The organism is Streptomyces sp. NPDC056580, assembly GCF_042793175.1.
Taxonomy (GTDB): Bacteria; Actinomycetota; Actinomycetes; order Streptomycetales; family Streptomycetaceae; genus Streptomyces.
The window spans coordinates 1-55,055 of the sequence record NZ_JBHTVE010000001.1 but is presented as its reverse complement, the minus strand read 5'-3'; the positions used below and the strand labels follow the sequence as shown (position 1 = coordinate 55,055).

Below are 55,055 nucleotides of genomic sequence, written 5' to 3'. Positions count from 1 at the left end.
GGCGCCTCCGGGTCGCCGAGCCGCTGCCGTGCCGCGTCCAGCAGCGGCAGGTCGGACAGCGTCCAGGCCTGGGCGTGCGCGCGCTGCAGTCCGCGGACCTCCTCGCGGCCGAGCCAGGGCGCGCACAACCGCAGGTAGGCGGGGACCGACCACAGGTCTCCGACGAGGTCGGCCGCCTCGATCAGCGGCCACGCGCGGCCGAAGGCCGTGAGCAGGTCCCGGTCCCGGGCCAGTGACGCGCGCAGTGCGTCGGCCGGGGCGCCGCCGCGATGCCTGTCCACCAGGATCGTCAGCAGTTCCTCCCAGATCCGGTCGCGGGCCTCGTTGTGCGGGGTGCCGGGGTCCGCCGACTCGAACGCCACGGCCCAGTCGCCGGCGCTCACTCGCACCTCGCACCAGGGCGTGGTGACCGTCAACTCCTCGGCAGGCGGTTCCTCGTAGAACCTGACGGCCGTCTCGACCGCCCGCACCATGTCGGCCGACGACTTCAGGCGGGCCGCCTCCGGGTCGGCTTCGGCACCCGCCCCCGCTCCCTCGGCGACCAGGTCCCGCAGGGTGCAGGTGCGCACCCCCTCCTCGCCGAGACTGGGCAGGACGTCGGAGACGTAGTCGAGGTAGGGCCGGTGCGGGCCGACGAACAGCACACCTCCCCGGCGGTGCCCGAGGCGCGGGTCGGAGTACAGCAGGTAGGCGGACCGGTGCAGGGCGACCACGGTCTTCCCCGTGCCCGGGCCGCCGTCGACCACCAGCGCGCCCCGTGAGCCCGCCCGGATGACGGCGTCCTGGTCGGCCTGGATGGTGCCGAGCACGTCCCGCATCCGTGCCGAGTGGTTGCCGCCGAGGCTCGCGATGAAGGCGGACTGGTCGTCGAGCGCGGCGTGCCCGGCGAAGCCGTCAGCGGTGAACACCTCGTCCCAGTAGTCGCCGATCCGGCCGCCGGACCAGCGGTACCTGCGGCGGCTCGCCAGGCCCATCGGGCTGGCGTGGGTGGCGCCGAAGAACGGCTCGGCCGCGGGGGAGCGCCAGTCGACCAGCAGCCGGCGTCCCGCGCCGTCCGTCAGGCCGAGCCGTCCGACGTAGACCGGTTCGGGGCTGTCCGCGGCGACCATGCGCCCGAGGCACAGGTCGAGGCCGAACCGGCGCAGCGCGCGCAGCCGAGCGGTCAGCCGGTGGATCTCCGCGTCCCGGTCCATCGCCTGCCGGCCCGCGCCACCGGGCGCCCTGCGCTCGGCGTCGAGGCGGTCGGACACCTCGGCGATCGACTGCTCGAGAGCCTCCGCGACGGCGGCGAAATGCCGTTCGTCGTCGGCGATCAGCCGCGGATCGGCCTTCGCGGAAAGGCGGTCCGGAAGGTCGAACGCACTGGTGGTCTGGGGATTCAGAATAATCAGCTCCGCATTCTCGGACCGAGGGCGCACCGGGCGCGCCGGCCTGGTTCGGCGTCCTCACGCGAACCGGTGCCGACAGCACCGTAGGTACTTCGCGATTCCCGCGTTTTCGCAGGTTCTGGCTTCGGCCGGTCATTGTGCGACACATCGGGGGCCTTGCCGCAAGCCCCCCGGTGCGCTATAAGTTGAGAGTGGAAAGGAGTGGGAAACCGCCTTTCCCTTTCTTTTTGCCCCCGCTCTTTCACCGGCCGTAATGCGACCGGCTTTCCCGCCTGCCGTCCGGTCCGCTGCGCGTGCCGGGCACCGGACGGTGCGGGACTCTGTAAACGTGTGTGCTGCTCCAGCCGGCCGGATCCCCGCGGCCTACGCCGCCTCGGGCCGCCGGGCGGTACGCGTGACGCTGGTCGCCACGACGGGGTTCTTCCTGTTCCGCTACGGACTCGGCCTCCCGGTCGCGGCCACGTACGCCCTGTTCTCCGCCGTGGCGCTGGGCGGGCTCTCCAGGATCCCCGGCACCGGACGGCAGCGGGCCGCGACGGGACTGCGGGCGCTGCCGGTGTGCTGGCTGCTGGTGATCGCCGGCACCTGTCTGTCGGTGCGGACCTGGAGCGCCGTCACGGGCATGCTGGTCGTCGGCTTCGCCCTGGCCTTCTCCGCCGTGGGCGGCCCCCGCCCGGCCGGGGCGGCCCCCGGTCTGCAACTGCTCTACATCCTGCCCTCCTTCCCGCCCTACGACCCCGGCTCGCTCGGCGAACGCCTCCTAGGGACGACGACGGGAGTGGTCCTGCTCATGGCCGCCGAGGCGCTGCTCCTCCCCGAGCCCCCACCGCCGTCGTACCGGGAGCGGGCCGCCCTCGCCGCACGGACCGCGGCGCACTGTGCGACCCTCCTGACCGCGCCCCCGTACGCCCTGACCGGTACGGACAGCGTGGCCGCCCGGGAGGCCGGCGCGGCTCTGCGGCCGCTGACGGTGCCGGAGGCGGAACGTCCGGCCGGACCGGGGCCGCGCGACCGCGCCCTCGCCCACACCGGTCTGGCCACCCGCACCCTGCTCAGCCGGATGGCACGGCTGACCACTCCGGGCGACGTGCAGGGTCCCCGGGTGACCGCCGTCCTGCGCGCGGTGGCGGCCCTGTCCGCCGCGACCGCGGACAGCCTCGGATCCGGGCCGTCGCCGGTGGCCGCCCACGCGGAACTGGCGGCGGCCCGGGCAGAGCTGTCGGCCATGTCGGCCGTCCCCGCGGCCGCCGGCACGGGCGGCCCCCACCTGCCGGAATTCCCACCCGCCGTACTGCGCCGGCACGCCGCCGTGCTGGAGATCGCCGACGCCGCGCTGGCCATGGCCACCACGGCCGACCTGGCGGTACGGGGCCGGCGGGCGTCGGTGCCGGTGCCGCCGGGCCCCTTCTGGTACGCCAGGAGCCGGACCCCGGTGCTGTGGTGGCACCGGGCGCGCGGCCACGCCGGGCGCCGGTCGGTGTTCTTCCAGAACGCGGTGCGCATCGCCCTGGCCCTGACCGCGGCCCGGCTGATCGCGGGCGTGGACATGCTGCCCCACGGCTTCTGGGCGATGCTGGCCACGCTCACCCTCACCCGGACCACCATGGACGAGACCTGGAGCACCATCCGCCTGGCCCTCGCGGGCACGCTGGCCGGGGCGTTGCTGACCGCCGGTCTGCTGACCCTGGTGGGCTCCGGCACCGGGATCTACGCCGCGGTACTCCCGCTGTGGATGCTCCTCGCCTTCACCCTGGGCCCGGTCAAGGGCGTCGGCTGGGCACAGGGCCTGTTCACGGTGCTCGTGGCCCTGGTCTTCGCCCAGCTCGTGCCGCCGACCTGGCGGCTGGCGGAGGCGCGGCTGCTGGACGTGCTGGTCGGCAGCGCGATCGGCGCGGTGTTCGGCCTGCTGGCCTGGCCCCGCGGCGCCCATGACGAGCTGCGTCGCTCGGCGGCGGAACTCCTGCGCCGGGCGGCCGAGATCGTGGTGGCGACCAGCGCCGACGTGGCGGCCGGCGGCACCGTGGCCGCGCCGCCGGTGGTGTCCTGCCACCGCTCGCTGCACCAGGCGGTCATCCTCGCCGAGTCCGCGTACGCCCAGTTCCTGAGCGAGCCCACGCCCTTCGGGGGCCGGGGCAGGAGGAGGGCGCCGGCGCCGGTGGACTGGCAGGCCGTGCTCATCGCCGGGCACCACACCCTGTGGGGGTCCGAGCGGCTGCTGGATCCGCCGCCGGCGGCGCTGGGCCCGGCCGCCGCCGAGTCGGCCGCCGGACTCGGGGACCGGGTGGCCGGCCGGATGCTGCTCGTCTCGGCGGCGCTCGACCCCGGGAGCGACACCCCGGCCGCGCCGGTGCCCCGCCTCGACCCGGCCATCTCGGGCTTCACCGCACAGCCGCCCGGCGCGCCCCGGCGGTACTACGCGACCGTCTCGTGGCTGAGCGCGCTGATGACGGACCTCTCACGCATCCCACGCACCGGCCCGGAACCCGAGCCGGCGACGACCGCGGCACGGGCCCGCGACTGAGGCCGCCTTCGCGACAGCCCTGGAGGGTCACGTCTGTCTGTTCCGTCACGGCGACGGCCGGCGAGGACAGAAGCGGTTGCGGGAGCCGGGCGGGCGCATGGATGATCCATTTGAGGCCGCTCGCTCACATCTGATCGGCACGACCGTCGCACACGAAGGGAAACCCCATGCCCGAGCTGGACGAACGCTTCGACGTCGTGGTCCTCGGAGCGGGACCCGGCGGCTATGTCGCCGCCGTCCGCGCCGCGCAGCTGGGCAAGCGCGTCGCCGTCGTCGAGGAGAAGTACTGGGGCGGTGTCTGCCTGAACGTGGGGTGCATCCCGAGCAAGGCGCTGCTGCGCAACGCGGAACTGGCGCACATCTTCACGCGGGAGGCGAAGACCTTCGGGATCAAGGTCGACGGAACGGTGTCCTTCGACTTCGGCGAGGCGTTCCGCCGCAGCCGCAAGGTCGCCGACGGCCGGGTCAAGGGCGTCCACTACCTGATGAAGAAGAACGGCATCACGGAGTTCGACGGCCGCGGCACCTTCCTCGACTCGCACACGCTCGAGGTGGCGGGCTACGACGGCTCGACCCGCACCATCGGCTTCGACCACTGCATCATCGCCACCGGCGCCACCCCCAAGCTGCTCCCCGGCACCCGCCGCACCTCACGGGTGGTGACCTACGAGGAGCAGATCCTCGCCGAGGAACTGCCGCAGTCGATCGTGATCGCGGGCGCCGGCGCGATCGGCGTGGAGTTCGCGTACGTCCTGCACAACTACGGCGTGAAGGTCACCGTCGTCGAGTTCCTGGACCGTATGACCCCGCTCGAGGACGCCGAGGTGTCCGCCGAACTCGCCCGCCAGTACCGCAGGCTGGGCATCGACGTGCTGACCTCCACCCGGGTCGACGCCATCGACGAGTCGGGCCCGACGGTGCGGGTCACCGTCACCGGCAAGGACGGCGCCCAGCAGGTCCTGGAGGCCGACAAGGTGCTCCAGGCGATCGGCTTCGCCCCGAACGTCGAGGGCTACGGCCTGGACAAGGCGGGCGTGCGGGTCACCGAGCGCGGCGCGATCGACGTCGACGGCCGCTGCCGCACCTCCGTCCCGCACATCTTCGCCATCGGCGACGTCACGGCCAAGCTGATGCTGGCGCACGCCGCCGAGGCGATGGGCATCGTCGCCGCCGAGACCCTCGCCGACGCGGAGACCATGGAACTGGACTACGCCATGATCCCGCGCGCGACCTACTGCCAGCCCCAGATCGCCAGTTTCGGCTACACCGAGGCCCAGGCCCGCGAGCTGGGGCACGACGTCAAGGTCGCGAAGTTCCCCTTCACCGCGAACGGCAAGTCGCACGGCCTCGGCGACGCCACGGGCTTCGTGAAGCTGATCAGCGACGCCAAGTACGGCGAGCTGCTCGGCGGCCACCTGATCGGCCCGGACGTCACCGAGCTGCTGCCCGAGCTGACCCTGGCCCAGCAGTGGGACCTGACGGTCCATGAGGTGGCGCGCAATGTGCACGCCCACCCGACGCTGGGCGAGGCGGTCAAGGAGGCCGTGCACGGCCTGGCCGGCCACATGATCAACATGTGAGAGCGGGCCGCGGCCACGATCCGGCGGTCGTGGCCGCGGCTCGTCCCCGCCCGCACCGGTCAGTTGAGCGCCGGCGGACCGTCATGGGCGCCGGTTCCCCACCCGGACGGTTCGGCGCCGACCGTGAACGCCAGCGACCGCATGCCGCGCAGCTCCCGCGTGGTCACGTAGGTGCGGCCGTACGGGGCGCCGTCGACGCGCGCCGACTGGATGTAGCGGTCGCCGTCGGAGGTGCCGGGCGCCGTCACGGTGAGCGAGCCGCGCGGGTAGTAGCGGCGGTCCAGGGTGAGGTCGACCCGCTCGAAGACGGGTGTGGACAGCCCCCAGGTGTCGTAGCCGGGCTGCACCGGGAAGACGCCGATCGACGACAGCACGTTCCACGCGGACATGGTGCCGAGGTCGTCGTTGCCGGTCATACCGGTCGGGGCGTCCGTGAACAGGGTCAGCGCGGCATGCACCACGTCGGTGGTCTTCCACGGCTGGCCGGTCGAGAGATAGGTGTAGGGGGCGATGAGGTCGGGCTCGTTCTGCGGGTTGTACTTGTCCGCGTTGTAGTAGTCGTACGGCCCGTTCACCCACACCTCGCGGGCCGTTCCCGCGGGGTCCTTCACCAGCTTGTCGTAGGCGAAGAAGGAGTCCAGCCGCTCGTTCGCCGCCTTCTCGCCGCCGATCAGGCCGACCATGCCCGGCAGGTCCTGCGGCACGAGCCACTGGTACTGCCAGGACGTCCCCTCGTGGAACCCCTCGCTCTGCGCCGGGTCGGCCGGCCCGGTGAAGGCGCCGGAGGCGTCGCGCGCGCGGAAGAACCCGGTCGAGGAGTCGAAGATCCGGCGGTAGTTCTGGGCCCGGGCCGCGTAGCGGGCGGCGTCGGCGTCATGGCCGAGGTCGCGCGCCATCTCGGCGAGCATCGCGTCCGACAGGGCGTACTCCAGGGTCGCCGAGGCGCCGTGGTCGTAGTCCGAGTCGCCCGGCTTCGCGTGCGGCCGGCCCTTGACGTAGGGCGCGAAACCGTCCGCGATGTACTCCTTGTTGGCCTCGCGGCCCACCGCCGGCGAGTCGGCGGGCGGTACCCCGTCGGCGTTCTTCCTGAGGGCGCGGTAGGCCCGCTCCTCGTACCCGTTGAGCAGGCCCTGCTGGTAGGCGTTGGTGAGGAACGGCGTGACCGGGTCGCCGGTCATGATGTTCGTCTCGACCGTGCCGTAGCCCCACTTGGGCAGCCAGCCGCTCTCCTCGTCGATCCTGATCACCGATATCGCCATGTCCCTCGCCTCACGCGGCGCGAGCAGGGACAGCAGTTGCGACTGGGTGCGGTAGGTGTCCCACAGGGACCAGTTCTGGTAGTACGTGAAGCCCCGGGCGCGGTGGACCTTCTGGTCCCAGCCCGTGTACCGGCCGTCGGCGTCGCTGCCGACGTTGGGCGCGAGGAAGGACCGGTACAGCGACGAGTAGAACGTGCGCCGCAGGGTCTCGCTCCCGCCCCGCACCCGTACGTCGTCGAGCCGGTCCTCCCAGGCGCGCTGGGCCGCGGCGCGGACCTGCCGGAACGAACGGCCGCCCTCGGCACGCAGGTTGAGCGCGGCGCCGTGGGCGTCCACGTACGACAGGGCGGTCGTGGCCTCGACGGTGCGGTCCTCGCTCGTGTCGAAGCGGACGTACGCGCCGTCCCGGCCGCTGCGGGACCCGTCGCTGACCTTGGAGCCGTCCCAGGTGCCGAACGCGGTGAACGGGCGGTCGAACCGGGTGACGGTGTAGACGGTGTACGGCTTGGTGTCCTGGCAGAAGCCGCTGCCGGTGATCGCGGTGCGCACGGTCCGGTCGTCGAGCACCTCGACCTTGGTGGAGAGCGCGCGGTGCAGCGACTGCCCGGCGTTGAGCAGCACGTTGGCCTTGTCGGTGGCGGGGAAGGTGTAGCGCTGCACACCGGTGCGCGCGGTCGCCGTCAGCTCGGCGTCGATGCCGGTCTTCAGACCGACCTTGTAGTAGCCGGGGCCGGCCTGCTCGGTGTCGTGGCTGAACTCAGCCTGGTACTTGGTGTAATCGGTCGACGTGACGTCGCCGGTGGTCGGCAGTACCGGCAGGTCCCCGCCCAAGCCGCAGCCGACGCCGGACAGGTGGACGAGCGAGAAGCCCCGGATGTGGTTCTGGGCGTAGTCGTAACCGGTGTTGTGGCCGGTGTCCGGGGACAGTTGCACCATCCCGAAGGGCACGGCGGCGCCCGGGTAGGTGTTGCCCTCGTTCTGGGTGCCGATGAACGGATTGACGAGATCGGTCAGTCGGCCGTCCTGGGCCGCGGCCGCCTGGGCCGTGGGCGCGGCGAGGGCGGCGCCGATCAGCGCTGCCGCCGCGACCACCGTGCCCGCGCCGCGTAGGCGTCGGCTCCAACTCGTGCGCGGATGGGTCCCATTCATGGGCGCGTGCGCCTCCCGGGGCTGGACAACGTTGTCAACTCGCACAGCGCGCCCATTCTTTGTGTTGTGCGTGTACGCGTCAAGGGTGCGGACCGAGCGGCCCGGATCCCGGAACCCCGGCAGGGCACGAAGGCGGCCGACGGCAGGCCCCGGTGCTACGCCGTGACCCCGAGCCGGGCGACCCGTCGCCTCACCTCGGGCCGCCCGGCACTTGACGGGACGCGGGCGGCCACCGCTCGAACGGTGGCCGCCCTCTGTGCGGCCTCGGGTCCGTGCCGCCGCTGCCTACTCGCGGGTGCCCGGTGGTGACGGCGGCCTGCTCCGCCCGGCGGTACACCGGAAGCGGGGACCGCGGTGTTCAGGCGCTGGAGGTCGCGCCCCGCGGGTGCGCTCCGGTGGCCTGCGCCTTGTGCAGCTCCGCGGTGAACTGCGCGCCGGCGAGCAGTGCGAGGTTGGACAGCCACAGCCAGATGAGGAAGACGACGATCCCGGCGAGGGACCCGTACAACCGGCTGTAGGTGCCCAGTACATCGGCGTACAGGGCGAAGCCGGCCGAGGCGGTCAGCCACAGCGCGGCGGCCAGCGCGCCGCCGAGCAGGCTGTCCCTGCTCCGGCGGGCCGGGGCCGGCCCGGTGTGGAAGACCACCACGACCAGCACCGCCACCAGGCACAGCAGCAGCGGCCAGCGCGCGACGCCCCAGATGAGCTGCGTGGTGCCGTCCAGGCGCAGCAGCCGTCCGAGGAGTTCGGCGACGGGCCCGGACAGCATCAGCACCAGGGCGCTGACGACGAGCAGGGCCAGCAGGACCAGGGCGGTCGCCACGATGCGGTGCGCCTTGCGCCAGGGCGAGCGGCGGTCGGGGATGCGGTACATGCCGTGCAGGGCACGGCGGAAGACCGCGAGATAACTGCAGGCCGACCACAGGGCGCTGGCGGTGCCCCCCGCCATCAGCGTCCAGGTCGTGGAGTGCCGCCTGAGCACACCGGCGAGCACGCCGTGGAGTTCGGCGCCCGACTGGCCGGGGGCGTAGTGGGTGACGTGGGCGATGAACTCCGCGGCGGTGCTGGGGCTGACCATGCCGAAGGCGAGCACGGTGACCAGCAGCGAGGGGAGGACCGCCAGGATCGAGTAGTAGGTCAGCGCGGCGGCGTAGTCGGTGAGGTCGTCGTTCCACATCGTCACCGGCGTCCGGCGCAGGGCCGGCCACCACTCGTGGGCCGGCCGGGCCAGGCCGCCGCGCAGGCCGCGCGGCCTGCGGGCCGGGCGCAGGTCAGCGGACATGCGGCGGCGAGGGGGAACGGCGGCCGAAGCACAGGGTGGCTGCTGTGCGCAAGGACAACATCTCTTCCAACGGTGCGGGCGTGCTGACCCGTCCTGCTCGGTCACGGTCGCCGAAGGCTATCAGCAGACCCCGGTGAGCTGGCCCGATGCGGTGGTCCCGGGCGCAGGGCGCGTGTTCAGGGCAACGAGCGTACGACCGACCTACTCCCTTAGGGGGCGAATGTCATCCCATTGGCGGCGTAATCGGCCGGTCAGGGCGCATTACCCGGTTTGTCGCCCGGAGGATGGTGACCGACTGACAACGCGAACCGCGAGCATCGGGAGAGATCCGACCAGTGAGCATCCTCAACGAACCTCCCGGAGCAGCGGCAGCCGAGGACTCGTACGAGAACGAGCTGCCGGTCAGGCGCAAGCAGCCCGGCAACGTGGTGGTCAGATGGCTGACGACCACCGACCACAAGACGATCGGCACGCTGTACCTGTCGACGTCGTTCCTGTTCTTCCTCTTCGGCGGGGTGCTGGCGCTGCTCATCCGGGCGGAGCTGGCCCGTCCCGGTCTGCAGATCGTCTCCAAGGAGCAGTACAACCAGCTCTTCACGATGCACGGCACCGTGATGCTGCTGATGTTCGCCACCCCGCTGTTCGCGGGATTCACCAACTGGATCATGCCGCTGCAGATCGGCGCGCCGGACGTGGCGTTCCCGCGGCTGAACATGCTGGCCTACTGGTTCTACCTGTTCGGTTCGCTGATCGCGGTGGGCGGCTTCCTCACCCCGCAGGGCGCCGCGGACTTCGGCTGGTTCGCCTACGCCCCCCTTTCGGACGCCGTCCGGTCGCCGGGCTTCGGCCCGAACCTGTGGATCCTCGGACTGGGCTTCTCCGGCTTCGGCACCATCCTCGGCGCGGTCAACTTCATCACCACGATCACCTGCATGCGCGCCCCGGGCATGACCATGTTCCGGCTGCCCATCTTCACCTGGAACGTGCTGCTGACCTCGGTCCTGGTCCTGTTCGCCTTCCCGGTGCTCGCCGCCGCGCTGTTCGCCCTGGCCGCGGACCGCATCTTCGGCGCCCACGTGTACGACCCGGCCAACGGCGGCGCGATCCTTTGGCAGCACCTCTTCTGGTTCTTCGGCCATCCGGAGGTGTACATCATCGCCCTGCCGTTCTTCGGCATCGTCACCGAGATCATCCCGGTCTTCTCCCGCAAGCCGATCTTCGGTTACATGGGTCTGGTGGCCGCGACCATCGCGATCGCCGGTCTGTCCGTGACGGTGTGGGCGCACCACATGTTCGTCACCGGTGCGGTGCTGCTGCCGTACTTCTCGTTCATGTCATTCCTCATCGCGGTCCCGACCGGTGTGAAGTTCTTCAACTGGATCGGCACCATGTGGAAGGGCTCGCTGTCCTTCGAGACACCGATGCTCTGGGCGGCCGGCTTCCTCGTCACCTTCCTCTTCGGCGGCCTGACCGGCGTCCTGCTGGCATCCCCGCCGATCGACTTCCACGTCTCCGACACGTACTTCGTGGTGGCCCACTTCCACTACGTGGTCTTCGGCACGGTCGTCTTCGCGATGTTCGCGGGCTTCCACTTCTGGTGGCCCAAGTTCACGGGCAAGATGCTGGACGAGCGCCTGGGCAAGATCACCTTCTGGACGCTGTTCGTGGGCTTCCACACCACCTTCCTGGTCCAGCACTGGCTGGGCGCCGAGGGCATGCCGCGCCGCTACGCCGACTACCTGGCGGCCGACGGCTTCACCGCCCTCAACACGGTCTCGTCCATCGGCTCGTTCCTGCTGGGTCTGTCGATGCTGCCGTTCCTCTACAACGTGTGGAAGACCGCCAGGTACGGCAAGCCGGTCGCGGTGGACGACCCGTGGGGCTACGGCCGCTCGCTGGAGTGGGCGACGTCCTGCCCGCCGCCGCGGCACAACTTCTGCACCCTGCCGCGGATCCGCAGCGAGTCCCCGGCGTTCGACCTGCACCACCCCGAGGTGGCCCAGTTGGAGCACGAGGCCAACCTGGGCCGGCGTGACGCGGCCGAGCCAGAGGGCGGCCGGCGGTGACGACACCGAACCGTCCTGGCGCCCCCCGGGGCGACCAGGACGGCTCGCTCGCCAACGAGGTCGAGGGCTACCTGCTCCTGCACGCGGAACTCGAGCAGGCCCAGCGAGAGGCCGAGGCGCTCTGCGCCCGCCTGCCCTGGCTCACCACCGGCCAGGCCGAGGACCTCACCCAGCACTACACCGAGCAACGCCTCGGCCTGACGCGCCAGGCGCTCCAGGTCACGGCCGACCGCGCCAAACGGCTGCGCGGCGAGTACGAGGCCCGCTACCGGGAACTGCGCCGCACCCTGATCCGGCGCCATGCCGTGGCCGCCTGCTTCATCGTCACCTGCACCGGCACCGCGAACACCCTGGCCTGGTACGCGACCCGCTGAACCCCGGGCGCGGAACGCGGCCGGGTCCGGCGTGTGCCCCGGGGAGCGTGGGGAACCCGGGGCCGGGGGACAGGGTGCGCCCGGGGCAGGCAGCCCCGGCCCGGAGAGTGAGGTCCGGCATGCACGACATAGACGACATGGACGACACGGTCGATCTTCAATTCATCGGCAACGCGACGGTGCTGCTCCGGTACCAGGGCCTCACACTGCTGACGGACCCGAACTTCCTGCACCGGGGCGAGCGGGCGCACCTGGGGTACGGCCTGGTCAGCCGCCGGCTCACCGAACCGGCCCTGGACGTGGCGGACCTGCCGCGCCTGGACGGTGTCGTCCTCTCCCACCTGCACGGAGATCACTGGGACCGCCGGGCCAGGAACCACCTGGACCGGTCGGTTCCCGTCGTCACCACGCCGCACGCCGCGCGCCGGCTGCGCGCCTTCCAGGGGTTCGGCAGGGCGGGAGGCCTGCGCACCTGGGAGAGCTGCGTCCTCGAGCAGGGCGGCGCGCAGGTGCGTGTGACGTCCCTGCCCGGCCGGCACGCCCTGCGCCCCGTGCTGCGCGGTCTGCTGCCGCCCGTCATGGGCAGCATGCTGGAGTTCGGACCGGCCGGCGGCCCGGTACGGGTACGGCTCTACATCTCGGGCGACACGCTCCTGTACGACGGCCTGGACGAGATCGCCCGGCGCTTCCCCACCGCCGACCTGGCCGTGCTCCACCTGGGCGGCACCCAGCTCCCCGGAGGCTTCGTGGTCACCATGGACGGCGCCCAGGGAGCCGAACTCGCCCGGCGCCTGGACTACCGTCACGTCCTGCCCGTGCACTACGACGACTACACGGTCTTCCGCTCCCCGCTGCACGACTTCCTGACCGAGGCCCGCGGGCTGGGACTGGAGGAGCGGCTGGTGCACTGCCCCCCCGGCCGGCACGCCCGGCTGGCGCCCCGCGCCGACCGGCCCACCGTCCACTGAGACCGCCGGCGCCGTACGGCGGCGGGCTCCCGGTGCGGGCCGGGGCCGGTCATGAGGTGCGACCGGGCCGCGGTGCGGCCGTCCGGTGCGCGGCGCCGGTGAGCTGGTCGAGTATCCGCTGTTCCGAGGGCTGCAGCGGAGGCTCCAGGGCCTTCGGGAGGGCCGGTCCGGTCAGGGCGGCGAGCAGGGCCCTGGGCCGCAGGGCGCGCGTGGCGGGCGTGGTGAGGCTCGTGACGTCCCACAGCGCCGAGGCCGCCTCGTACGTCCCGGTGGCCGCCCGGGTCAGCCGGTTGGTGTACCAGGCGGCGACCCGGTCGCCGACCCCCGGCCGGGCGCCGACGACGTCCGGATAGAGGACGTCCACTCCGACGGCGGTCGACCAGGCCGTGTCGACGTGGCGGGCCGCGCCGCGCAGGACGCGCCGGGACAGTCCGGGACCGGTGAGGCCGCGCCGCCGCACCTCCCGGGCCAGGACCTGGGCGCCGAGCGCCGCCACCGACATGCCCTGGCCGTAGGCCGGGTTGAACGTCGCCAGCGCGTCACCGAGGACGATCAGCCGCTCGGGCCACCGGCGGGCCTTCTCCAGGTACCGGCGGTTGTTGTCGGTGCTGTGGCCCCGGCTGACCGCCACGTCGGTGAGCGGTTCGGCGCCGGAGATGAGCCGGCCGACGATGGGGTGCGGCAGGGTGAGGGCGTAGTCCAGGAAGCCCTCGGGGTCGCGGGGCGGTTCGCCGCCCCGGGTGCCGGCCGCGCTGACCATCCACCGGTTGCCCTCGATGGGCAGGACCATGGCGCTGCGGCCGGGCCGGCCGTTGTAGGGGTTCGCCTGCACCAGGGTCAGCGGGAACGACTCGGCACCCGCCGGGGTCCGGTAGATCCGGGTGGCGTTGGTCAGCCCGGAGTCGATCTTCTTCTCCTCGATCCCGCTGATGCCGATGGCAGCCAGCCAGGTGAGGCTGCCCGAGCCGCGGCCGCTGGCGTCGACGACGACGTCCGCCGCCAGCTCGGGGCCCAGCCCGGCGTCCGCGTCCCGGCCGAGACGGACGCCGCAGACCTGCCGGGCGTCGCCGAGGAACCCCTCGACGGTCGCCCGGTGGAACGACACGCCGGGCCGGGTCTCGAGCAGGATCTGCCGCAGAACCCAGTCGGTGAGCGCCCGGGTGCAGGTGATCATGTGCGGACCGCTGCGTTTCCAGCGGTGGAACCAGCCGCCGTCCGGAGTGAGGGCCAGCATCCCGTTGCCCAGCGCGATCTCGTGCGCCCCCGCCTTCAGGAGGCGGTCCCGCACGCCGACGGGGAACAGGTCCTCCATCGCGGACAGGCCGCCGGCCATGAGCAGGTGGGCGTGCCGTCCCTGGGGGACGCCACGCCGGTTCTCGGGCCCCTGGGGCAGCTCGTCCCGGTCGAGCACGTGGATCTGCAGCGTGGGTTCCGCCAGGGACAGCGCTGCTGCGGCCACCAGTCCGGCCGTGCCGGCTCCGATCACGACAGCTTTGTGCGGCAACGGGCTCTCCTCGTAGTGTTCTTGAGACTGCGTCACTGGGTGTGTATTCGCTCCGGCGCCGCCGCCTTGTGCAGGCGGTGCACGGCGTCCGCCAGCTCGACCAGATCGATGGTGATGCGGAACTTCTCCGGTGGATCGGCGGGGCCGGCGCACTTGCCCGACGCACGGCGTAATCCGTCCATGATCATTGCTTCCTCCGATGCGGCGCGTGCCCTGTCCTGACGCTCACCGCGCTGGACGGCCGCCGCGTACGCGGTGTGGCCGACCCGCTGGTCGAAGTGCGCGGTGAGCTGCAACAGGGCGTCGCGGATATTGGCCTCCAGCAGGTAGAGGCGGTTGCTCGGCAGTTGCCACCACAACTGCCACCAGGTCGGTTCCGCCCTCGGCGCCGTCGCCACGTCCTGCACGGCCGGCCACAGGGGCTTCAGCGCGCGGTAGGTGGCCAGGCTCTGCCGCTCCGCCGCGGCGGCGGAGGCGAGGCGCGGCAGGACGAAGCCGGCGGAGTAGATCAGGGCGCCCAGGGCGGCGGCCGGGGGCGCCACGGTGGTCGACAGGACGTCCAGGTCGTACCCGAGCCAGCGGGCGACGACCGCGGTGACCTTGGTGAGGGTGAATCCGAGGGTGTCGACCAGCAGGCCCGCGAGGATCAGCCTGAGGCCGACCCGCAACAGGCCGGTGACCTCGTCCCGCGCCCACTTCAGGCAGACCGCGCTCAGCACGATGGTGCTGGTCAGATGCCCCACGAGGTAGAGGACGATCATCTCCCTCATGTAGGGGGTGTTCGCGTAGTAGGTGTCCAGGTCGGTGAGCCGCTCCGTGCGCGCGTCCGCGAGGGCGAACAGCGCGACGACGGCGACCACGAGCGTGCCGTAGACCGCGACGGTCAGCCGGACCATGCGACGTATCCGCTCCTGCGGCCCACCCCGCCAGTGGATCAGCAGGATGATCAGCGAGCAGCTGAACGCGGAGATCGAGCCGTAGGTGAGCGGGGCGCCGACGTTGGGGATGCCGGTGGCGCGGTTGACCGCCGCGAGGGTCACCGGCGCCGCCCACACGAAGCAGACGGCGGCGAGGAACGTGGTGGCCCGGGTGGCGACGGTCAGGGGGGAGCGGGGAGTCGTACGTGGTCGGCGAAGCAGCATGGCGGCCAGGGCCAGGAGGAAAGCCGCCGTATACACGACAAGACTCATCTCGTGGGGGACTCCGTTCAGGTCCTCTTGCGGTGTGGGGGGATGGGTGGCGGTCGTCGTCAGACGCGGGGCCGGGCCGGTCCGGCCCCGCCGGCGACGGGGGCGATCGCCCGCGTCGCGCGCCCCGATCTCTTCAGGGCGTCGGCGATCAGGACCAGGGCCTCGGAGTCGCGGGGGTGGGACAGCCGGGCGGCCGCGCCGGCGGGTTCGAGCAGGGGCTGGGTACTTCGCTGGGCGGCGGCCGCGATGGTGGCGGCCCACGCCGCGGAGACGGCTCTCTCCCGGTCGCCCGTCCGCGTCAGCTCCGCGTCGTGGACCTCGTCGAAGAGCCGTGTGTCGAAGAGCGTCTCGATCGCGTGCAGCCCGTTGAGGATGGTGCTCCGGCGCCAGGTGCCCCACAGGAACGGCGAGCAGGGCCGCTCCACCCGCAGGGCGCGGTCGCGCAGCACCGGGTCCAGCGCGGCGTCCAGGGAGGCGAGCCGGAAGAAGTCGCGCCACGCCGAGAAGTGGTAGCCCGCCATCGGCAGCAGCACCCCCGCCACGGTCAGCAGGGCCCCGAGGCCGGCGCAGACGGGCGGTACGGACGTCGCGAGCACCGGCCAGTCCCGGCCCGACCACCGCGCGACGACGGCGATCAGCTTGGCGACGCTGTACCCGGCGGTGATCACCGTGCCGGTGCCGATCGTCAGCAGACTGGCCCGCAGCCAGGGCCGCTCGCGCACCTCCGCCTCGAAGGCCCAGCGCAGCGACCACAGGGCGCTGACCGTCACGGCCGTCAGGTGCGCGACCAGGTACAGGACGACCATCTCGGCGATCCAGGGCGTCGTCGCGTAGTACGTGTCGAAGTCGGTGCGCCGTTCCTGTGGCGTCCTCCCCAGCGCGAACAGCGCGGCGATACCGGCGAGAACGGCCGCGTAGCCGCCCATCCAGCGCCGCGTCGTCCGCCGTACCGCCGGGCCGCCGCGCCAGCAGGCGATCAGGATGAGCAGCGAGGCGCTGTAGGCGGTGATCGAGACGTAGGTGAGCGGGGCGGCCAGGTTGGGCACGCCGCTGACCCGGTTGATCATCCCGACGGAAGGGGGCGCGCCGAAGAGGAAGCACAGCGAGGCGAAAGCCAGCACCGCGTTGATGGCACGCTGGGACAGGTCGCTCCGGTGCCGGATCAGATCGGGCAGCTTGGCCAGCAGTCCGACCCACAGCAGACCGCAGCTGACGTAATTTATCGCCCCGCTCATTTCCGGTTTCCCCGATAGTTGAGAGCGTCGGCGATGCGGCGGGCCGTCTCACCGGTGATCACGTCCCGCTCCATCAGCGCCCGCATCTGCTGGCCGACCCGGATGCCGAACAATTCGGCCTCTTTCTCGGGGTCGTCGTCGAAACGAGAACGTGCGGCAGCCGGCTGCGCGCCGTGCTCATGCCCTGATTCCAGGGGGCCGCAGCCCCCGGCGGCCGGCTGCTCCGCGGCGAAGCCCTCCCGCTGCCGCATGTGCCACAACTCGTGACCGAGTATCTGCGCCTGGTGCCAGATCTCGGCGCCCTGCTCGATGATGACGTCGTCCCTGTCGGCACGTTCCAGCCACATCCCCGTCGCCTTGAACTCGCGGGGAATGGGCACGCGGTGCACCTCCAGCCGGCGGTCGCCGCGCCACTGCCTGGCCGACTCGACCAGGGCCTCGAACAGGTCCTCCGGGCTCCCGGCCGGTCCGGCACCCGGCCCGGCCCCGTCCGCGCCGGTGGCGCTCAGCCTTTCCCGGATGGGGTCGATGAGCGCCGCGGCGAGCCGGCGCATCTCCCGGTCGCGCCTGCGCTGCCTGTGCCACCGGCGGAGCCGGTCCGGGGAACTCATCGGCCGCCCAGCACACGCGCGGGGGCATGCCGGAGGAGCTCCGGGGCTCCGGCCGGTCGGACGCCGGCATCGTCTGCTGCCACCGAGTCCTCTCCCGGGCGCGTAGCTTCGGATCAGGGAACGTGCCTGACGTGAGGGTATCCGTAACGTCCCCCGGCAGGTCGCCAGTGTTCGGCATCTCCGATTCGTCCGCCGGCCCGACTGCCCGTTTCAGCGGCCTCAGTTGACACTCCGTGATGCCGGTCGACGGAACCACCACGCGCAGTGACCCCTCCGGTCGCGCCGGAGTCCGGCCCACGCTCGGCCGTTAATCGCTCAAATCCCCCCGCACCGCTCCGATAGCATGATCCGGCCCAAGACGAGCGCCCTCGACGCCCGTTCCGCGAGGAAGAACTGCCATCCGGCACAACTGGCGACCCCATAACCCGAGATCTGACAAATCGGCCAAAAAGTTGATACCTATACCATCGCGGGTGTTTTCGCGAATAGACAGCAGAGTCAAGTCCGTGCCGTGGCGTGAACCGCGGACCGTCCTGTGGATCACCGCGGGGGCGGTGACCCTCGGCTTCCTCGTCGCGCTCGAGATCGCCGCGCACCACTACGGACTGGCGGGACCGATCGCCAGTCAGGCGCGAGAGGTGATCTTCCCGCCCAAGTCGGGCTTCCTGCTGTACGCCAGCATGGCGCTGACGATGGTCGTGCTCACCTGGCGGCAACGGGTCATCGCGCTGTGCACCGCGATCGGCATCGACGCCGTCATCCTGCTGGTGCGCTGGGCCGCGGGGGCCGACCTGACCGAGGGCCACCCCTTCGGCAACGGCGCGCTGTGGGTGCTCCTGGGATGCGCGGTCGTCGCCGTCACCCGGCGTACGGGCGCGGAACGCGCCCTGCTGCTGAAGGGCGTCGGACTGGGTCTGCTGCTCGTGGCCGGCCGCAAGACGGGCGACACCTGGCTGGTCATCACGTCCAAGACGCGACCGGCGGTGCTCGACCAGTACGTGGCGACCGCCGACCACGCACTGGGCAACCCGTCGTGGCTGGTGGGCCGCCTGGTCCGGGCCACGGGCCCGGTCGGCGCCCACGCGCTCGACTACGTCTACGCCCAGCTCGCGGTCGCCGCCGTGGTCGTCACGATGTACCAGTTGCGCGACGTGGCGGCCGAACGCCGCTTCCCGCGCCACCACCTGGTGCGCACCTTCCTGGTCATCGGCCTTCTCGGGCCCGGGATCTACATGATCTTCCCGGTGGTCGGACCGGTGTTCGCCTACGGCGCCGACGGCGGGCACTGGGCGGTGGCCAACCTGTGGCCGGACACCCCGACGCCGCTGTCCGGCCCGCAGCACATGCCCTTCGACGGCATCACCCCGCGCAACTGCATGCCCAGCCTGCACACCGCCTGGGCCACCGCCATCTTCATCCACTCCCGCAGGGGCCCCCGCGTGCTGCGCTTCGCGGGCACGTTCTGGCTGGTCGCCACACTGACCGCGACCCTGGGCTTCGGCTACCACTACGGCGCGGATCTCATCGCCGGCGTGGTGTTCACGCTCACGATCGAGGCGGCCCTGCGCTCCCTCGAACGCGGCTGGGACCGCACGGGGACCCGGCTCGTCGCCCACGGCGCGGCGGTGTTCGCGGCGCTCCTCGTCTCCTACCGTTGGCTGCCGGTCGAAATGGCCACGCACCCTTGGGTGTTCGGACCGCTTCTCGTTCTGGCGATGGGCTCGGTGATCCACGCCTACGTACGCGCCACCAGACTCTGGGACCCGCAGCCGCTGCCGGTCCCGAATCCGGAACCGCAACCCGAGCCGGCGTGAGCCCGCCGGGGGCGGCAGGAGGAAGCCGCTCCCGGAATCGCCGCAACTCGCGCTCATGCCCTTCATCACATGGAAAAAACCAGCAATTCCCGTGCGTGTGGAGAAGAACCAAGGGCATTCGGTAGCCAGGAGGTTGATAACTATGGTTCCCCTGCTTCTGGTTCTTCTGCTGGCCCTCATTCTCTTCGGCGCGGGTTTCGCCCTGAAGGCACTCTGGTGGATAGCCGTCATCGTGCTGGTCGTCTGGCTGCTGGGCTTCGTCGTCCGGTCCGCGGACGGTACGGGCCGCAAGGGGCGCTGGTACCGCTGGTAGACAGGCGCACCCCAGCGCACGGAACACGCCACGCCTGATTCGTGGACGGGGCCCGGCCGTCACGGCCGGGCCCCACGTGTGTGCGAGCGCGCGGTGCGGTCCCGAGCCCGCACCGCGCGGGGCCGGAGCCGTCCACCACGGACCGGACCCGGCTCAGGAAGCGGCCGCGGCCGGGGCCGACGCCTCCCAGACGAACCCGTCGGGGTCGCGGAACGGACCGGCGGCGCCGGAGAGCACGAGCCGGTGCGATCCGGTGCCGTCGGCGGGCAGCCCCGCGTCCTTGGCGAGCGCGCGGCGCTTGTACAGAGCGAGCTTGACGGCTCCCGTTCCGGCGGCGAACTCGACGTACGTGCCGCCGAAGCTCCTGCCCACGGTGAGGCCCCGCTCGACGTAGAAACGCTTGCTCGCCCGCACGTCCTCGACGCCCAGCAGCAGCACGAACTGGTCGAAGCCACGGGTGACCGGGCCGGTGTCCTTCTTCGCCGACGTGGCGATCTTCCAGACCGTGCCGTCCGGGGCCTGGACGACTCCGCCGTAACCCCACAGCGACTTCGCGGCGGGCTTGAGCGGGGTCGCGCCGGCGTCGAGGGCCGCGCCGACGAGGGCGTCCACGTCGCCCGGCTGGGACACCACGAGCGACAGCGTGAAGCCCCGGAAGCCGCTCGTCGGTTCCCCGCCCGAGCGCAGGCGCACGAGCGAGGAGTCCAGGCCGAAGGCGGTGGAGTGGAAACGGGCGGCGGCCGCGGGGTCGGCCACCTCGAGGGTGACGGAGTCGATGGAGGTCATGTCCTCGACCGTAGGGAACGCCGGGGCGCCGGGGCTTCTCGAAAACTGACCGATCCGGCCCCGGCGGCACGGCCGGCGGCCGGTGCACCCGATCGGCGTCCCCCGGCGCACCCCGCTGCGGCGGAACGGGTGCGAACGCGGGACCCGGTGGGCGCGCCGCGTGCCCGGCCCCGGCTTTCGGAGTACAGGTTTCCGCGTCGAAGGAAGGGACCACGATGACTCCGCACAGCGGGCAGCCGGACACCGTCGTCGTCGGTGCGGGCCTCGCCGGCCTGGCCTGCGCACTGGACCTGTGCCACGCCGGCCGGCGCGTCGCCCTGCTCGAGGCGTCCGACGGCGTGGGCGGCCGCATGCGCACCGACCGGCGGGACGGGTTCCTGCTGGACCGGGGCTTCCAGGTGTTCAACACCTCCTACCCGCAGGTGCGGCGACGCCTCGACCTGAGGGGCCTGCGCCTGCGGCCGTTCACCCCCGGGGTCATCGCACACACCCCGGGGGGCCCCGTCCGCCTGACCGACCCGACCCGGCGGCCGAAGGAGGCGGGGTCGCTGCTGCCCGGGAGGGTCCTGCCGGCCCGCGACCTGGCCGCCCTCGCGGCGCTCACCGCACGGGACACCCTGCTGCCCGCCGGCGCTCTCAAGCGGGGCCCGGACCGCTCGACCGCCGCGACCCTGATGCGCGCCGGTGTCTCGGCGCGCACGGTGAACGAGATCCTGCGCCCGTTCCTGTCCGGTGTCTTCCTGGAGGACGAGCTGGAGACCTCCGGGCGCTTCTTCCATCTGGTGTGGCGGAGCATGGCCCGCGGGACGCTCTGTCTGCCGGCCGAGGGCGTCGGCGCCGTACCCGCCCGGCTGGCCCGCGACCTGCCCGGCGGCGTACTGCGGACGAAGACGCCGGTCACCGGGGTCACCGCCGCCGGCGTGCTGCTGGCGGACGGCGGTGAACTGCCCGCCGCGTCCGTCGTCGTGGCGACGGACGCCGGCACCGCGGCCCGGCTGCTGCCCGGCCTGGCCACTCCGGACAGCCGCACCGTCACCACGTACTACCATGCCGCCGACCGGTCACCGCTGGCCGAGCCCACCCTGATCGTGGACAGCTCCGGGGAGGTGCTCAACACCTGCGTCATGACCGAGGTGACGCCCACGTACGCGCCGCCCGGCACCGCGCTGGTCTCCACCTCGGTACTGGGACCCGACCGCCCGGAGGCGGGCCGGGCCGTGCTGGGGCGCCTGGCCGAGCTGTACGGCACCGACACCGGCCAGTGGCGGCAGGTCGCCGCGTACACCGTGGCGGGGGCGCTGCCCGCCATGAGGCCGCCCTGGCCGCTGAGCCGCACGACGCGCCTCGCGCCGGGCAGGTACGTCTGCGGGGACCACCGGGCGACGGGCTCGGTGCAGGGAGCGCTGGCGTCGGGCGCCCGGGCCGCCCGGGAGGTGCTGGCCGACCTCGCACGCGCCTGAGCGACGCGCTCCGCTCACGGGGGCGAGTCACCCCGCTCACGGGGGTGCGTCGCCCCGCGCGCGTTCCTGCCGGCGTACCTCGGCGAGGTCGGTGAGACGCTCCAGCTGCCGCACGGGCTGCGCGATCCGCTGGTTGTGAGCGAGGCGTTCGCGGTGCCGGTCCAGGAACGCCCAGTAGCCGGCGGTGTAGGGGCAGGCGTGCTCACCGGTGCGCTCGCCCGGCCGGTAACGGCAGGGCCCGCACAGGTCGCTCATACGGTTCACGTACGAACCGCCGGACGTGTAGGGCTTCGTCGTCATCCGGCCGCCGTCGGCGTACTGGGACATGCCGACGACGTTGGGGACCATGACCCAGTCGTAGCCGTCGACGAAGCAGCGGTGGAACCAGTCCGTGACCGCGGCGGGGTCCCAGCCCCGCTGCAGGGCGTGGCTGCCGAGGATCATCAGCCGGGGGATGTGGTGCGTCCACCCCGTGTCCCGTACCTGCGCCAGGACCGTGCGCAGACAGCGTGCCCCGACCGCGTCCGCGTCCAGCTCGTTCCACCAGCCGGGCAGCGGGGCGGTGTGCCGCAGGACGTTGGAACGCCGGTACTCCTCGCCGAAGTACCAGTACAGCTGCCACACGTACTCGCGCCAGCCGGCGATCTGCCGGACGAAGCCCTCCACACTGCCGAGCGGCGCCCGCCCGGCGCGCCACTGCGCCTCCGCACGCTCGACGCACTCGGCCGGGTCGAGCAGGCCGAGGTTGAGCGAGGAGGACAGCAGACTGTGGCTCATCACCGGGTCCTCGGCGAGCACGGCGTCCTCGTAGGGCCCGAAGGTGCCGAGCCGGTAGGACAGGAAGCGTTTCAGGGCGGCTCGCGCCTCGGTGCGGGTCGCGGGGAACGAGCGGGGGCCGTCACGTCCGACGAAGGACACGTCGCCGTCCCGCTCCCAGCGGTCGAGGTCGTGGCGGACCTCGTCGTCGATCCCGTCCTCCCGGGGGCGGTAGGGCGCGGGGACCGGAAGAGTCCGCGCCTCGCCGGGCGGCGGCCGCCGGTTGTCGTGGTCGTAGTTCCACTGGCCGCCGGCCGGGGTCCCGCCGTCCATCAGCAGGTCGCGTCCGCGGCGCACCCAGTGGTAGAAGTCCTCCTGCCGCAGGCGCTTGCCGCCGTGCCCGTCCGCCCACGCCGTGAAGTCGGCCACCGGCACCAGGAAGCCACGCGCGGGGCCCACGGTGACCCGGGGGAGTGAGCGCACCAGCCGCGCCGCGGCGTACGACGTCGGGTGGTGCACGGTGACCGGGCGGCCGCCCGCCGCGCGCTCCAGGCCCTCCCGGTAGGTGCCGGCCCGTACGTACGTCATCCGTTCGCCGAGCTCGGCCGCCCGATGGCGCATCGCGGACAGCACCAGGTGTGCCTTGGCCCGGTGGAAGCGTCTGCGCCGGAACACCGAACGGGCTTCGATCATCAGCAGCGGTGTGTCCCGGCCGGGACCGTGCTCGCCGGGGGTGAGGAAGTGCGGGCCGAGCTGGTCGCCGAAGAGCCAGTGCACGGTCCGTCCCGGCTCAGCCGCGGTGGCGGGCATACGGTGCGTAGCAGCCGTCGTCGTGCATGGGCGTCTCCCGTCGAGGGCGTCGGGCGGTGCCGGCCGGTCGCGGCCGGGCGGCCGGGACCGGACCGCCCACCCATCACTTCCCGGAACGGCCGGCCGGCGGATGCGCGGCACGGCGGCGCACCACCCGACCGGGGCCGCCAGTCGGCCGAAGGGCGCGAGACGTCAGCCGCCGGCGGCGAGGGCGAGGGCGAGGGCGGTGACGATGAGGGCGTACGCGGCCACGGTGAGCGCGGTCCGGGCCAGACGCAGCCCGTTCACACGCGGCCCGTTCACACGCGGCCGGGCCGGCGGCGTGAAGCTGCAACAGGGCTTCTGCGAGGGCCGGTCGGGGGTCTCCAGCCAATAGGAACCCAGCAGGCGCGAGGTGCCGGTGAGGGATGCCTGTTCGTCATGCACGTGCGGGCAAACGGCCGTGGGACACGGCGGGTTGCGGCGGCGGGTGCGGTCGGCATCAGACCGTGATCTCGCATAGTTACCGGGCATCTGCCGGCGCGCCGTCCCGGTGACGCCGGCCGAGGAGGTCCACCTGTCCCCAGCGGCACGGCCGGCGCGCTCGCGCACCCCGGCCGCGTGCCCCGCCGATTTGGTGCGAGCCGTAGGCGTGGGTGCAGGATGTGGGGGTAGGCGCTGCGTCGTCAGCCCCTCGCCAATGGCGTTAGCCGCGGGGAGGACAGCAGCGGCGGGTCCGGGAATTCGGGAGGGGAAGCATGACGCTCACGAGCATGGTGGCAAGAGGCACGCGGACGGTGGAGCTGCCGGAGGTCGCCGACCCCTCCAAGGTGGCGCCCAGGGACGCCCGCGAACTGTCCAGGCTGTTCTTCCAGCAGCTCGCGGAGCTGGAAGAGGGCACGCCGGAGTACCAGTACGCGCGCAACACGCTGATCGAGATGAACATGTCCCTGGTCCGCTTCGCGGCCGGCCGCTTCCGCAGCCGGGGCCCGGAGGAGATGGAGGACATCGTCCAGGTCGGCATGGTCGGCCTGATCAAGGCGATCGACCGGTTCGAGCTGTCCCGCGAGGCGGAGTTCACCTCCTTCGCCATCCCCTACATCGTGGGCGAGATCAAACGATTCTTCCGCGACACGACCTGGGCCGTGCACGTGCCCCGGCGCCTGCAGGAGGCCCGGGTGCAGCTCGCCCGCGCCACGGAGGAGCTGCAGAGCCGGCTGGGCCGCATGCCGACGGCCGGGGAACTGTCGGAACTGATGAGCCTGTCCGAGGATGAGGTGCGCGAGGCCCGGCTCGCCGCGAACGGCTACAACTCCTCCTCCCTGGACGCCACCATCAACGGCAGCGTGGACGGTGAGGCCGCGCTGGAGAACTTCATCGGCGCCGAGGACGCGGCGCTGGAGCTGGTGGAGGACTTCCACACGCTGGCCCCGCTGATCGCCGGGCTCGGCGAGCGGGACCGGCAGATCATCCACATGCGGTTCGTGGAGGAACTCACGCAGGCCCAGATCGGCGAACGCCTGGGCGTCTCGCAGATGCACGTCTCGCGCCTGCTCTCGCGCACCCTCGCCCGCCTCCGCGAGGGCATGCTCTGCGGCCACTGACCACTCGGCCCGCGCACGGAACCGGATGCCCGTCACTCCCGTGGCGGGCATCGGCCGCGTCCGTTCCCGGCGGACGGCCGCGTGCCGCGGAGAGGGCAGGGTTTGAACCTGCGTGGGCCCCGAGGGGGCCCGACCGTGAGGCGAGCTCGCTGGTCCCCGACCAACCGCTCCGCGCACCTCTTCCCCTGACCGGCCCGGGCGCCTTCCCCGTGCCGCTCAGGGGAAAGAGCCTGCCGTGTCCCCCTGACGGGACGCCGACGCGGCCCTGACGCCCGCCGTGGAGCGGGGTGCGGGCCGCGCGGTCTCGCGCGCGGCCCGCACCGGTTCAGCCTGCGTCGAGCTGGTGGTCGGCCCAGACGTAGCTCTCCGGCAGCAGGTCCGAGACGGGGACCGCCCGGAGGCCGTCACCGCTGCCGACGATGACCCTGAGCGCGGGGAAGTAGTCGAGCAGCACCTGACGGCAGCGGCCGCACGGCGGAACGACCCCGCGGTCACGGTCGCCCACGGCGACCATCGTCTCCAGTTCGTACGCCCCCTGGGCAGCCGCCGCACCGATGACGACCAGCTCGGCGCAGGGCCCTCCGGTGAAGTGGTAGGCGTTCACCGCCGTGACGATCCGGCCGTCGCGGGCCCGGGCCGCGGCCGCCATGGTGTGGTTGTCGCCCTGGCAGCGCGTGCCGGCGACGTCCGCCGCGGCCTGGACGAGTTCGTGGTCCACGGGGTGGGCCTGCGTGGTCATGTGCTGCGCCTCCTTCAGGTGTCCAGCGACCTTGACCCGCGGAACGGAAGCGCGCAAGCCCATATCGACGGCGTGCGTGCCCGGGATGCCGTCCGCGCCCCGTGGACCCCGGGGGCGCGTCAGTTCAGGTGCCGGGCGAAGAACCGCAGGGAACCGTCCAGTTCGAAGGCCGGAAGCCCGCCGTGCTCGCCGGGGTTGGCGTGCAGCGTCTTCTCCGCCGAGGCCAGGGCGTCGAACAGCGCGAGCCCCGCCGCCCGGGGCACCCGCTCGTCGTCCCACTGCAACAGGAACTCCACCGGAACGGTGATCCGCGAGGCGGCTTCCGCCGAGGACGGCGCCGACGCCCCGCCCAGTCCCAGCACGGCCGCGCGGACCCGGGGTTCGGCGGCGACGAAGGGGACCCCGAGACCGCAGCCGAGCGACACACCCCAGTACCCCACCGGACCGGCGCCCACGTCCTCCACCGCCTGGACCGCGTCCAGCGCCGCCCGCCATTCCGGCACGGTCCGGCGGGCCACGAGCGCCTGGAACTCCGCGATCAGCGGGCCCGGTTCCGCGCCCGCTTCCACACGCGCCTGGTTCTCGGCCGCGAGCCGGTCGTACTCCTCGTGCAGGGGCCGGTCACCGTGGCCCGGAACGTCGAGCGACGCCACCGCGAAGCCGAGCCCGGTCACGAAGCGACGCGCCAGGGCGACGACGTCCGGGTCCTTCTTGTGGCGGCCGCCGCCGTGCCCGATCAGGACGAGGGGACGAGTACCCGTGGCGCCCGCGGGCGTCCACAGCACACCGGGGATCTCGCCGAGGCGGAAAAGTCGTTCGGTGACGCCGTCGGAGGACGTCTCGGAGGTGAAGCGCATGGCCTTGGCCTTTCGGGATGCCTTACGCGGGCACTCCCCGGACCGTGCGAGTGAGGGAGTCCCGACCTGTCGAAGCGTTGATCGGTCTCACCTCCTCGGTTCGCAGCGGCGCACGTCGGCGAGAACCTATCACCGCGCGGACCGGCGCCGCGCGGACCGGCGCCCGGCCGGCCCACCGCCGAGGAGACCGACTGGGTGCAGACCGTCGAGTGGTACGACGAGTTCGCGCGCCTGACCGACGGCCCCGTCGGCCGGCTCAACCGTGCCGTCGCCGTCGGCGAGGCCGACGGCCCGCGCGCCGGGCCGGCGGCGCTCGCCGCGCTGGACGACTCGCTGCCCCGGCACACGGCGGTGGCGGCCTGCCTTCACGAGCGCGACGGCGACCTGGCGACGGCGGCACGGCTGTACGCCGAGGCGGGCCGCAAGGCGCCCAACCTGGCCGAACGCGACCACCTCACCCGCGAGACCGCCCGGTTCAACGCCCGCCATGCCCCGCGACCGGGCGTCACCCGGACACACCGGCACGCGGCTCGGCGGGGCGCCGGCCGCGATGTCCGGTGAACCGGAGGCGGGATGTCAGACCAGGGTCGTGATGCAGAACGGGTGACCGGCGGGGTCCAGCAGCACACGCCAGCGTTCGGGCTGCGGCTGGAACCCGGGCTTGGTGGCGCCCAGGCCGAGCAGGTGCTTCTCGGCGACGTCCAGGTCGTCCACGCCCAGTTCGATGTGGGCCTGCTTCTCCTGGGCCGGGTCCGGCCAGGTGGGCGGGCGGTAGCCGGCCAGGCGGTTGAAGGCGAGGCCGGTCGCGCCGTCCTTGCCCAGCAGGATGAAGTCGTCGCTGGTGAAGTGCGCCGACATGCCGAGCAACTCGCCGTAGAAGCGCGCCAGTTCGGCGGGGTCGGCGCAGTCGAAGGTGACGGCGGCGTAGCGGAACGCGGGTGCGGAAGTGGTGTCCGTGCTCATGAGGGAACGCTATGCGCCAACCCGGACAGTTCCGGTCCTGGTCGTGGCGCGGTGTGGAAAACTTCCCCGGGTGATCGGCTCATCCGCCCGCCTGCTGCGGCTGCTGTCCCTGCTGTCCTCCCGGCCGTCGTGGACCTGCGCCGAACTGGCCGCGCGGATGGAGGTCACGGACCGCACGGTGCGCCGGGACATCGCCCGGCTCCGTGAGCTGGGCTACACCGTCGACTCCGAGGCGGGCCCCTGGGGCGGCTACCGCCTCCGCGCGGGCTCGCGGCTGCCGCCGCTGGTCCTCGACGACGAGGAGGCGCTGGCCGTGGCGGCCGGACTGCGGGAGGCGGCGCAGGGCACCGCCTCGGGCGGTGACCAGGCCGCGCTCTCCGCGCTGCTGAAGCTGCGCCAGGTGCTGCCCCCGCGGATCGCCCGGCGGCTCGGCGACCTGGACGACGCGTTCGTCAGCCTGCCCACGGCCGACGGGCCGCGCGTCGCGACGGGCGTGCTGCTGGAGTTGGCGGCCGCCTGCCGGCGAGGTGAGCGGGTGCGGCTGTCCTACGTCGACGCGGAGGGGCGCACGACGCTCCGGGAGGTGGACCCGTACCGGCTCGTGTGCACCGGGCGCCGCTGGTACTTCGTCGCCCGGGACGTGGCGCGCGGCGAGTGGCGGACGTTCCGGGCCGACCGGGTCGGCCGGCTGCAGCCCACCGGCCGGCCGGCGGACCTCGGCGACCCGCCCGACCCGGCGCGGCTGGTCTCCCGCAACATCGCGAACGGCCCCTATCCGGTCTCGGCGACCGTCCGCATTCCTCTCCCCATGGACGCGGCACTACGGCTCGTCCCCGCGACGGTCGGCACCCACCGCGCCGACGGCCCCGACGCGACCGTCGTCGACATAGGCGGCCCCGACCCGGACGGCCTCGCGCGCTACCTCCTCGGCCTCGGCACACCGCTGCGGGTCCTCGCACCGGACGCGGTGCGGCAGGCCCTGGTGGACCGCGCCCGCCGGCTCCTCGAGGCCCAGGAGTGAACGCGCCCTCGTCGCAGCGGGGCGCCGTGCGGGGCCCGGCGGACGCGGGCGGGTCTCAGACCTCGACGCGGGGCCGGGCGGGGCCGAGGTAGTGCACCGCGGTCCGGTCGGCCCGCGGCACGAGCAGGCCCTGCAGCTCGTCCGCTGCGAGCTTGAGGAGGTGGCCGTCGCGGGTGGCGCGGAGGGTCTCCAGGACGAAGGCGACCGTGGCGGAGTCCTCGGTGACCCGGGTGCGATGGGCGTCGCGGTGGTTCCAGTGCCGGGTGAGGACGTCCGTGCCGTCGATGTAGATGATCTCGCCGGGCTTGGGGTGCTCGACGGTGCCGGCCTCGCCGAGCGGGGTGAACGTCTCGCTGCCTTCGGCATGGCGGATCTCGACCTCCCCGGTGACGTGGTCGAGGTCGAAGGCGCCGGCGGGCAGGCCGTGGCGGACGGAGACCGCGTTGTAGGAGTCGACGGCCGGGTTGACGCGCGGCAGGGTGCCCTTCTTGGCGAGACGGCGGCCGAGGGCGTCGACGCTGGGGCGGATGCGGCGGGGGTTGGTGCCGAAGGAGCGGTAGGCGGTGTGCCATGCGTCGATCCGGGGGTCCTGCTCGTCGGCGGGCTGCCAGGTGCCGTCGGCGAGTTGCTGCTCCAGGGCTTCCAGCGCGGCGGTGGTGTCGGGCCAGGGTTCCCGGCCGCGCAGACCGGCGGCGGTGACCACGGCGATGAGGGTGTCGGGGAAGGCGTCGGCGACGGCGGGGCTGATACGGAAGACGGTCATGAGCGGGATCCTGTTTCGTGCGCGCGTGCTGGGCGGGGGTCAGGGCTTCCAGGGGCCGGTGCGGTCCAGGCGGCGCAGCTGCTGCTGTGCGGCGGGCACGTCGAGGCCCTGCCCGCGCCCGGTGAGGTGGCCGGCCACGGCCGTGCGGTGTTCGACCGTTTTGTGGTCGTCGTACTTGAACTTGGCCCGCACCTCGACGACTTCCAGCTCCAGGCCGCGGATGCCGGGCAGCATGCGACCGTAGGGCGGCCGGCCGGGATCGATCGGGGCGTGGTCGCCGTCGGGCTGGAAGTGCGCCATCTGCCGGCGCAGCAGCTCGGCCTTGGCCTCGGGGTCGTCGACGACGCGGGCCCGGCAGGAGAACTGCACGGCCGCGTAGTAGCTGGTGGGCACGCCGTCGGTGGGCGGGGTGCCGGGCTTGGCGCGCCAGGGTCCGGGGACGAAGGCGTAGTCGCCGAAGACGGTGAAGGTGACGTTGGGGTCGTGCTCGATCGCCGCCCAGACCGGGTTGGGCCGGGCGAGGTGTATCAGCAGCCGGCCGGCGTCGGTGGTGAAGTGGGTGGGGACGACGGCGGGCGGGCGGCCGGGCAGCCCGTTGACGCTGAGCTGGCCGAAATCGTGCCCGTCGGCGATCCAGGCCTGCCATTCGGCGTCGTCCAGGCAGGCGTCCCAGGGCTGGATGAACATGCGGTTCTCCTTGCGGCGAGGGGGAGGGGCGGCGGCTCAGGCGAGGGCGAGGAGGCCGACGGCGACGGCGGCGGCGCCCAGGCCGACGAGCTGGCCGCGGTGGATGCGTTCGGCGAGCACGCCCCGGGCGAGCAGGACCGTGCCGGCCGGGTACAGCGCGGTCGTGACGGCCACGACCGTGAGGTCCCCGCTGCGGGCGGCGAGCAGGAACAGCAGGTTCGCCACCGAGTCGAGGGCGCCGGCGGCCGCGGAGACCGCGTACGCGGGCCGCTGTGCCCCGAGCCCGCGGCGCAGCATCCCGGCCGCGGCCAGCGTGACGGCCGAGGACACGGCCCGGCCCGTGATCAGCGGAGCCACGCCGCTGTCCGCGGGAGCCTGGTGCAGGCAGACCAGCTGGAGCGCGATGGCGGCGCCCGCCCCGAGGGCCAGCAGCAGCGCCGTCCGGGAGACCCGCGCCGAGCGGGCGCCGTGTCCCGCGCTGACCAGTACGACCGCGACGAGTGCGAGCGGCAGGCCGATCAGCCCGGCGGGCGTCAGGCGTTCGCCCTGGCACAGGCCCACGCCGACCGGCAGCGCGGCGGACACCAGCGCGGTCACCGGTGACAGCACGTTCATGGGCCCGATCGCCAGCGTCCGGTACAGCAGCGCGAACGCGGCGGCCGAGGCGACCCCGGACGCGGCGCCCCAGAGGAGGGCGCCGGTGCCGAACGAAGCGCCGAGGACCGGCCACAGCAGCAGCTCCACCGCGAGCGAGGCCGGAGCGGCGACCATCACGGTGCGCAGGACGTGGGCCTTGCGGGCGCCGAGGCCGCCGAGGAAGTCGGCGCATCCGTAGGCGAGGGAGCTGCCCAGGGCAAGCAGCAGAGCGATCACGGTGCATCCCTTACTATCAGTGGAACGACCGAACCGTACAACGGACCGACCGGGTTGTGTCAATCAAACGACCGGACGGTACATTGCAGTGGTCCACCGGCAAGGATGGTGATCGATGGCAGAGACCGAGGCGGCCCTGCGCGCGCTGGCGCACAACGTCCGCGCGGCCCGCACCCGCGCGGGCCTGTCGCTGGACGAGCTGAGCAGGCGCGCCCAGGTGAGCAAGGGTGCCCTGGTCGCGCTGGAGAAGGCCCAGGGCAACCCGAACTTCGCCACCCTGGTGCGGCTGGCCGACACCCTCGGCGTCTCCGTCTCCGCCCTGCTGGAGGGCCGGGCGGAGGCCCGCGTGCGCGTGGTGTCCGAGGACGCCCTCGCCCCGTTGTGGAACGGACCGCGGGGCAGCGAGGCCCGGCTCATGCTGACCACCTCGGGCCCGGCCCCGGTCGAGGTCTGGCGCTGGAGCCTGGAGCCTGGCGAGGAGTACCCCAGCCACCCGCACCAGGCCGGCGTCGTGGAGACCGTCAGCGTCACCTCAGGGCGGATGACCCTGATCGTCGACGGCACCGAACACCCCGTGGAAGCCGGTGAGACCGCCACCTTCGACGGGGACACCGCCCACACCTACCGCGGCTCGGGCACCGGGACCTGCCGTCTGATCATGACCGTCCACATTCCGCCAGGACCGGGCCCCGCGGCCTGACCCGCGCGGCCGTGCGGGCCGGGCCGGCGCTCACCGGACGTACGCGTTGGAGCCGCCGCTGGTGGTCCGCAGGCCGGAGCGGCTGCCGTGCCAGTCCAGCACCAGGGCGGTGGCATCGTCCGCCAGCGTCCCCCCGCCCGCGTCGAGGGCGGCCGTGGTCAGGGCCCGCACCACCTCGCGGGGGTGCTCGGCGCGGGTGTCCCCGATCAGGGCGGGCAGGTCGACCGCGGCCGCCTGGCGCTCCTGCATGCCGTCGGTGATCAGCACCAGGCGATCGCCCGGCTCGAGGCGGAACCGCTGCACCTCGTAACCGGCCGGCGAGGGCACCCCGAACGGCAGATTGATCCTGACGGTCAGTTCCTCGACCCGTCCGTCGCGCAGCCGCAGCGGCCAGGGGTGGCCCGCGTTGACCAGCTCGCAGCGACCGGATTCCAGCTCGACGCGGAGCAGCTGGCCGGTGGTCATGCCGCGCGCGTGGGCGGCGAGGGCACGGTGCGCGGCGTACGCCTGGTCGAGCAGGCCGAACCCGGCGCGGCGGGCCCCGCGCAGGGCGTTGACGGTCAGCGTGGCCAGCAGCGCCGACTCCGTGTCGTGCCCCATCGCGTCCGTGATCGACAGATGCAGTACGTCCTGGTCGAGGGCGTAGTCGTAGGTGTCTCCGCCTATGTCGTCCGCCGGGGCCAGGCCGGCCGCGAGGGTGAACTGGGCCGCCTCGCAGCAGGCCGCCGACGGCAGGAGCTGGTGCTGGATCTCCGCGGCCAGACTCACCGAGGTCGTGCGCCGCCCCGCGTGGTAGAGGTCGGTGAAGCGGCGGTCGGTCACCACTATGTAGGCGAGCGCGTGTGCGGCCTGCGCCACCGCGTCCCGGACCGAGTCGTCGAGGTGCGGGACCACCATCTCCAGCATGCCGATGCAGTCCCCGCGGTTCGTCACCGGCACCACCAGCCGTCTGCCCTCGCCGTCGTCGTCGTCCTCGTGCACGCGCTGGGAGCGCAGCACCCGCTCGTAGACGCTGCCCGCCAGCGCGATCCACTCCGGTTTGCCGGGAGCGTCCCCGGCCGTACCGGCCCTGGGCAGCCGGATGGCCCCCTGGCCGAGCATGTCGATGAGCAGGAACGACACCTGCGCCGCCGAGAAGCGCTTCTGCAGGTTCCGCGCCACCACGTCCACCGACTCCACCGGAGCGGCGTCCTCCGCCGCCCCGAGCACCTCGTCCAGGCCCAGGCCGTCATCACCCACCACACGCACCTCCCCGTTCCTGACACTCCGGGTGCCCCGCAGCCCGGCCCGAATGCGTCGCCCGGGCGACCTCGCCGCCCCGGGCCCGTGCCGGGTCGCGGCGTCAGGCCCGCAGCGCGGCGAGCGCGGCGGCGAGCCGCTCGGACACCTCGGGCGGGGTGGAGGCGTGCGGAGACAGCCGGAGCGAGTCCTCGCGCACCGTCAGCGCGAGGCCCTCGGCGTGCAGCAGTTTCGCGACGTGGGACGGATCGTGGCCCGGCACCGCGAAGGAGAGGATGCCCGCGCGACGGGCCGGGTCGGCGGGGGACAGCACCCGGCCCCGGTGCCGGTGGATCACCTCGGTGAGTTCGGTGACCCGCGCGGCGACGGCCGCCTCGACGGCCGAGACGGTGTGCCGCTCCACGAGGTCCAGCGCGGCCGCGAACGAGGCGGCCGCCACCGGACTGAGATTGGTGATGGACCACCGCTGCGCACCGGCGGCGGGCGGGTGCTCGGTGCCGTCGAACACACCGGCGTCCCGCACCCCCGTCCAGCCGGTCAGCACCGGCTCCAGCGTCTCCAGAGCCCGGTCCGACAGGGTCGCGAAGCCCGTGGCCCAGCCGGCGCGCAGCCACTTCTGGCCGCCCGCGACCACCACGTCCGCCGCCTCCCACGGCATCTCGGCCACGCCGAACGCCTGGATGGCGTCCACGACGAGCAGCCGGCCGGGCCCGATCGCCTCGCGCAGCGCCGCCAGATCGGCGCGGAAGCCGGTGCGGAAGTCGACGGCGCTGACGGACACCGCCACCACGTCGTCGGTGAGGGCGGCGCGGACCAGGTCCGCGCTGACCCCTTCGCCGGGCCCCGGGTCCAGCCAGCGAGGCGTGGCCCGGCCCAGTTCCCCGGCGCGCCGCCACGGATAGTGGTTCGCGGGGAAGTCGCTTCGCGGCGCGAGGACCACGCCCTCCCGCACGCCCAGGGCGGCGTGGAACAGCCCGGTGGAGGCGTTGGGCAGCAGCACGGTGTGCTCGGCGTCGCTGCCCGCCAGCCTCGCGGCGGCCTCGCGCGCCGTCCCCTCCGCGCGCATCAGGTCGTCCACGGTGGTGTGCCCCGCGTGCGCGGCCGCGTCCATCGCGCGGGTGGTGGCGGCCACGGCGTCGCGCGAGGGCGGGCCGAACCGGGCGAAGTCCAGGTACCCGGCAGGGGTGTCGAACTGGGCGGCGTAGGAGGTGAGCACGCGGCTCGTCCTTTCACGGCGGGGCGGACGGGCGGGGCGGCGGGCGCCCCGGGCGGGCAGCGCCGCCGGCCGGCCGGTGACCCGGTGTTCTCTGCCACGTGCGCGTCCCGCTCGCCCGCACGCTACGCGGCACGTCCCGCGCGCGCGGTCCCGGGGTGCACGTGCCCGGCGCGCCGCCGCGCCGGCCCGCTACGGACCCGGCGGTGTGCGCAGGGCGAGGAGGGCGACGTCGTCGAGGCCGGGTGGCCGGACACGCCGCAGGAGCTGATCGGTGAAGGAGGTCAGGGGCCGGTGGGCCAGGGCCGCCGCGTGCTGGCGCAGCTCGGCCAGACCCTCGTCGAGGGTGCGGCCGGGCGCCTCGATGAGGCCGTCCGTGTAGAGCAGGAGCGTGCTGTCCGGCGGCAGCGTCGTCGTGGCGTCGGGCCGGGTGACGCCGGTCCCGGTGCCGAGCAGCATGCCGTGCCCGTCCGTGAGGTACTCGGTCAGGCCGTCGTGGGTGATGAGCAGCGGCGGGGGATGGCCGGCGTTGGTCCAGGAGAGCTGCCAGAGGCCGTCGCCGGTGCGGGTCAGCCGGGCGAAGACGAGGGTGGCCATCGCGACGTCGGTGATCGGCATGATCGCCTCGTCCAGCCGGTCGACGATCCTGCTGGGCGGCTTCTGCTGGGACCAGGCGTAGGCGCGGAGCATGTTCCGCAGCTGCGCCATCCCGGCGGCGGCCTCCAGGTCATGGCCCACGACGTCGCCGACGGCCAGTGCGGTGGCGCCGTCGGAGAGGGTGAAGGCGTCGTACCAGTCGCCGCCCACCTGCGAGGCGTCGGGGGCGGGGAGGTAGCGCACGGTCAGTTCCAGCCCGGGCACGCTCGGCATCTGCGGCAGCAGGTGGTTCTGCATGGTCTCGGCCACCGCACGCTGGCGCTGGTAGAGACGCGCGTTGTCCAGGGCCAGCCCGGCACGGCGGGCTATGTCCTCCAGCATGGTGAGATCGGCGACGGTGAAGTCGTCCGGCTGCCCGGCGCGGCCCAGCGTCAGCGCGCCCAGCACGGCCCGGGTGCTGCGGATGGGCGCGATGGCCGCGGAGCGGATGCCGGTCGCGTCGAACAGGCGGCGCTGCTCGACCGCGATGCCGGAGTCCGGGGCGCCGCGGTAGGTCTCCGGGCCCGTGAGCGTGGAGGCGACGCCCCGCAGGGCCCGGGACAGCGGCATGGGCGACGTCTCCGGCACCGGCGGCATCGGCCCCTCGAGGCTCTCGTGATGGATCAGCGTGCTGCCGTCGGCCTGGACCACCGCGGCCCGCCACACCTCGTCGCGCTCGGTGATCAGGTCGATGACGGCCCAGTCCGCCAGCCGGGGCAGGACCAGGTCCACCAGCCGGCGCAGCGCCTCGTCGACGTCGAGGGTCGAGGTCAGTCGCGTGGTGGTCTCGGCGAGCAGGGCCAGTCGCTCCAGGTCGGTGAGCGTCTCCGTGGCCTCGTCGGGGTGCGGGCCGGAGCGCTGCGGTTCCGCCAAGGGGTGGAAGACCACGAGCGTGCCGCTCGTCTCGGCCCCGATGTCGTAGGGGGCGAGCATCCAGGAGATGGGCAGCAGGGAGCCGTCGGCATGCGCGAAGTAGTCGATGTTGCCGTGCGCCGGGTGCCCGGAGTGGAACGCCTTCCGCATGCCGCACTGCGTGGCGGGCAGCCGCTGTCCCCGGGACCCGCGGTGCAGCAGGTCGTGGGCGTCCTGGCCGATCATGTCCTGGGCTCTGCGGCCCAGCAGGCTCCAGCCGCGGGTGTTGACGGCGACGATGTGGCCTTGCTCGTCGACTGCGTAGGCGCCGGCGCCGATGGCCTCCAGCGCGCGGGTCAGCCGGGGCGAGGGCGCCGTCCGAAACCGCTCGTCGCGGGTCTCCGTGCTCTCCGGCCGCCCCATGTCCTCGCCTCCCGCTCACCTGTCCCCGGCCTCCGCGCCGCCGCTCGACGCGCCGTGCGAGGCCCTTGCCTGTCTCTTCTACCCCGTGTGCCCCGCTGAAGGGGGGAAACCATCCGTGTATCGCGGCCCGGCCCCCGGGCCCCCGCCCGCCCGTCGGTCAGGGGTGTTCGCAGAGCTGGAGGCCACCGGCGACGGAGAAGCACAGGGCCCCGGTGAACGTGCCCCAGTTCGCGATGCCGGTGCTGACCGGGTCGCCGGTGGCGGGGCGGTCGAAGGCGGCGACGGCGGAGACCGTGAACAGGACGGACCCGAGCTGGTTCACCGCGACGATCCACCAGCCGAGACTGCGCGGGCGGGCGCAGGTGCGGCCGCCGTGGCGGATCTCGGCGAAGCCGAGGTGCCCGGAGACCAGGAAGAGCACGCAGCCGATCACGTCGGGCGTCGCGGACGGGCGGCCTCGCCGTGCCGGGGCCGGTCGCGTGTGTGGCGGAGAGGGCAGGATTTGAACCTGCGTGGGCCCGTGCAGGGGCCCGACCATGAGCGTGCTCGCTGGTCCCCGATAAACCACTCCGGGCACCTCTCCTCGTTCCCGGCCCGGCGCGTTCCCGGCCCGTTCACGTGACAAGACTGGCAGGGCCCCCTGACGTGCCGTTGATGCGGCGCTGACGCGCGGCCGGCGGGAGCGCGGCGGCCCCGGGCCGCGCGAACCGGCCGGCTCGTCACCCCGGTCACGGCCGGCCCACCCCGACGCTCACCCGAAACTCGGTGGCGGCCCCGGGCGGCCGTTGGCCACCATGCCACGCATGAGCGATCAACCCGCGCGATGGACCCAGGCAACCGTCTACCCCGACATGTGGTCGGACCCGGACGACGACCCGCGCAACAACGAGAACAGTCCGGAGGGCGAACTGGCCACGCTCGGCGACTTCCTGGCGAACTACCGCCTGACCCTGCGGATGAAGTGCGAGGGGCTGGACGCGGAACAACTGGCCCGCAGGTCCGTCCCACCGTCGACGATGTCGCTGCTCGGCCTGCTCCGGCACCTCGCCGAGGTGGAGAGGGACTGGCGCAACTGGCTCGGCGACGGCGACCCGCTGCCGAAGCTGTACGGGGCGCGGGACGCCGACTTCCTGGGAGCCGTCGCGGAGCAGGCCGTGGTCGACGCGGCCCTCGCCGATCTGGAACGCGAGCAGGCCGCCACCGACGCCGCGCTCGCCGCGTACGCGGATCTGGGCGAGCGCGTCGGGAAGGACGGGATAGCCGTGCGGGAACTGCTGGTGCACAGGATCGACGAGTACGCCCGTCACTGCGGCCACGCCGACCTGCTGCGCGAGTGCGTGGACGGAAGAGTCGGCCAGTGAACGGCTCGGGACCGGTCCCGGCGGGCCGGCCCCGGGGCGCGGAAACGCGGGTGAATCGTGGGAAAGGGCGTGACGCAGCCCATAGGAGGTATGTCACGTCCTAAGCGGGTTCGTAGGGGCGGTCCGCGGAAAAGGGCGCGATTAGGGGGCGAGAAGTCCGTTTTGCGACATCTCTACTCTCCTGGGTAGTAGGTCACACTCTTGCGCGGTTTGGATGGGCCTGCCAAACATGTTGCTCGTTGCCGCCCCGCAGACCGCGGGGCGACCGGGCGTCCAACGCCGGGTGTGCCCGCCGCCTCGTGCGGCACGGGTCCCGCCCCGGAGCCCTGCAGCGCGACCGGCACCCGGCCGGCGCTCCCCGCAGACACCCAGGAGTCCCTCACATATGACCGCGATCACCGCCAACCGCCGCCTTGCCCGCCTGCGCACCCTCGCACTGACCGGCATCGCCACGACTGGCGCCGCGACCGTGGCCCTCACCCTGATGCCGGCTTCCGCGCAGGCCGCCGAGGCCCGGCAGGCAGCCCACACCGTCACCGCTCCCGCGCGCGACGGCAGCACCGCCCCCAAGAGCGCCACCGGCAGCGTTTCCGGGAACCTCGACGGCTGGATCAAGCAGTCGCTGGCCATCATGAAGGAAAAGGGCATCCCCGGCAGCTACGAAGGCCTGCACCGCAACATCATGCGCGAGTCCGGTGGCAACCCCAACGCGCAGAACAACTGGGACGTCAACGCGCAGAAGGGGACCCCGTCCAAGGGCCTGCTGCAGGTGATCGACCCCACCTTCAACGCCTACCACGTCCCCGGCACCGCCAACAGCGTCACCGACCCGGTCGCCAACATCACCGCGGCCGCCAACTACGCGGCGCACCGCTACGGTTCCATCGACAACGTCAACTCGGCGTACTGAGAACCCGGCCGCACGCCGGACCACCCGGAACCGATGGCGCGTCCAGGTGGTCCTCCCGGCGCCTACGGGCACGGCAGGCCGGCCGGGTGAGTCGCCGGTGCCGGTTCATGGTGCGGTGAACAGGGCCGGGAAACGCGGGCCGAGCCAGGGGCGAGGTCCCCAGGCGAGGACCTGCCCCCGGGCGATCGCCCGCCAGGGATCGAGCCGGCCCAGGGCGATGAGCAGGAACGCCACGGGGCCGAGCAGGATGGTGCAGTCCGCGCGCCGCCCCGGCGGCCCGGGCGTCACCCGCACCTCTCCGCCGTCGAGCGACACCGCGAACTCCGCACCCCCGCGCAGCCGGATCCGGTAACGGGCCCTGAGCCGGGCCGTGGCCGCGGGGTCGGCCACCCGCGGCATGACCGACAGCATGAACGGCATGCACAGGCTCACCCGGTCCGGGTCGACCATGTGCGGCCGCCGCATCGCGCGAGCCAGGTCGTACCCATGGCCGAGCATGTGTGTGAGCAGGTACGACGCGAGAACGGAACGGCTCATCACGCCCAAGGGCGTGACCGGCGCCGGGCCGTCGGTCACGGTGCCCGACAGCGCGTCGAGGAACGCATCGGCCTGATCCGTGATCATCGTCGCGAGCGGCTCCGCCCGGCGTTCCGTGAAGACGGCGAGGGACTCCGCGTTCGCCGCGGCGAGACTCCGCGGCGTTCCGTCGCCGTAGGGACGCTCCCGCCCGGCGGCCAGGTCGGCCATCAGCTCGTTCGCCACGGCGAGGTGCGCGGCGACCTCGCCGACGGTCCACTCCGACCCCGGCACGGCCAGTGCCGTGTCGCCCGCGCTCCGCACCAGCGCGGCTATCTCCCCGGCGGTGCCGCGGATCGCCTGCGCCAGCCCCTCGGGCAGCTCCCACGAGCCGTCCTGCCGTACCTTCGTGCTCACGTCGCCAGCTCCACTTCCCACTCGCCGGTCGCGCCCGACGCGCCGGCGGCGCTGGTACCCAATCAGACGTCACGGCGCACCACAAGCCCCGGCGCCGGCCGAGGGCCGCGCCGGAAGCCGGGGGCTGCCGGCGGGACTCCCGTCACTCCTTTCCCGGCGTCCGGCCGGCGGGGACGGAACAGGCCGCCGAACTGCCCGGCAGCCGGTGGCGGTTGCGGGCGACGGCGCGGTAGACGCCGTGGGCGAGCAGGCGTACCGGCGCGAGCTGCAGCACCGCTCCGGCGACGGCCCAGCCGCCGCGTGCGCTCGACAGCAGTTTCGCCACCGCCTGCGCGCCGCCGTACACCGCTCCGTCGGGCGTGACCCACAGCGCCTCGTACCGGGCCCGCTCCTCGGAGACGCCCAGCGCCTCCAGTTCGGCCCACTGGCGGGCCGTGATGTCGCAAGGGGGTCTGAGCCACCGTCGCACGAGGTTCACGCAGGCCGTGCAGAAGCCGCAGTCGCCGTCGTACACCAGCACGGGTCGCGTTCGCATACCTCCATGATGCGTCGTCCGGTGCGTGCGCCGCGGGCGCGGGGCCGGCCGCCCCGCGCCCGCGTGCGCGTCGAACGGGCCGTCGGCTCAGGCGGCCAGGGACTGGAACGTCCTGGTGGCCGTACGCCGGTCCGCGCTGAGCTGTTCCAGGAGGGCGTCGGCGGCGGCGAGGGCCTCGTCGACCGACTGGGTGCCGGTCATGACGCAGAGCGTGTAGGAGGTGTCCTCCAGTTCTCTGCTCGAGCGGCCGGTGGGCTGCAGGTCATGGCGGAAGCGGGTCTCGGCGAATCGAGCCAGCACCGAACGCAGTTCCTTCTCCGCAGGCAGCAGCACAACGACAACCTCTCTCGAAGACGGGCCGTCACCCGGGGCCCGCGACATCCGTGACTCGTGTGCCCCCGAACGATCACGGTATGCACCAGCGCCGTCGCACGCCGTCGCACGCCGTCGCACGCCGCCGACGACGCCCCGTGTCACTCGTGGCCGGCCGCGCCCGGAGCCCCTTCCCAGAACGTGCGCAACTCGGTGACGAGCGCTTCGGGAGCGTCCTCGGCGATGTGGTGTCCGGAATCGACCGGTCCGCCCACCAGCCGGTCGCCCGCCCAGTCGCGCCAGACGCCGAGCACGTCGCCGTAGAGGTCGGCCATGTCGTCATGGGTGGCCCACAACACCTGCAGTGGGCAGCCGATGCGCCGGCCGGCCCGCCGGTCGGCGTCGTCGTGCTCCCGGTCGACCCCGAGACCGGCGCGGTAGTCCTCGCACATGGCGTGCACGGTGGCCGGGTCGTGGATCGCCCGCCGGAAGTCCTCGTACGCCTCCGCGCCCATCTGCTCGGGACCGGCCCTGTACCAGGCGTCGGGGTCGGCGTTGATGACGCGTTCCGCGGGCTTGTCCGTCTGCCCGAGGAAGAACCAGTGCCACCAGCTCGCCGCGAACCCGGCGTCACAGCGCGCGAGCGCCTCTCCGATGGGGACGGCGTCCAGCACGCTGAGGGCGGACACGGCCTCGGGGTGGTCCAGGGCCAGGCGCGTGGCCACGTACGCGCCCCGGTCGTGTCCCACCACCGCGAACCGCTCATGCCCGAGCCGGCGCATGACGGCGAGGCAGTCGCCGGCCATGGCGCGCTTGGCGTAGGGGCGGTGCTCCGGGTCGGTCACCGGCTTGTCGGACTGGCCGTAGCCGCGCAGGTCGGGGCAGACGACGGTGTAGCCGGCCGAAGCGAGCAGCGGGGCGACCCGGTGCCAGGTGGCGTGCGTGCGCGGGTGCCCGTGCAGGAGCAGCACCCCAGGGCCCTCGCCGCCGTATCGCACGCGCAGTCGTGCGCCGTCGCCCTCGCAGCGCGTCGTCTCGAAGCCTTCGAACACGCAACCTCCCAGGGTCGGTTACGGAGGCGCCTGCCCCGGGGCCGCGCGATCACGCCGGCCGGCGCCCCGCGCAGGGCGGTGCCGAGCGCCGGCCGCCCGTTCCGTCGTACGAGTGGGGCGGCGGCCGATGAGTTCTCGCCCGGCCGGCGGTCGTACATCCTGGTTGGTGCGTCTCGGCCGCGAGCGCGGCCGCGGCCTGCACGGACCGCCCGTCAGAACCCGGACACAACACACCGAGGACCCAGGATGCGCACTCTGATCAGCACCGCCTTCATCTCGCTCGACGGCGTCGTGGAGGCCCCGGGCGGCGAGCCCGGTTACCGGAACTCCGGCTGGACCTTCAAGCACGTCGAGTTCCTCCCGGAAGCCTTCGAGATCAAGGGGCGGGAACAGAAGGAAGCCACCGCGATGCTGATGGGCCGGTCGAGCTACGAGGCGTTCAGCCCCGTGTGGCCGGACATGGCGGACTTCGCCGACTACAAGGTCATGCCGAAGTTCGTCGTCTCCACCACCCTCACCGAGGACGACCTCGTGCCGAACTGGGGCGAGACCACGATCCTGCGCTCGCTCGACGAGGTCGCCGCGCTGAAGGAGACCGAGGGCGGCCCGATCATCGTCCACGGCAGCGCCTCCCTGAACCGGTCCCTCTCCGACGCCGGCCTGATCGACCGGTACCACCTGCTGGTCTTCCCGCTCCTGCTCGGCGCCGGCAAGCGGCTGTTCAGCGACACGGACAAGGACGCCCAGAAGCTGAAGCTGGTGGAGCACGAGGCCTACGCCAACGGCCTGCAGAAGAACGTGTTCGACGTCGTCCGCTGACCGGGCTCCCCGACCGGCCCAGCCCGTCCGGCGCGTCCCGCTCGTGTCCGTGCCGTCGTGCTCGGAGTTTTGGAACACGCTTTACGCGATACACGCAACTGTGGCCCGCGCCCTCGCTGTCTGACAGGGCGTTGGGCCTGCCATGGCCGGATGACGAGAAAGTGGGGCAGTTCGTGGGACGGGGCAAGGGCGGCATAGGGATCGCAGTCGTGACGGGCGCGATGCTGTTCGCAGTGAGCGCCTGCGGAGGCACCGGCGACGACAAGGCGGGCGGGGACGACGCGAAGGCGCCCGGCAGGCACGGCGCCGGCGCCTCGCCGTCGCCGACGAAGCCCAAGGGGCCGCCGATGCTGCTGGAGACCATCACCCCGCAGACGGGGACCACGGTCGGCGTCGCCATGCCGATCTCGGTGGTCTTCACCGACCCGGTGGCCCAGAAGGCACGGGCCACCGTGGAGAAGCACATGAAGGTGAGCGCCTCGCAGCCGGTGGCCGGCGCCTGGCACTGGTTCGGCGACAAGCGTGCCGACTGGCGTCCGAAGACGTACTGGCCCGCCGGTACGAAGGTGAAGATCGAGGCCGACATGCAGGGCGTGAGCAACGGCAACGGCCGCTACGGCGTGCACGGTTACACGCACAGCTTCACGGTCGGCGACGACGTGCGCGCGGATGTCTCGGTGACCGGTCACACCATGAAGGTGACCAGGAACGGCAAGCTCGTGCGCACCCTGGCGATCAACGCGGGCAGTCCCCAGTACCCGACGTGGAACGGCACGATGGCCGTCATCGACAAGCAGGAGAAGGTCCACATGACCTCCTGCAGCGTCGGCATCAGCTGCGACAAGGGCAGCTCCGACTACTACGACCTGACCCTGCCCTGGGACGTCCACCTCACCCAGTCCGGCACCTACGTGCACTACTCGACCGGTGACCCCAACCCGGGCAGCGGCAGCGCCCGCGGCTCGCACGGCTGCGTCCACCTGTCCATGTCGGACGCCAAGTGGTTCTACGGCCAGGTCAAGCAGGGCGACCCCGTCACCATCACCGGCTCGTCCCGTGCCAAGGCCCCGGCCGACAACGGATACGCCGACTTCAACCTGGGCTGGGCCGAGTGGCTCGCGGGGAGCGGATCCGGGGAGGGGACCACCGCGGCACTGTGACCTGCCGCGGGTCTTCGCCGCCATATGACGCGATCGGCTCCCTCCGTTCACGGGAGGGAGCCGATCGCGTCATATGGCGGCCGTGCGGCGTCACGCGTGGCGGTGCGAGCGCCGGTTGCCGGTGACGAGGCGGTACAGCACCAGCAGGATGAGGGAGCCGACGATCGCCGCGATCCACGTGGAGAGGTCGAAGAAGCCGTCGATCGAGTCCACCTTGAAAATCACCTTGCCGAGCCAGCCCCCGAGCAGACCACCGGCGATGCCGATGAGCATGGTGACGATGATGCCGCCCGGGTCCTTGCCCGGCATGAGCGCCTTGGCGATGGCGCCGGCGAGCAGGCCGATGATGATCCACGCGATGATGCCCATGTGTGTCTCCGCTTCGTCGTGTAAAGACTGTGTCAGTTCATCGTGTGCACCGTCTCGGCCCGAACAAACGTCCTCTCTTCTCTCCTTGTTCAAGGCGCTTGTCCGAGGCCGGTCGGGAGAACCCGCCCTCGGCCGGGAGGCGGTCCCGCACGGAGGGGGACGGCCGCCGCCGCGCCCGGCGCCTGTCGGAGCGGACGTGGGTGTGACACCCTGCAGGGAGAACCAGCCTGGTCTGGTGGGAGACCCCGCGCCACCGTGCGGTGACCGTGCAGGTGTGGCCGATGGACGGTGCGGGTGGTCTCGCTCGGCTGTGAGCGGCCCCTGCCGCGCGCTTGACGGCCTACTTCCGATAGTGGGAGCCGACCGTGATGGGCTTCGATCCCGAACGGTGGTTCCACCATGCCGTCATTCGACGTACGCGTCAGCAGCCAGCACAACCGCGTCGTGATCACTGTCGCGGGCGAACTGGACTTCGACACCTGCCCGCGGATCACCCAGGCCACCGACGCGGTGAGCATCCGTGACCGCACCCTCTGCCTGGACATGGCGGGCGTGTCGTTCATGGACGCCAGCGGCCTGGCCCTGCTGCAGAGCCTGCACCGGCACAGCGAGGCACAGGGCGGAGCGCTGGAACTGTCCGGCCTGCAGGCCCAGCCGCGGCGCGTCCTGGAACTCGCCGGCCCCGGCACCTGAGGCCACGAGGCCGCCGGGGCACGGTAGTCGGGGACCGTGGGCGGGCCCGCAGGCCCTGTCCCCTTCGCAACAGGCCCTAGTCCTCCCGCGCCCAGGGCCCCAGCTTCCGCGGGTTGCGGACCGCCCAGATCCGGTTGACGCGCCCGTCGGAGACCTCGAAGGAGGCCACGGTCAGGACGACCCCGGCGCGCCGGGCCACCAGGCCGGGCGTGCCGTTGACCGACCGCTCCAGGAGCTCGAGCGCCGGAGCCCGGTCGGCGATGGCGGCCATGTACTGGGCGATGCGGGCGCCGCCCTCGACCGGGCGCAGCGGTCGGCCGGGTCCGCCGGGACCGGGGAACCGGCGCCGCCCTCGTCCTTCCCGGCACGGTCGGGCAGCGGCTCGGGCAGCCACGCACCGACGTAGCGTTCCCGGCGGGCCCGGGCCGGGCCGAGCAGGTCGAGGCAGATGCGGCTGGTGACCGTCGTCAGCCAGGCGCCGGGGGACAGGATCTCCTCCCGCCGGCTCCGCGGCAGCCCGTACCAGCGTGTGCAGGCGTCCTCGGCCTCGGTCACCGAACCGAGCAACCGGTAGGCGACATTGAGCAGTTGGCCCCGCTCGCCCGCTATGCCGTCCGTGCCGGTCCCGACAGTCCCCATGCCTCCGGCCGCCCCTCGCCTTACCTTTCGCGGGCCCGCGTCGTCGGACCGGTGAGACCTTGTCGATCTGCTGCCCGAGGGCGGAAAAGGGGACCGTGTCATGGCCACCGAGATGACGACGACGGCGAACGCGCAGCGCGGAGCCCGCGTGATGTACGGGGCGTCGATGCTTTACCTGCTCGCGGCGGTGCTGGCGTGGAAGCCGGGCGGCGACTCGCTCCGCCCGGTCCGGCGCGCGACGGGGTTCCTCGTACTCGCCTCGGTCCAGGTCGTGCTCGGCATCGCCCACGTACCGTCGGTCCACCTTCCCCTGGGCGTCCTGATGTTCGGGCTGAGCGTGCTGGCGCTGGCCCGGCGCTGAGCTGCCAGGGGAACGCCCGGGGGAACGCCAGTGGGAAGCGGAGCGCTGCCGGAGCGGCAAAGTGGTGCCGGTGCCGGTGACGGCTCCGCGGCCCCGGCGTCACTCCTGCGGACCCTCGTCCTCCGTGTCCGAGTCGCCGATGGCGACCCGCAGGTCGTGCATGCCCTGCATGGTGTCGATCAGGGCTTCCTCCGCCCCGCTCAGGGCCCGCCGGGTGCCCTCGACGTCACCCCGGTCGGCGTGGAGCTGGGCGCTGAGGGTGTACAACGCCGTCATCGCGGCCGCGAAGGACGCCTCGCGGCCCGGAGGGGGTTCGTCCGTGTCGGACTCCGAGACCTGGATGGCCGTGCGCTGCAGTCTGTTCGTCAGCACGTTGACCGCGAGGCCGGGATCATGGCGCAACTGGTCCGTCCAGCCGAGCATGGTGTCGAGGACGTCCTCGATCTCGCCCTCCTCGGACAGCCGCGTCGCGGCCGTGATCTCGACCTCCGCCTTGGCCAGCAGACTGCCCAGCAGCCGCAGACGAGCGTTGCCCTGCGGCTCCTCGGGCCGCGCTCCCGGCTCCACCGTCGGTTCGGCTCCCAGAGCGATCAACGCCGCATTGATCTGTTCAGCACTCACCGGAGGCTCACTTTTGATGCTCACGCTCTCAGCTTCGCTCCTCCACGGCCTCATCGCCCGCCCACACACCGGTGGGAACGTCACCGGTCCGGACCCGGAGGGGTGCGGGCCGTACGCGGCGTCCCTAGGCTGATGGTGCTCGGGGCTACTGCGGAGGTGTGGCATGCCCCGAACCATCTGGTCCGGTGCCATCTCGTTCGGCCTGGTCACCGTGCCGATCAACGTGGTCAGCGCGACGGAGGACCACTCGATCCGGTTCCACCAGTTCCACACCACGGACATGGGGCGGGTCCGCTACCGCAAGATCTGCGAGCTGGAGGACCGTGAGGTCTCCCAGGACGAGATCGGCAAGGGTTACGAGCTGACCAAGACGCAGGTCATCCCCATCACCGAGGAGGATCTGCGCAATCTTCCGCTGCCGACGGCGAAGGCGATCGAGATCGACGCGTTCGTGCCGCTCGCCTCCATCGACCCGATCCGGATCGGCGAGGGCTACTACCTCCAGCCGGCCGGGAAAGTGGCGGCCAAGCCGTACAAGCTGCTCGTCCAGGCGCTCGGCCGCTCGTCGAAGGTGGCGGTCGCGAAGTACGCCTGGTCGGGTCGTGAGCGGCTCGGTCTGCTTCGGGTGAAGGGCGACGTCCTGGTGCTCCACGCCATGCGCTGGCCCGACGAGATCCGCTCGCCCGAGGAGCTGCTGCCGCCGCCGGTGGAGGTTTCGGACGAGGAGATCGAGGGCGCGCTCGCCCTCATGGAGACGATGGCCCGCGAGGACCTCGAGGGTGAGGAGTTCCAGGACCGCTACACCGAGGCCATGGCGCAGATCATCGAGGCCAAACGGGAGGAGAAGCCGCTGCCGGAGGCGCCGGAGCCGGAGGCGCCGGCCCAGGTGCTCGACCTGATGGCGGCGCTGAGCGAGTCGGTGCAGAAGGCGAAGGCCTCCCGCGGCGAGGACACCGGGCCCGCCGAGGTGCACGCGCTGCCGAAGCCGAAGAAGGCGCCGGCCGCCAAGAAGCAGCCGGCCGGGAAGCAGCCGGCCAAGAAGGCCGCGGCGAAGGGGACGACCACCAGGAAGACGACCACGCGACGGCCGCGGAGCGCGTAGGCGGGCGGTGCGGAGGCGGCGCCCGCGCGACCGGAGCGAGAGCAGTCCCACCTGCGCGTCGCCCTCCTGGCGCCAGACCGACCAGACACCGAGGGCTCGCAGTGCGCCCTCCACGTCGTGCAGGACGTCCTCGTCCGCCGGACGGCCCACGGCGGCGGTCTCGGCGCTGACCACGGCGAAGACTCCCCGCTGCGGCAGCAGCAGCGCGTCGGCGCACTCCCACAGGTGGGTGCCCTCATCCAGCCTGCCGTCGAGCAGCGCGGCCAGCAGCAGGCTCTTGACCTGCCGGTCACGGTGGGCTCTTTCGGACATGGTCTCGCGGTAGGCCACGGCCACCGCGTCGGTAAAGGTGTCACTGACCGACCAGACCGCGGCGGCGACGTGCGGCATCTCCTTGGTGACGGTGTCCCCCCGCCTCGTGCAGGATGCACTCCCGCATGAACCGTCCGGCGACCCGGTAGGCGTGTGTCACCGCGGACAGCGGCACCCCGTGCTCGGCCTTGAAACGGCCGGTGTCGTGCGCCACACGCAGGGCAAGAGCGTCCCGGCCCAGCTGGGTGATCATGGAGTGCAGGTTGTCCGCGCAGGAAGTGCGCAGCTGGTCGTGCGTCACGTGGCCGTGGTCGCCATAGGCGTCCTCCCCTTCCGTGATCCGGTCCGTGAGCAGGTCGGCGAAACGGTCGATCCCGGGCAGCAGCACGTCGACCAACCTGCGCAGGCCGTCGTCCACGCCGCTGGGGGTGAGTCATTCGGGCTCCCGCAGCGAGGTCGGCGGGACCACCGCGCCGACTGTCCCACCACGACGTGCCAGTGGCCCGAAACCGGCCGGGCCACTGGCGGAGCAACCACACGACGTAGTTGTGGCGACACTCCGCCCACGTCGACAATCCGCCCGCCTCAGACGTCGGCGGACACTGTGTCACGGATGAGGTCCGCAGCCCGTTCCGCGATCATGATCGTCGGTGCGTTGGTGTTGCCCCTGACCACGGTCGGCATGACCGAGGCATCGACCACCCGTAGCCCCGCCACACCGTGCACGCGCAACTCGTGGTCGACCACCAGGCCGATCGCGCAGGTGCTCGTCGGGTGGTACAGGGTCTGCAGCTCGCGCCGCGCGTAAGCCAGTAGGTCGGCGTCGCTGTCGGACGGCGGCGTCAGGAAATCCGACCGGCGGTGGAGGCGCAGTGCGGGCTGTCCGACGATGTCCAGTACCAGCCGCAGCGCCCGGATCGCTGTGGCCCGGTCTTCCGCGGTGGACAGGTAGTTGTGCAGGACGCGCGGCTTGGCGCTGGGCAGCGTCGAGCGGAGCGTAACCTTTCCGCGGCTGGTGGGTGTGAGCAGCACCGCGCCGATGTGGAAGGCGTGGTCGGTGGCGGCTCCCAGCCCCTCCTGGTGGAACATGGCCGGTACCGCGTGGATCTGCACGTCCGGGGCGTCGAGACCGCCGGTGGTGCGGAAGAACCCGCCGCCCTCACCGACGTTCGAGGTGAGGGGCCCGCGGCCTTCGGCTTCCAGCAGCCGGAGGTTCTCGGAGGTCTCAGCGGTGAGCAGGGATTCGGTGTCGGTGAGATGGACGACGGCCAGATGCGGGTGGTCCTGGAGATTCTCACCGACCGGCAGGTTCACCTTGGGGGTGATGCCGAGGGCCGCGAGCTCGTCGGCGATGCCGATGCCCGAGAGCATGAGCAGTTGGGGTGAGTTGTAGGCGCCCGCTGAGAGGACGACCTCCCGTTCGCACCGAAGTTCCTGCGTCGCCCCGTCCCGGTCCACCTCGACACCGACGGCCCGTTCCCCGTTGAGGAGGACGCGGGTGCACTGCACCCCGGTGAGCACGGACAGGTTGGGCCGTTCGACGGCGGGCCGCAGGTAGGCGTCGGCCGTGCTGCACCGCAGGCCGCCGCGCTGGGTGAGCTCGTAATACCCGACGCCGTCCTGCTCAGGGCCGTTGAAGTCGGGATTGACCGGATGCCCCGCCTGCTGAGCCGCTCCCAGGAAAGCGTCGATGAGGGGGTTGCGGGAGCGCCCGGGGTTGACCGGGAGCGGGCCGCCGGCGCCGTGCCATTCGGAGGCGCCGCCGTGGTGGTCCTCCGACCGCAGGAAGTACGGCAGTACGTCGTTCCAGCCCCAGCCCTTGGCGCCGACGGCGGCCCATGAGTCGTAGTCGCGGCGGTGGCCGCGGATGTAGATCATGGCGTTCATCGAAGAGGAGCCGCCGAGCATGCGGCCGCGCGGCAGATAGCGCCGTCGGCCCTCGAGGCCGGGCTCGGGTTCGCTGAGGTAGTCCCAGTCGTACTTGGTCCGGAACAGCTTCGAGAACGCGGCCGGAACGTGGATCTCCTGGGCGTCGTCGGCCGGGCCGGCCTCCAGGAGCAGGACGCGTACGTCGGGGTCCTCGCTGAGCCGGGCGGCGAGCACACAGCCCGCGGATCCCGCACCCACGATGATGTAGTCGTACATGGTGTGCCCTCTCTCTCGGCGGCCGGCCACGCGGTCAGTACTGGATGGCCTTGGTCTCCAGGAACTCCTCGAAGCCCAGGCGCCCGGCCTCCCGGTCCACGCCAGACTGCTTGTAACCCCCGAACGGGGCAAGGGGGTTGAATGCGCCACCGTGCACGTCGACCATCCCGGCCCGGATCCGGCCGGCAACCCAGCGCGCCCGTTCGGGATCGCCCGACCACACGGCGCCGGCGAGGCCGTAGGGCGTGTCGTTGGCGATGGCCACGGCCTCCTCCTCGGTGTCGTAGGGCAGGATCGACAGGACGGGGCCGAAGATCTCCTCGCGGGCGATGGTCATGTCGTTGGTGACGTCGGTGAAGACGGTAGGAGCGACGAAGTAGCCGGGCCCGTCCTGCGGCGTGTCGGGACCGCCGGTGAGCAGGGTGGCGCCCTCGGCGATGCCAGCCGCGAGGGAGACTTGCCGCCGAGTTCCAGCGCCACCTCCTTGACGGTCTCCGCCGCCAGCGCCGCCACCCGCCGGCCTGCCGGGTCGATCCGGTGAACGAGACCATCGCCACGTCGGCGTGGCTCACGCTCTGCGGCAGCACGCCCGCGACCGCGGCTGGAACCGACTGCGCTTGCTGAGCTGCGGTGACGCCACGTTCAAGTCCGACTTGGGCAGCGAGGACGGGGACGGCGCACAGTACTCCACGGTCTCCGTCCGCACCCGTGACGCGACGGCGGGATCCACCACTTCTACTCCACCCATCCCTGGATGGCCGACGACGTCGCCGAGCGCGGCATCGACCTTCTGGCCCCGGTCTGGCACCTCCTCGACCTCACGCCGCAGGGCCGTGGCGACTGGTACCCGACCCTCGACTACTGACCGCCACCGCCGTCCACCCCCAGGAGTACGGACGGCAAGCCGAACGGCACCCGCCCCGTCGGTGGTGGGTGCCGTGCGACGGCCTCGCTGCGGAGCTAACCGGCCAGGGAGGAGGCGTAAGAGGACAGGGCGGGAGCGGGCTGCACCCCGTGCGTCAGACCGAGGGCGGTGATGGCGTCGGGCAGGCCGCGTCCGACACGTGCCGCCTCCATGGTGCCCGGGGCGGCCAGCGGGCGGCAGCTCGCAGCGATGATCTCGAACAGGTGCTGCACCCGGCCGGGTCCGCGGGGCAGGAGCTGGCCGCGGAAGTCCTCGTGGTGAGCGAGGACCAGGGCGGCGAGACCGGCGACGTGGGCCGAGGCCGTGCCGGTGCCGTCGAGAGCCGTGTATCCGCCTCGCGGTGAGCACGAGAGGACCGCCACGCCGGGCGCGGCCGCGTCGACCCCGGGGCCGTAGCAACTGAACGGCGCGGCGAACAGGCCTTCCGGGGTCAGCTGCGGGCCCATGTGGGTCGCCTGGGAGGTGTCCGCCGGGAAGGACCCGAAGAGGCCTAGCGCACCCACGGTGAACACGGTGGGCAGCGAGCCGGGGAAGCACACCGGCCCGCCCGAGTCTCCCGCCGGGGCGACGCAGGCGATGCCCGCCGTGTTGGCGTCGGCCAGTTTGTGTGCCACCAGCGCCGACGGGTACGGCGTCGCCACCGCGATGTGCGCGATGTCGACCTCCCGCTCGATGCAGTGGTCGAGGGCTGCGATCAGGTCGCTGAAGCGGCCGTCGGGCAGCACCTGGCAGACCTCGATCTCAGCGTCGACCGCCGTGCCGATGATGCCCTTGCCGGTGTCCGCCGCCGCGATGATGCCCGCCGTGTGGGTTCCGGTGCCGACGGTGTCGTGGGCCCAGCCCTCTTGGGTGCCACGGACGAGATCGATCCCGCTGCGTACGTGCTGCCGCAGATCGGGATGCTCGGCGGCGACGCCCGTACCGATCACCGCGATCCTGACTCCGAAGGCGCGGAACGTGGGGGGCAGCCGGTCCAGCCGCATGGCCTGCTGGCCCCAGCCGTACTGCTGTCGCTCCTCCAGCCCCGGGTACACCTTGGCCAGCGGTGTGAGGGTGACCAGGTTCTCCTCGGTCGCCGACAGTTGCGGACGGTTGATCCAGCGGTCGACGTAGCCGCCCGCGGGCCGCACGTACAGGGACTGGACGGATTCCACGGTCTCCGTCGACAGCGTGACGGTGACCGTCCCGTCGTCCCCGGTCAGGCCCTGGGCCGGCCACGACGACCCGATCAGGAACACTCCGGCGCCGGCCAGCGGCTCTCCCCGCGGGCCGCAGACCCGCAAGCCGATCTCCACGGGCTGTTCGAGCGGCGTGACCAGTCCCGGGTCCCGCAGGGGCATCCCCGCGGCCGGCGCGGCGGCCGGTCCGCCCACGGACAGCGGCAGGTCCGGCTCGATGTGCACGTGCAGCGTCCGCATCGCCGGCAGCTGGGCCTCGGGGGCCTCGACGACCACGATGTCCGGGCACACGGAGGGCAGCCCGGCCGATCTCAGCTTGTCCGACGGCCGGAGTCTGCGGGTCACGGTGACCTCGGGCATCCTTTCCATCTGCTCACACACCGCGTCCATGCCGAGTTCGGGCACTCCCGGTGGGAGCAGGTGCTGCGGCAGCGGTGCCACCATGTACCGCTCACGGCGCGGCTGCACCCGGAACGGTGGCTGTGCGCCTTTCGTGCACGACTGCTTCTCCTTGCCCTCGGGTCCGGGTCCGCTGGCCCCCGCGCCGCCCCCGGGCCCGCTCGCGCGGTTGTTTCCGGGCCTTTCCTTGACCATCACGTCCACCTTCACCACGCCTACGTCGTAACTGGTGCTCCTGGTCCGGGTGACGGGGCAGTCGGCGTTTCCGCGGGGAAGCGCCGCCACGGTGACGCGGTGCGCCCGGAACCGCTCCGGACGCACCGCGACACGCTGCCCTGGAGGTCAGCCGATACCGAACTGACCCATCTGGCCGAAACCGTAGCCAGGCTGCGGGAACTGCTGGCCGAACCCACCGCCCCACGGCTGCTGACCCGGCATGCCCGGCATGCCCGGCTGCGCACCCTGCGGGCCGCCCTGCGGACCCTGCGGGCCGCGCTGGAGCAGCGACGCGACCGCGATGGGCAGCGCCTGCTGCACAGACTGCTCCACCGCGTGGCGGATGCCCGAGTGCAGCGCGCGGTGCAGCGCCACGGCCAGGTACGGGTGCGCCTGCGGAGCCATGCCCGGCGGCAGCTGCTGCTGGATCTGCTGGATCTGCTGGAACGTCTGCTGGACCTGCTGCGCCGCCTGGTGGGCCGTCTGCTGACACGCCTGCTGGATGGCCTGCAGGACCACCTGAGCGATCGGGGCCCCACCCGGCTGCGGACCGCCGAGCTGCGGACCGCTGGGCTGCGGACCGAACTGCTGCAGGGGTGGAGTACCGGTCATCACCGACATGAATGCTCCTTCCGAGCATGAAGGAAAATGCCGACATACCTCTTGATCGGCATTTTCAGGATAATCGGACGACTTGAAGCTAAGTGGGCGTTGGCACGGCCGCAAACGGGGCGATCGGTGATGCCGCACACCTGCCCGGTGAGGAGGCGACGGAGGGACCTCGGCGATGTGAGCCGTTCAGGTGAACCCCGGACCGTCTGACGGCTGTGAAAAACGCAGGCCAGGTCGGCGGAGGACGGTGATGGACAACGGACGTGGAAAGACTCTGGAGTTCCCCGGTCTGCTGCGGCTGATCGGGGAACAGTCGACTGCCTCCCGTGCCACGGTCGCCTCCGCACCCGCCCTCGACATGCAGGTGCCGGCCTACCGCTGTTCGAATGTGGCGCAGCCTTTGGGCGAGGGGCACCGCATGCGGACCGCCATCGCCGCCGCAGGGCCTGCCGACGCCCCCCGGCCAAGTCCGCGTGGCGCGTCCCGGCCGCGCCCCGGGAACGCGAGGCCCTGCTGGACCTGAGGGCCGCATCGACGCGGCAACTACTGGACGCACTGCGGGAGTCCGGCCCGGATCGCGGCTCCGGCTCGCCCGGGCCTCAGCCGACGACGGTCAGCCACTCGATGTGAAGCTCGGCAGCATTAACCGCGATCTTGCATGAGGTCCGTCAGCTTGCTCCCGCGCCCACAGTCAGCTCGGGTTGCTCAGAGGACGTCGGGGGAAAGCGTCACCAATCGGCCAGTGCTTGGGTAGACCGAGGGCGGTGAGACCCCCACCCTGCGGATTGAGGTCACGGACCCCCGCCCCGACCGCCGCCCACCGGCCCCCGGCGACCTCCCGTCGCCTTCCCCGGACACGCACTCGGGCCGGGGTCTCGTCCTCGTCGAGGCCCTGTCCACCCACTGGGGAACGACCGGCAACGAGCCCTACACCTCGGTGAGCGGGCTGAACAACCACGGGCCCTCAGCTTGAGAGACTGCGATCATCTGAGGGCGGCTTGGGCGCTGATCTGGGAAAGGCCTGTTGGCTGCTCCGTCGGCCTCGGCGGCTTTCACCGTGGTCCCCCGCTGTTCCCGCGCGATCTGGTGCGCTTGTGGGTGCGGTACTCGACGGCCCGCGTCGGTGAGCGGGCCTACCACCTCCGCCACTTGTCCGTGAGCTGGTACCGGCCCAACCCGTGGCGCGCTGTCAGGGCGACGCCGTCAACGCCGCACTCGGTGAGCGACTGGTCGATGTAGTCGCACAGCTCCTCGCGCGCGTCGGTTTCGAAGGCGGCGAGGACCTCGTCAGTTGCCGTCAGAAGTTCCTCGGGGAACAGCCCCGCCATGCAGGCGCACTCGGGATCCAGGGTGCCGGCGGCAAGCTCCTCGGCTTCCTCAGCTATGCCGTTACGCCAGCTCGTAGTTGGTCTCTCAGAGGTCGTTCGCTTTCCGAATGTCGTGTGTGGATTCGGCTGGTCAGGCATGAGATTGCGGCTGTGGCGGGAGTCTCGACTCGTTGCTGATCGAGTCGGCGTGGGGGTGGCGGATGCCGTCGATGCGGGCGGTCCTGGAGACGCGGTGGAAGGCTGCTGCCGTGCGGGTGGAGGAGCTCGAAGCCGAACTGGAGCGGGTGCGGGCGGACTTGGTGGATGCCGAGGAGGTTCTCAGGCTTCGGACGATCGGCCTCGAGCAGTATCTGGAAGCGCTCGCCGAGGAGGAACAGCCGGCCGAGACGGTCGTTGGCCCGTCGCCGAGGAAGCCGGTGGGCCCGCGCCGTGCGGTGCCGCATCGCCAGAACGCGGCCGGGTCGAAGACCTGTCGGTGGACTACCAGGCGGTGATGGCAGCCGCGGCCGAGGCCGGGGGTGACGGGCTGGGTGCCCGGCGGGCGGCCGTGGTGCTCGGCTGGGACAGTGCCTCGGCCTCACGCGTCGAGGGCGCGAGAGCACGGTTGAGAGGCTGGTGGAACGGGGCTGGCTGGTGGAGACAATGCCCGGGAGGTTCACCCTGCCGGCAGAACAGCGCACTGATGAGGCTGTGCGGCCAGGCGGCGGTTCATGAGGGCGATCATCGACCAACGGATGACGGCTTCGCTCGTGTCGGTGCGTCGTTCGTAGTCCCGGACCAGGCGGCGGCTGCGCAGAAACCAGGCGAAGGACCGTTCGACGACCCAGCGGCGGGGCAGTGGATGGAACCCGCGGACGTCCTCGCTGCGGCGGACGATGTCGAGGACGAGCCCGAAATGCTGGCTGGTCCAGTCGGTGAGGTGGCCGGTGTAGCCGCCGTCGGCCCAGACCCGCGCCAGCTGCCGGAAGCGGCCGGCCGCCGCTGGCAGAAGGGACCGGGCGCCGTCTCGGTCGGTCACGGACGCCGGTGTGGCCAGCACGGCCAGGAGAAGTCCGAGCGTGTCGGTGAGCAGGTGCCGCTTGCGACCGTTGATCTTCTTGCCCGCGTCGAAGCCCCGTGAGCCGAAGGTGACGGTGGCGTCCGCCTTCACCGACTGCGAGTCCACGACCCCGCGCTCGGCTCGGCGCTGCGGCCTTCACCGGCGCGGACGGCTTCCCGCAGCCGGTCGTGCAGCTCGGTTACCAGTCCCGTGTCCCGCCAGCGGGCGAAGAAGGCGTAGACGCGCGGCCAGGGCGGAAAGTCCGCGGGCATCGCCCGCCACTTGATGCCGTTGTCGACGAGATAGCGGACCGCGTCGATCATCCAATGCCACGAAGTTAAGGCTCAGTTGACGTTGTCAAGCACGACCGCGACGTGAGACGGGCCTCTGCTATCCAGGGGATCGACCAAGATCTTCCT

The 55,055-nt window shown here is 72.4% G+C and carries 51 protein-coding genes and 7 pseudogenes (1 of these 58 running past the window's edge); 21 read left to right on the top strand and 37 right to left on the bottom strand.

The genetic code is table 11. The features are described from left to right. Positions 1-1,382 carry the 5' portion of an RNA polymerase recycling motor ATPase HelR gene (gene helR / locus ACFQ9Z_RS00290; protein ID WP_383010259.1) on the bottom strand. It extends 766 nt beyond the left edge of the window, so the window shows 1,382 of its 2,148 coding nt (coding positions 1-1,382); it begins with the start codon at positions 1,380-1,382; its stop codon lies beyond the left edge, outside the window. A 334-nt stretch (positions 1,383-1,716) separates the two neighbouring features. Here helR and ACFQ9Z_RS00285 point away from each other — a divergent pair, with 334 nt between their 5' ends. Further along, positions 1,717-3,909, top strand: a complete 2,193-nt coding sequence (locus tag ACFQ9Z_RS00285) for an FUSC family protein (protein WP_383008999.1) — start codon at positions 1,717-1,719, stop codon at positions 3,907-3,909. Between the two features lie 167 nt (positions 3,910-4,076). Next, the gene (gene lpdA / locus ACFQ9Z_RS00280; protein WP_383008996.1) at positions 4,077-5,489 is read left to right on the top strand and encodes a dihydrolipoyl dehydrogenase; all 1,413 of its coding nucleotides are present in this window, start codon (positions 4,077-4,079) and stop codon (positions 5,487-5,489) included. A 59-nt stretch (positions 5,490-5,548) separates the two neighbouring features. Here lpdA and ACFQ9Z_RS00275 read toward each other — a convergent pair whose 3' ends face one another. Continuing rightward, on the bottom strand, positions 5,549-7,897 hold the full coding sequence (locus ACFQ9Z_RS00275; RefSeq protein ID WP_383008993.1) for a GH92 family glycosyl hydrolase: 2,349 nt from the start codon (positions 7,895-7,897) through the stop codon (positions 5,549-5,551). A 358-nt stretch (positions 7,898-8,255) separates the two neighbouring features. Further along, positions 8,256-9,179, bottom strand: a complete 924-nt coding sequence (locus ACFQ9Z_RS00270; RefSeq protein WP_383008990.1) for a YihY/virulence factor BrkB family protein — start codon at positions 9,177-9,179, stop codon at positions 8,256-8,258. A 335-nt stretch (positions 9,180-9,514) separates the two neighbouring features. Between ACFQ9Z_RS00270 and ctaD the strand changes: the two genes are divergently transcribed. The 3 genes from ctaD to ACFQ9Z_RS00255 all read left to right on the top strand — a co-directional run bounded on the left by ctaD (position 9,515) and on the right by ACFQ9Z_RS00255 (position 12,587). After that, positions 9,515-11,245 (top strand): cytochrome c oxidase subunit I, encoded by a 1,731-nt coding sequence (gene ctaD, locus ACFQ9Z_RS00265; RefSeq protein ID WP_383008987.1) that lies wholly within the window; start codon positions 9,515-9,517, stop codon positions 11,243-11,245. Beyond that, positions 11,242-11,619 (top strand): hypothetical protein, encoded by a 378-nt coding sequence (locus tag ACFQ9Z_RS00260; RefSeq protein WP_383008984.1) that lies wholly within the window; start codon positions 11,242-11,244, stop codon positions 11,617-11,619. Before ctaD ends, ACFQ9Z_RS00260 begins: the two co-directional genes overlap by 4 nt. A gap of 119 nt (positions 11,620-11,738) precedes the next feature. Continuing rightward, positions 11,739-12,587 (top strand): MBL fold metallo-hydrolase, encoded by an 849-nt coding sequence (locus ACFQ9Z_RS00255; protein WP_383008981.1) that lies wholly within the window; start codon positions 11,739-11,741, stop codon positions 12,585-12,587. Positions 12,588-12,636: 49 nt separating this feature from the next. On the opposite strand, the gene ACFQ9Z_RS00250 is transcribed toward ACFQ9Z_RS00255, so the two are convergent. Genes ACFQ9Z_RS00250 through ACFQ9Z_RS00235 form a run of 4 tightly spaced genes read right to left on the bottom strand, consistent with a single transcriptional unit; the run spans position 12,637 to position 17,127 of the window. Further along, positions 12,637-14,091, bottom strand: coding sequence for an NAD(P)/FAD-dependent oxidoreductase (locus ACFQ9Z_RS00250; RefSeq protein WP_383008979.1), 1,455 nt, complete (start codon positions 14,089-14,091; stop codon positions 12,637-12,639). 32 nt (positions 14,092-14,123) lie between these two features. Beyond that, entirely contained in the window at positions 14,124-15,281 is a 1,158-nt protein-coding gene (locus ACFQ9Z_RS00245) for an MAB_1171c family putative transporter (RefSeq protein ID WP_383008977.1), read from the bottom strand. A gap of 59 nt (positions 15,282-15,340) precedes the next feature. After that, positions 15,341-16,516: an MAB_1171c family putative transporter gene (locus ACFQ9Z_RS00240; RefSeq protein ID WP_383008973.1), complete on the bottom strand. Its 1,176-nt coding sequence runs from the start codon at positions 16,514-16,516 to the stop codon at positions 15,341-15,343. Further along, on the bottom strand, positions 16,513-17,127 hold the full coding sequence (locus ACFQ9Z_RS00235) for a toxin (RefSeq protein ID WP_383008970.1): 615 nt from the start codon (positions 17,125-17,127) through the stop codon (positions 16,513-16,515). Before ACFQ9Z_RS00235 ends, ACFQ9Z_RS00240 begins: the two co-directional genes overlap by 4 nt. 506 nt (positions 17,128-17,633) lie before the next feature. Here ACFQ9Z_RS00235 and ACFQ9Z_RS00230 point away from each other — a divergent pair. Both ACFQ9Z_RS00230 and ACFQ9Z_RS00225 read left to right on the top strand, forming a co-directional pair. Continuing rightward, entirely contained in the window at positions 17,634-18,941 is a 1,308-nt protein-coding gene (locus ACFQ9Z_RS00230; RefSeq protein ID WP_383008967.1) for a phosphatase PAP2 family protein, read from the top strand. Between the two features lie 142 nt (positions 18,942-19,083). Further along, positions 19,084-19,254, top strand: a complete 171-nt coding sequence (locus ACFQ9Z_RS00225) for a hydrophobic protein (protein ID WP_070029835.1) — start codon at positions 19,084-19,086, stop codon at positions 19,252-19,254. Positions 19,255-19,407: 153 nt separating this feature from the next. Here ACFQ9Z_RS00225 and ACFQ9Z_RS00220 read toward each other — a convergent pair whose 3' ends face one another. Continuing rightward, entirely contained in the window at positions 19,408-20,040 is a 633-nt protein-coding gene (locus ACFQ9Z_RS00220) for a glyoxalase (RefSeq protein ID WP_383008965.1), read from the bottom strand. Between the two features lie 215 nt (positions 20,041-20,255). On the opposite strand from ACFQ9Z_RS00220, the gene ACFQ9Z_RS00215 reads away from it, so the two are divergent. After that, complete coding sequence (locus tag ACFQ9Z_RS00215; RefSeq protein WP_383008963.1) at positions 20,256-21,500, top strand: NAD(P)/FAD-dependent oxidoreductase; 1,245 nt, start codon at positions 20,256-20,258, stop codon at positions 21,498-21,500. A gap of 36 nt (positions 21,501-21,536) precedes the next feature. Here the strand turns inward: ACFQ9Z_RS00215 and ACFQ9Z_RS00210 are convergent, their stop codons facing one another. Both ACFQ9Z_RS00210 and ACFQ9Z_RS00205 read right to left on the bottom strand, forming a co-directional pair. Continuing rightward, complete coding sequence (locus tag ACFQ9Z_RS00210; protein ID WP_383008960.1) at positions 21,537-23,033, bottom strand: cryptochrome/photolyase family protein; 1,497 nt, start codon at positions 23,031-23,033, stop codon at positions 21,537-21,539. Positions 23,034-23,258: 225 nt separating this feature from the next. Then, positions 23,259-23,492, bottom strand: a complete 234-nt coding sequence (locus ACFQ9Z_RS00205) for a hypothetical protein (RefSeq protein WP_383008957.1) — start codon at positions 23,490-23,492, stop codon at positions 23,259-23,261. Between the two features lie 311 nt (positions 23,493-23,803). Here ACFQ9Z_RS00205 and ACFQ9Z_RS00200 point away from each other — a divergent pair, with 311 nt between their 5' ends. Then, positions 23,804-24,649, top strand: coding sequence for an RNA polymerase sigma factor SigF (locus ACFQ9Z_RS00200; protein ID WP_383008955.1), 846 nt, complete (start codon positions 23,804-23,806; stop codon positions 24,647-24,649). Between the two features lie 87 nt (positions 24,650-24,736). Here the strand turns inward: ACFQ9Z_RS00200 and ACFQ9Z_RS00195 are convergent. The 3 genes and pseudogenes from ACFQ9Z_RS00195 to ACFQ9Z_RS00185 all read right to left on the bottom strand — a co-directional run bounded on the left by ACFQ9Z_RS00195 (position 24,737) and on the right by ACFQ9Z_RS00185 (position 26,245). Further along, positions 24,737-24,832, bottom strand: a pseudogene (locus ACFQ9Z_RS00195). A 142-nt stretch (positions 24,833-24,974) separates the two neighbouring features. Further along, positions 24,975-25,388, bottom strand: coding sequence for a cytidine deaminase (locus ACFQ9Z_RS00190; protein WP_383008953.1), 414 nt, complete (start codon positions 25,386-25,388; stop codon positions 24,975-24,977). A 119-nt stretch (positions 25,389-25,507) separates the two neighbouring features. Beyond that, entirely contained in the window at positions 25,508-26,245 is a 738-nt protein-coding gene (locus ACFQ9Z_RS00185) for a dienelactone hydrolase family protein (RefSeq protein WP_383008950.1), read from the bottom strand. Between the two features lie 171 nt (positions 26,246-26,416). On the opposite strand from ACFQ9Z_RS00185, the pseudogene ACFQ9Z_RS00180 reads away from it, so the two are divergent. Beyond that, positions 26,417-26,731: pseudogene (locus ACFQ9Z_RS00180) on the top strand (RNA polymerase subunit sigma-24); the annotation flags it as partial. 90 nt (positions 26,732-26,821) lie between these two features. Here ACFQ9Z_RS00180 and ACFQ9Z_RS00175 read toward each other — a convergent pair. After that, positions 26,822-27,208 carry a VOC family protein gene (locus ACFQ9Z_RS00175; protein WP_383008947.1) on the bottom strand — a complete coding sequence of 129 codons (387 nt, stop codon included), beginning with the start codon at positions 27,206-27,208 and terminating at the stop codon, positions 26,822-26,824. A 70-nt stretch (positions 27,209-27,278) separates the two neighbouring features. Between ACFQ9Z_RS00175 and ACFQ9Z_RS00170 the strand changes: the two genes are divergently transcribed. Further along, the gene (locus ACFQ9Z_RS00170; protein ID WP_383008944.1) at positions 27,279-28,229 is read left to right on the top strand and encodes a helix-turn-helix transcriptional regulator; all 951 of its coding nucleotides are present in this window, start codon (positions 27,279-27,281) and stop codon (positions 28,227-28,229) included. Positions 28,230-28,284: 55 nt separating this feature from the next. Here the strand turns inward: ACFQ9Z_RS00170 and ACFQ9Z_RS00165 are convergent, their stop codons facing one another. From ACFQ9Z_RS00165 to ACFQ9Z_RS00155, 3 genes are read right to left on the bottom strand one after another with little or no spacing between them, the layout of a single operon-like run. After that, positions 28,285-28,992, bottom strand: a complete 708-nt coding sequence (locus ACFQ9Z_RS00165; protein ID WP_383008942.1) for a B3/4 domain-containing protein — start codon at positions 28,990-28,992, stop codon at positions 28,285-28,287. Positions 28,993-29,031: 39 nt separating this feature from the next. After that, positions 29,032-29,679, bottom strand: coding sequence for an FMN-binding negative transcriptional regulator (locus tag ACFQ9Z_RS00160; protein ID WP_383008940.1), 648 nt, complete (start codon positions 29,677-29,679; stop codon positions 29,032-29,034). Positions 29,680-29,715: 36 nt separating this feature from the next. Next, the gene (locus ACFQ9Z_RS00155) at positions 29,716-30,552 is read right to left on the bottom strand and encodes an EamA family transporter (protein ID WP_383008938.1); all 837 of its coding nucleotides are present in this window, start codon (positions 30,550-30,552) and stop codon (positions 29,716-29,718) included. Positions 30,553-30,667: 115 nt separating this feature from the next. On the opposite strand from ACFQ9Z_RS00155, the gene ACFQ9Z_RS00150 reads away from it, so the two are divergent. Continuing rightward, a complete protein-coding gene (locus ACFQ9Z_RS00150) occupies positions 30,668-31,252 on the top strand; it encodes a helix-turn-helix domain-containing protein (protein WP_383008935.1) in 585 nt (194 codons plus the stop codon). Between the two features lie 30 nt (positions 31,253-31,282). Here the strand turns inward: ACFQ9Z_RS00150 and ACFQ9Z_RS00145 are convergent, their stop codons facing one another. From ACFQ9Z_RS00145 to ACFQ9Z_RS00125, 5 genes and pseudogenes are all read right to left on the bottom strand, one after another. Continuing rightward, on the bottom strand, positions 31,283-32,494 hold the full coding sequence (locus tag ACFQ9Z_RS00145; protein ID WP_383008933.1) for a PP2C family protein-serine/threonine phosphatase: 1,212 nt from the start codon (positions 32,492-32,494) through the stop codon (positions 31,283-31,285). A gap of 100 nt (positions 32,495-32,594) precedes the next feature. Next, on the bottom strand, positions 32,595-33,707 hold the full coding sequence (locus ACFQ9Z_RS00140) for an aminotransferase class V-fold PLP-dependent enzyme (RefSeq protein ID WP_383008930.1): 1,113 nt from the start codon (positions 33,705-33,707) through the stop codon (positions 32,595-32,597). 189 nt (positions 33,708-33,896) lie between these two features. Beyond that, positions 33,897-35,615 (bottom strand): SpoIIE family protein phosphatase, encoded by a 1,719-nt coding sequence (locus ACFQ9Z_RS00135; protein WP_383008928.1) that lies wholly within the window; start codon positions 35,613-35,615, stop codon positions 33,897-33,899. A 157-nt stretch (positions 35,616-35,772) separates the two neighbouring features. Beyond that, positions 35,773-36,054, bottom strand: a pseudogene (locus tag ACFQ9Z_RS00130) (hypothetical protein); the annotation flags it as partial. 45 nt (positions 36,055-36,099) lie between these two features. After that, positions 36,100-36,198: pseudogene (locus tag ACFQ9Z_RS00125) on the bottom strand. 220 nt (positions 36,199-36,418) lie between these two features. Between ACFQ9Z_RS00125 and ACFQ9Z_RS00120 the strand changes: the two are divergent. Together ACFQ9Z_RS00120 and ACFQ9Z_RS00115 are read left to right on the top strand one after the other, a co-directional pair. After that, positions 36,419-36,976 (top strand): DUF664 domain-containing protein, encoded by a 558-nt coding sequence (locus tag ACFQ9Z_RS00120; RefSeq protein ID WP_383008925.1) that lies wholly within the window; start codon positions 36,419-36,421, stop codon positions 36,974-36,976. 385 nt (positions 36,977-37,361) lie between these two features. Beyond that, on the top strand, positions 37,362-37,886 hold the full coding sequence (locus tag ACFQ9Z_RS00115; protein ID WP_383008923.1) for a transglycosylase SLT domain-containing protein: 525 nt from the start codon (positions 37,362-37,364) through the stop codon (positions 37,884-37,886). Positions 37,887-37,991: 105 nt separating this feature from the next. On the opposite strand, the gene ACFQ9Z_RS00110 is transcribed toward ACFQ9Z_RS00115, so the two are convergent. From ACFQ9Z_RS00110 to ACFQ9Z_RS00095, 4 genes are all read right to left on the bottom strand, one after another. Beyond that, positions 37,992-38,819 carry a maleylpyruvate isomerase family mycothiol-dependent enzyme gene (locus ACFQ9Z_RS00110; RefSeq protein ID WP_383008920.1) on the bottom strand — a complete coding sequence of 276 codons (828 nt, stop codon included), beginning with the start codon at positions 38,817-38,819 and terminating at the stop codon, positions 37,992-37,994. Between the two features lie 142 nt (positions 38,820-38,961). Beyond that, on the bottom strand, positions 38,962-39,354 hold the full coding sequence (locus ACFQ9Z_RS00105; protein WP_383008917.1) for a thiol-disulfide oxidoreductase DCC family protein: 393 nt from the start codon (positions 39,352-39,354) through the stop codon (positions 38,962-38,964). Between the two features lie 87 nt (positions 39,355-39,441). Beyond that, positions 39,442-39,687 (bottom strand): DUF5133 domain-containing protein, encoded by a 246-nt coding sequence (locus tag ACFQ9Z_RS00100; protein ID WP_383008915.1) that lies wholly within the window; start codon positions 39,685-39,687, stop codon positions 39,442-39,444. A gap of 140 nt (positions 39,688-39,827) precedes the next feature. Beyond that, positions 39,828-40,718 (bottom strand): alpha/beta fold hydrolase, encoded by an 891-nt coding sequence (locus tag ACFQ9Z_RS00095; RefSeq protein ID WP_383008912.1) that lies wholly within the window; start codon positions 40,716-40,718, stop codon positions 39,828-39,830. A 246-nt stretch (positions 40,719-40,964) separates the two neighbouring features. Between ACFQ9Z_RS00095 and ACFQ9Z_RS00090 the strand changes: the two genes are divergently transcribed. Continuing rightward, positions 40,965-41,537: a dihydrofolate reductase family protein gene (locus ACFQ9Z_RS00090; RefSeq protein WP_383008909.1), complete on the top strand. Its 573-nt coding sequence runs from the start codon at positions 40,965-40,967 to the stop codon at positions 41,535-41,537. A 221-nt stretch (positions 41,538-41,758) separates the two neighbouring features. Further along, positions 41,759-42,697, top strand: coding sequence for an Ig-like domain-containing protein (locus ACFQ9Z_RS00085; RefSeq protein ID WP_383010256.1), 939 nt, complete (start codon positions 41,759-41,761; stop codon positions 42,695-42,697). Positions 42,698-42,787: 90 nt separating this feature from the next. Here the strand turns inward: ACFQ9Z_RS00085 and ACFQ9Z_RS00080 are convergent, their stop codons facing one another. Beyond that, complete coding sequence (locus tag ACFQ9Z_RS00080; protein WP_383008907.1) at positions 42,788-43,066, bottom strand: GlsB/YeaQ/YmgE family stress response membrane protein; 279 nt, start codon at positions 43,064-43,066, stop codon at positions 42,788-42,790. Between the two features lie 399 nt (positions 43,067-43,465). On the opposite strand from ACFQ9Z_RS00080, the gene ACFQ9Z_RS00075 reads away from it, so the two are divergent. Then, positions 43,466-43,759 carry an STAS domain-containing protein gene (locus tag ACFQ9Z_RS00075; protein WP_383008905.1) on the top strand — a complete coding sequence of 98 codons (294 nt, stop codon included), beginning with the start codon at positions 43,466-43,468 and terminating at the stop codon, positions 43,757-43,759. A gap of 76 nt (positions 43,760-43,835) precedes the next feature. On the opposite strand, the pseudogene ACFQ9Z_RS00070 reads toward ACFQ9Z_RS00075, so the two are convergent. After that, a pseudogene (locus ACFQ9Z_RS00070) lies at positions 43,836-44,398 on the bottom strand (hypothetical protein). Positions 44,399-44,537: 139 nt separating this feature from the next. On the opposite strand from ACFQ9Z_RS00070, the pseudogene ACFQ9Z_RS00065 reads away from it, so the two are divergent. Further along, a pseudogene (locus ACFQ9Z_RS00065) lies at positions 44,538-44,759 on the top strand (hypothetical protein); the annotation flags it as partial. 99 nt (positions 44,760-44,858) lie between these two features. Here ACFQ9Z_RS00065 and ACFQ9Z_RS00060 read toward each other — a convergent pair. Beyond that, positions 44,859-45,380, bottom strand: coding sequence for a hypothetical protein (locus ACFQ9Z_RS00060; protein ID WP_383008901.1), 522 nt, complete (start codon positions 45,378-45,380; stop codon positions 44,859-44,861). A 163-nt stretch (positions 45,381-45,543) separates the two neighbouring features. Between ACFQ9Z_RS00060 and ACFQ9Z_RS00055 the strand changes: the two genes are divergently transcribed. Continuing rightward, positions 45,544-46,482, top strand: coding sequence for a Ku protein (locus tag ACFQ9Z_RS00055; protein WP_383008898.1), 939 nt, complete (start codon positions 45,544-45,546; stop codon positions 46,480-46,482). A 352-nt stretch (positions 46,483-46,834) separates the two neighbouring features. Here ACFQ9Z_RS00055 and ACFQ9Z_RS00050 read toward each other — a convergent pair whose 3' ends face one another. The 3 genes from ACFQ9Z_RS00050 to ACFQ9Z_RS00040 form a co-directional block, all read right to left on the bottom strand. After that, positions 46,835-47,212: a hypothetical protein gene (locus ACFQ9Z_RS00050; protein ID WP_383008896.1), complete on the bottom strand. Its 378-nt coding sequence runs from the start codon at positions 47,210-47,212 to the stop codon at positions 46,835-46,837. A 167-nt stretch (positions 47,213-47,379) separates the two neighbouring features. Next, entirely contained in the window at positions 47,380-48,939 is a 1,560-nt protein-coding gene (locus tag ACFQ9Z_RS00045) for a GMC family oxidoreductase (protein ID WP_383008893.1), read from the bottom strand. Positions 48,940-48,973: 34 nt separating this feature from the next. Next, positions 48,974-49,360 carry an aldehyde dehydrogenase family protein gene (locus ACFQ9Z_RS00040; RefSeq protein ID WP_383010254.1) on the bottom strand — a complete coding sequence of 129 codons (387 nt, stop codon included), beginning with the start codon at positions 49,358-49,360 and terminating at the stop codon, positions 48,974-48,976. Between the two features lie 333 nt (positions 49,361-49,693). On the opposite strand from ACFQ9Z_RS00040, the gene ACFQ9Z_RS00035 reads away from it, so the two are divergent. Beyond that, on the top strand, positions 49,694-49,804 hold the full coding sequence (locus ACFQ9Z_RS00035; protein WP_383008892.1) for a hypothetical protein: 111 nt from the start codon (positions 49,694-49,696) through the stop codon (positions 49,802-49,804). A gap of 95 nt (positions 49,805-49,899) precedes the next feature. Here the strand turns inward: ACFQ9Z_RS00035 and ACFQ9Z_RS00030 are convergent, their stop codons facing one another. The 3 genes from ACFQ9Z_RS00030 to ACFQ9Z_RS00020 all read right to left on the bottom strand — a co-directional run bounded on the left by ACFQ9Z_RS00030 (position 49,900) and on the right by ACFQ9Z_RS00020 (position 53,735). Beyond that, positions 49,900-51,762 (bottom strand): S8 family serine peptidase, encoded by a 1,863-nt coding sequence (locus ACFQ9Z_RS00030; protein ID WP_383008890.1) that lies wholly within the window; start codon positions 51,760-51,762, stop codon positions 49,900-49,902. A gap of 21 nt (positions 51,763-51,783) precedes the next feature. Further along, positions 51,784-52,278, bottom strand: coding sequence for a hypothetical protein (locus ACFQ9Z_RS00025; protein WP_383008888.1), 495 nt, complete (start codon positions 52,276-52,278; stop codon positions 51,784-51,786). A gap of 1,124 nt (positions 52,279-53,402) precedes the next feature. Beyond that, a complete protein-coding gene (locus ACFQ9Z_RS00020) occupies positions 53,403-53,735 on the bottom strand; it encodes a hypothetical protein (RefSeq protein ID WP_383008886.1) in 333 nt (110 codons plus the stop codon). Positions 53,736-53,806: 71 nt separating this feature from the next. On the opposite strand from ACFQ9Z_RS00020, the pseudogene ACFQ9Z_RS00015 reads away from it, so the two are divergent. Continuing rightward, a pseudogene (locus ACFQ9Z_RS00015) lies at positions 53,807-54,311 on the top strand (hypothetical protein). Here the strand turns inward: ACFQ9Z_RS00015 and ACFQ9Z_RS00010 are convergent. Next, positions 54,253-54,762, bottom strand: a complete 510-nt coding sequence (locus tag ACFQ9Z_RS00010; RefSeq protein WP_383008884.1) for a transposase — start codon at positions 54,760-54,762, stop codon at positions 54,253-54,255. The pseudogene ACFQ9Z_RS00015 and the gene ACFQ9Z_RS00010 overlap by 59 nt on opposite strands. Next, positions 54,744-54,959 carry a transposase gene (locus ACFQ9Z_RS00005; RefSeq protein ID WP_383008881.1) on the bottom strand — a complete coding sequence of 72 codons (216 nt, stop codon included), beginning with the start codon at positions 54,957-54,959 and terminating at the stop codon, positions 54,744-54,746. Before ACFQ9Z_RS00005 ends, ACFQ9Z_RS00010 begins: the two co-directional genes overlap by 19 nt. Positions 54,960-55,055 lie beyond the last annotated feature (96 nt).

What these genes read in the sequence shown, in the direction of transcription:
- lpdA (WP_383008996.1), top strand. Translation starts at nt 4,077, where the DNA reads ATGCCCGAGCTGGACGAACGCTTCGACGTCGTGGTCCTCGGAGCGGGA.
- ACFQ9Z_RS00275 (WP_383008993.1), bottom strand. Translation starts at nt 7,897, where the DNA reads ATGAATGGGACCCATCCGCGCACGAGTTGGAGCCGACGCCTACGCGGC.
- ACFQ9Z_RS00270 (WP_383008990.1), bottom strand. Translation starts at nt 9,179, where the DNA reads ATGTCCGCTGACCTGCGCCCGGCCCGCAGGCCGCGCGGCCTGCGCGGC.
- ACFQ9Z_RS00255 (WP_383008981.1), top strand. Translation starts at nt 11,739, where the DNA reads ATGCACGACATAGACGACATGGACGACACGGTCGATCTTCAATTCATC.
- ACFQ9Z_RS00245 (WP_383008977.1), bottom strand. Translation starts at nt 15,281, where the DNA reads ATGAGTCTTGTCGTGTATACGGCGGCTTTCCTCCTGGCCCTGGCCGCC.
- ACFQ9Z_RS00240 (WP_383008973.1), bottom strand. Translation starts at nt 16,516, where the DNA reads ATGAGCGGGGCGATAAATTACGTCAGCTGCGGTCTGCTGTGGGTCGGA.
- ACFQ9Z_RS00235 (WP_383008970.1), bottom strand. Translation starts at nt 17,127, where the DNA reads ATGAGTTCCCCGGACCGGCTCCGCCGGTGGCACAGGCAGCGCAGGCGC.
- ACFQ9Z_RS00225 (WP_070029835.1), top strand. Translation starts at nt 19,084, where the DNA reads ATGGTTCCCCTGCTTCTGGTTCTTCTGCTGGCCCTCATTCTCTTCGGC.
- ACFQ9Z_RS00220 (WP_383008965.1), bottom strand. Translation starts at nt 20,040, where the DNA reads ATGACCTCCATCGACTCCGTCACCCTCGAGGTGGCCGACCCCGCGGCC.
- ACFQ9Z_RS00215 (WP_383008963.1), top strand. Translation starts at nt 20,256, where the DNA reads ATGACTCCGCACAGCGGGCAGCCGGACACCGTCGTCGTCGGTGCGGGC.
- ACFQ9Z_RS00200 (WP_383008955.1), top strand. Translation starts at nt 23,804, where the DNA reads ATGACGCTCACGAGCATGGTGGCAAGAGGCACGCGGACGGTGGAGCTG.
- ACFQ9Z_RS00190 (WP_383008953.1), bottom strand. Translation starts at nt 25,388, where the DNA reads ATGACCACGCAGGCCCACCCCGTGGACCACGAACTCGTCCAGGCCGCG.
- ACFQ9Z_RS00185 (WP_383008950.1), bottom strand. Translation starts at nt 26,245, where the DNA reads ATGCGCTTCACCTCCGAGACGTCCTCCGACGGCGTCACCGAACGACTT.
- ACFQ9Z_RS00175 (WP_383008947.1), bottom strand. Translation starts at nt 27,208, where the DNA reads ATGAGCACGGACACCACTTCCGCACCCGCGTTCCGCTACGCCGCCGTC.
- ACFQ9Z_RS00165 (WP_383008942.1), bottom strand. Translation starts at nt 28,992, where the DNA reads ATGACCGTCTTCCGTATCAGCCCCGCCGTCGCCGACGCCTTCCCCGAC.
- ACFQ9Z_RS00160 (WP_383008940.1), bottom strand. Translation starts at nt 29,679, where the DNA reads ATGTTCATCCAGCCCTGGGACGCCTGCCTGGACGACGCCGAATGGCAG.
- ACFQ9Z_RS00150 (WP_383008935.1), top strand. Translation starts at nt 30,668, where the DNA reads ATGGCAGAGACCGAGGCGGCCCTGCGCGCGCTGGCGCACAACGTCCGC.
- ACFQ9Z_RS00135 (WP_383008928.1), bottom strand. Translation starts at nt 35,615, where the DNA reads ATGGGGCGGCCGGAGAGCACGGAGACCCGCGACGAGCGGTTTCGGACG.
- ACFQ9Z_RS00120 (WP_383008925.1), top strand. Translation starts at nt 36,419, where the DNA reads ATGAGCGATCAACCCGCGCGATGGACCCAGGCAACCGTCTACCCCGAC.
- ACFQ9Z_RS00115 (WP_383008923.1), top strand. Translation starts at nt 37,362, where the DNA reads ATGACCGCGATCACCGCCAACCGCCGCCTTGCCCGCCTGCGCACCCTC.
- ACFQ9Z_RS00105 (WP_383008917.1), bottom strand. Translation starts at nt 39,354, where the DNA reads ATGCGAACGCGACCCGTGCTGGTGTACGACGGCGACTGCGGCTTCTGC.
- ACFQ9Z_RS00090 (WP_383008909.1), top strand. Translation starts at nt 40,965, where the DNA reads ATGCGCACTCTGATCAGCACCGCCTTCATCTCGCTCGACGGCGTCGTG.
- ACFQ9Z_RS00085 (WP_383010256.1), top strand. Translation starts at nt 41,759, where the DNA reads ATGCTGTTCGCAGTGAGCGCCTGCGGAGGCACCGGCGACGACAAGGCG.
- ACFQ9Z_RS00080 (WP_383008907.1), bottom strand. Translation starts at nt 43,066, where the DNA reads ATGGGCATCATCGCGTGGATCATCATCGGCCTGCTCGCCGGCGCCATC.
- ACFQ9Z_RS00075 (WP_383008905.1), top strand. Translation starts at nt 43,466, where the DNA reads ATGCCGTCATTCGACGTACGCGTCAGCAGCCAGCACAACCGCGTCGTG.
- ACFQ9Z_RS00055 (WP_383008898.1), top strand. Translation starts at nt 45,544, where the DNA reads ATGCCCCGAACCATCTGGTCCGGTGCCATCTCGTTCGGCCTGGTCACC.
- ACFQ9Z_RS00045 (WP_383008893.1), bottom strand. Translation starts at nt 48,939, where the DNA reads ATGTACGACTACATCATCGTGGGTGCGGGATCCGCGGGCTGTGTGCTC.
- ACFQ9Z_RS00035 (WP_383008892.1), top strand. Translation starts at nt 49,694, where the DNA reads ATGGCCGACGACGTCGCCGAGCGCGGCATCGACCTTCTGGCCCCGGTC.
- ACFQ9Z_RS00025 (WP_383008888.1), bottom strand. Translation starts at nt 52,278, where the DNA reads ATGTCGGTGATGACCGGTACTCCACCCCTGCAGCAGTTCGGTCCGCAG.
- ACFQ9Z_RS00020 (WP_383008886.1), bottom strand. Translation starts at nt 53,735, where the DNA reads ATGCCTGACCAGCCGAATCCACACACGACATTCGGAAAGCGAACGACC.
- ACFQ9Z_RS00005 (WP_383008881.1), bottom strand. Translation starts at nt 54,959, where the DNA reads ATGATCGACGCGGTCCGCTATCTCGTCGACAACGGCATCAAGTGGCGG.